The 56811-nt window shown below is 60.1% G+C and carries 52 protein-coding genes and 1 pseudogene (1 of these 53 cut by a window edge); 40 read left to right on the forward strand and 13 right to left on the reverse strand.

What is annotated here, in order from left to right; all coding sequences use genetic code 11:
- The 6 genes from B2Y33_RS20625 to B2Y33_RS20650 form a co-directional block, all read left to right on the forward strand.
- Positions 1-4198, forward strand: a 4198-nt coding sequence (locus B2Y33_RS20625) for an immunoglobulin-like domain-containing protein (RefSeq protein ID WP_349681385.1), incomplete at its 5' end; no start/stop codon positions are given.
- Positions 4199-4383: 185 nt separating this feature from the next.
- Positions 4384-4725 (forward strand): hypothetical protein, encoded by a 342-nt coding sequence (locus tag B2Y33_RS20630; protein WP_023535786.1) that lies wholly within the window; start codon positions 4384-4386, stop codon positions 4723-4725.
- 197 nt (positions 4726-4922) lie between these two features.
- Positions 4923-5822, forward strand: a complete 900-nt coding sequence (locus B2Y33_RS20635; RefSeq protein WP_033694973.1) for a TauD/TfdA dioxygenase family protein — start codon at positions 4923-4925, stop codon at positions 5820-5822.
- Positions 5823-5838: 16 nt separating this feature from the next.
- Entirely contained in the window at positions 5839-6858 is a 1020-nt protein-coding gene (locus B2Y33_RS20640; protein ID WP_027914182.1) for an ABC transporter substrate-binding protein, read from the forward strand.
- Positions 6859-6861: 3 nt separating this feature from the next.
- The gene (locus tag B2Y33_RS20645; protein WP_027914181.1) at positions 6862-7725 is read left to right on the forward strand and encodes an ABC transporter ATP-binding protein; all 864 of its coding nucleotides are present in this window, start codon (positions 6862-6864) and stop codon (positions 7723-7725) included.
- 15 nt (positions 7726-7740) lie between these two features.
- On the forward strand, positions 7741-8604 hold the full coding sequence (locus B2Y33_RS20650; RefSeq protein WP_027914180.1) for an ABC transporter permease: 864 nt from the start codon (positions 7741-7743) through the stop codon (positions 8602-8604).
- Positions 8605-8657: 53 nt separating this feature from the next.
- Here the strand turns inward: B2Y33_RS20650 and B2Y33_RS20655 are convergent, their stop codons facing one another.
- Positions 8658-9218 (reverse strand): WYL domain-containing protein, encoded by a 561-nt coding sequence (locus B2Y33_RS20655; protein WP_027914179.1) that lies wholly within the window; start codon positions 9216-9218, stop codon positions 8658-8660.
- Between the two features lie 207 nt (positions 9219-9425).
- Between B2Y33_RS20655 and B2Y33_RS20660 the strand changes: the two genes are divergently transcribed.
- From B2Y33_RS20660 to B2Y33_RS20685, 6 genes are all read left to right on the forward strand, one after another.
- Positions 9426-10217, forward strand: coding sequence for a tetratricopeptide repeat protein (locus B2Y33_RS20660; protein WP_206405249.1), 792 nt, complete (start codon positions 9426-9428; stop codon positions 10215-10217).
- A gap of 136 nt (positions 10218-10353) precedes the next feature.
- Positions 10354-10806 carry a MarR family winged helix-turn-helix transcriptional regulator gene (locus tag B2Y33_RS20665; RefSeq protein ID WP_027914177.1) on the forward strand — a complete coding sequence of 151 codons (453 nt, stop codon included), beginning with the start codon at positions 10354-10356 and terminating at the stop codon, positions 10804-10806.
- Complete coding sequence (locus tag B2Y33_RS20670; protein WP_206405248.1) at positions 10803-12890, forward strand: FUSC family protein; 2088 nt, start codon at positions 10803-10805, stop codon at positions 12888-12890. Before B2Y33_RS20665 ends, B2Y33_RS20670 begins: the two co-directional genes overlap by 4 nt.
- Positions 12887-13099 carry a DUF1656 domain-containing protein gene (locus B2Y33_RS20675; RefSeq protein WP_023535833.1) on the forward strand — a complete coding sequence of 71 codons (213 nt, stop codon included), beginning with the start codon at positions 12887-12889 and terminating at the stop codon, positions 13097-13099. The genes B2Y33_RS20670 and B2Y33_RS20675 overlap by 4 nt, the downstream gene beginning before the upstream one ends.
- Positions 13096-13971, forward strand: coding sequence for an HlyD family secretion protein (locus B2Y33_RS20680; protein ID WP_027914175.1), 876 nt, complete (start codon positions 13096-13098; stop codon positions 13969-13971). The genes B2Y33_RS20675 and B2Y33_RS20680 overlap by 4 nt, the downstream gene beginning before the upstream one ends.
- A complete protein-coding gene (locus tag B2Y33_RS20685; protein ID WP_206405247.1) occupies positions 13968-15386 on the forward strand; it encodes an efflux transporter outer membrane subunit in 1419 nt (472 codons plus the stop codon). The genes B2Y33_RS20680 and B2Y33_RS20685 overlap by 4 nt, the downstream gene beginning before the upstream one ends.
- 149 nt (positions 15387-15535) lie before the next feature.
- Here B2Y33_RS20685 and B2Y33_RS20690 read toward each other — a convergent pair whose 3' ends face one another.
- Entirely contained in the window at positions 15536-15781 is a 246-nt protein-coding gene (locus B2Y33_RS20690; RefSeq protein WP_023535777.1) for a TIGR02647 family protein, read from the reverse strand.
- A 68-nt stretch (positions 15782-15849) separates the two neighbouring features.
- Positions 15850-16149 carry a hypothetical protein gene (locus B2Y33_RS20695; RefSeq protein WP_206405246.1) on the reverse strand — a complete coding sequence of 100 codons (300 nt, stop codon included), beginning with the start codon at positions 16147-16149 and terminating at the stop codon, positions 15850-15852.
- A 147-nt stretch (positions 16150-16296) separates the two neighbouring features.
- On the opposite strand from B2Y33_RS20695, the gene B2Y33_RS20700 reads away from it, so the two are divergent.
- Positions 16297-16956, forward strand: coding sequence for a glutathione S-transferase (locus tag B2Y33_RS20700; RefSeq protein WP_206405245.1), 660 nt, complete (start codon positions 16297-16299; stop codon positions 16954-16956).
- 111 nt (positions 16957-17067) lie between these two features.
- Here the strand turns inward: B2Y33_RS20700 and argH are convergent, their stop codons facing one another.
- Positions 17068-18462, reverse strand: coding sequence for an argininosuccinate lyase (argH, locus tag B2Y33_RS20705; protein ID WP_027914172.1), 1395 nt, complete (start codon positions 18460-18462; stop codon positions 17068-17070).
- Positions 18463-18770: 308 nt separating this feature from the next.
- Here argH and B2Y33_RS20710 point away from each other — a divergent pair, with 308 nt between their 5' ends.
- The 7 genes from B2Y33_RS20710 (at position 18771) to B2Y33_RS20740 (ending at position 25189) form a co-directional block, all read left to right on the forward strand.
- On the forward strand, positions 18771-19514 hold the full coding sequence (locus B2Y33_RS20710; protein ID WP_027914171.1) for a LytR/AlgR family response regulator transcription factor: 744 nt from the start codon (positions 18771-18773) through the stop codon (positions 19512-19514).
- Positions 19515-19675: 161 nt separating this feature from the next.
- Positions 19676-20617, forward strand: coding sequence for a hydroxymethylbilane synthase (gene hemC / locus B2Y33_RS20715; protein WP_206405244.1), 942 nt, complete (start codon positions 19676-19678; stop codon positions 20615-20617).
- Entirely contained in the window at positions 20614-21396 is a 783-nt protein-coding gene (locus tag B2Y33_RS20720) for a uroporphyrinogen-III synthase (RefSeq protein ID WP_206406224.1), read from the forward strand. The genes hemC and B2Y33_RS20720 overlap by 4 nt, the downstream gene beginning before the upstream one ends.
- Before the next feature lie 30 nt (positions 21397-21426).
- Positions 21427-22527 carry a uroporphyrinogen-III C-methyltransferase gene (locus B2Y33_RS20725; RefSeq protein ID WP_059183471.1) on the forward strand — a complete coding sequence of 367 codons (1101 nt, stop codon included), beginning with the start codon at positions 21427-21429 and terminating at the stop codon, positions 22525-22527.
- Positions 22524-23762, forward strand: a complete 1239-nt coding sequence (locus B2Y33_RS20730; RefSeq protein WP_206405243.1) for a heme biosynthesis HemY N-terminal domain-containing protein — start codon at positions 22524-22526, stop codon at positions 23760-23762. Before B2Y33_RS20725 ends, B2Y33_RS20730 begins: the two co-directional genes overlap by 4 nt.
- Positions 23763-23984: 222 nt before the next feature.
- On the forward strand, positions 23985-24506 hold the full coding sequence (locus B2Y33_RS20735) for a disulfide bond formation protein B (protein WP_059183469.1): 522 nt from the start codon (positions 23985-23987) through the stop codon (positions 24504-24506).
- A 212-nt stretch (positions 24507-24718) separates the two neighbouring features.
- On the forward strand, positions 24719-25189 hold the full coding sequence (locus tag B2Y33_RS20740) for an Rsd/AlgQ family anti-sigma factor (protein WP_023535822.1): 471 nt from the start codon (positions 24719-24721) through the stop codon (positions 25187-25189).
- A gap of 7 nt (positions 25190-25196) precedes the next feature.
- On the opposite strand, the gene B2Y33_RS20745 is transcribed toward B2Y33_RS20740, so the two are convergent.
- Positions 25197-25832 (reverse strand): FKBP-type peptidyl-prolyl cis-trans isomerase, encoded by a 636-nt coding sequence (locus B2Y33_RS20745; protein ID WP_027914165.1) that lies wholly within the window; start codon positions 25830-25832, stop codon positions 25197-25199.
- A 259-nt stretch (positions 25833-26091) separates the two neighbouring features.
- On the opposite strand from B2Y33_RS20745, the gene B2Y33_RS20750 reads away from it, so the two are divergent.
- Positions 26092-27033: an AlgP family protein gene (locus B2Y33_RS20750; RefSeq protein WP_027914164.1), complete on the forward strand. Its 942-nt coding sequence runs from the start codon at positions 26092-26094 to the stop codon at positions 27031-27033.
- Here the strand turns inward: B2Y33_RS20750 and B2Y33_RS20755 are convergent.
- The gene (locus tag B2Y33_RS20755) at positions 27009-27491 is read right to left on the reverse strand and encodes a TIGR02444 family protein (protein WP_027914163.1); all 483 of its coding nucleotides are present in this window, start codon (positions 27489-27491) and stop codon (positions 27009-27011) included. The two genes, B2Y33_RS20750 and B2Y33_RS20755, sit on opposite strands and share 25 nt — an antisense overlap.
- A gap of 50 nt (positions 27492-27541) precedes the next feature.
- On the opposite strand from B2Y33_RS20755, the gene B2Y33_RS20760 reads away from it, so the two are divergent.
- The 3 genes from B2Y33_RS20760 to B2Y33_RS20770 all read left to right on the forward strand — a co-directional run bounded on the left by B2Y33_RS20760 (position 27542) and on the right by B2Y33_RS20770 (position 30673).
- A complete protein-coding gene (locus B2Y33_RS20760; protein ID WP_028688200.1) occupies positions 27542-29452 on the forward strand; it encodes an ATP-binding cassette domain-containing protein in 1911 nt (636 codons plus the stop codon).
- 130 nt (positions 29453-29582) lie between these two features.
- Complete coding sequence (locus B2Y33_RS20765) at positions 29583-30215, forward strand: LysE family transporter (RefSeq protein ID WP_027914161.1); 633 nt, start codon at positions 29583-29585, stop codon at positions 30213-30215.
- A 215-nt stretch (positions 30216-30430) separates the two neighbouring features.
- Positions 30431-30673 carry a DUF2789 domain-containing protein gene (locus tag B2Y33_RS20770; RefSeq protein WP_027914160.1) on the forward strand — a complete coding sequence of 81 codons (243 nt, stop codon included), beginning with the start codon at positions 30431-30433 and terminating at the stop codon, positions 30671-30673.
- 144 nt (positions 30674-30817) lie between these two features.
- Here the strand turns inward: B2Y33_RS20770 and B2Y33_RS20775 are convergent, their stop codons facing one another.
- Both B2Y33_RS20775 and B2Y33_RS20780 read right to left on the reverse strand, forming a co-directional pair.
- On the reverse strand, positions 30818-31255 hold the full coding sequence (locus B2Y33_RS20775) for a CBS domain-containing protein (RefSeq protein WP_023535729.1): 438 nt from the start codon (positions 31253-31255) through the stop codon (positions 30818-30820).
- A 131-nt stretch (positions 31256-31386) separates the two neighbouring features.
- Positions 31387-31842, reverse strand: coding sequence for a winged helix-turn-helix transcriptional regulator (locus B2Y33_RS20780; RefSeq protein WP_027914158.1), 456 nt, complete (start codon positions 31840-31842; stop codon positions 31387-31389).
- Positions 31843-31980: 138 nt separating this feature from the next.
- Here B2Y33_RS20780 and B2Y33_RS20785 point away from each other — a divergent pair, with 138 nt between their 5' ends.
- The 8 genes from B2Y33_RS20785 to B2Y33_RS20820 all read left to right on the forward strand — a co-directional run bounded on the left by B2Y33_RS20785 (position 31981) and on the right by B2Y33_RS20820 (position 40708).
- The gene (locus tag B2Y33_RS20785) at positions 31981-33240 is read left to right on the forward strand and encodes an MFS transporter (protein WP_028688199.1); all 1260 of its coding nucleotides are present in this window, start codon (positions 31981-31983) and stop codon (positions 33238-33240) included.
- 93 nt (positions 33241-33333) lie between these two features.
- Positions 33334-33630 (forward strand): 2Fe-2S iron-sulfur cluster-binding protein, encoded by a 297-nt coding sequence (locus B2Y33_RS20790; protein ID WP_028688198.1) that lies wholly within the window; start codon positions 33334-33336, stop codon positions 33628-33630.
- Between the two features lie 69 nt (positions 33631-33699).
- Positions 33700-34452: a hypothetical protein gene (locus tag B2Y33_RS20795; protein ID WP_023535779.1), complete on the forward strand. Its 753-nt coding sequence runs from the start codon at positions 33700-33702 to the stop codon at positions 34450-34452.
- A gap of 15 nt (positions 34453-34467) precedes the next feature.
- Positions 34468-35808 carry an ATP-grasp domain-containing protein gene (locus B2Y33_RS20800; protein WP_206405242.1) on the forward strand — a complete coding sequence of 447 codons (1341 nt, stop codon included), beginning with the start codon at positions 34468-34470 and terminating at the stop codon, positions 35806-35808.
- A gap of 28 nt (positions 35809-35836) precedes the next feature.
- Positions 35837-37168 carry an ATP-grasp domain-containing protein gene (locus B2Y33_RS20805; protein ID WP_206405241.1) on the forward strand — a complete coding sequence of 444 codons (1332 nt, stop codon included), beginning with the start codon at positions 35837-35839 and terminating at the stop codon, positions 37166-37168.
- A gap of 31 nt (positions 37169-37199) precedes the next feature.
- The gene (locus tag B2Y33_RS20810; protein WP_027914154.1) at positions 37200-38426 is read left to right on the forward strand and encodes an ATP-grasp domain-containing protein; all 1227 of its coding nucleotides are present in this window, start codon (positions 37200-37202) and stop codon (positions 38424-38426) included.
- A 24-nt stretch (positions 38427-38450) separates the two neighbouring features.
- On the forward strand, positions 38451-39347 hold the full coding sequence (locus tag B2Y33_RS20815) for an EamA family transporter (protein ID WP_027914153.1): 897 nt from the start codon (positions 38451-38453) through the stop codon (positions 39345-39347).
- Positions 39348-39364: 17 nt separating this feature from the next.
- Positions 39365-40708, forward strand: coding sequence for an aminotransferase class V-fold PLP-dependent enzyme (locus tag B2Y33_RS20820; protein ID WP_230395997.1), 1344 nt, complete (start codon positions 39365-39367; stop codon positions 40706-40708).
- 80 nt (positions 40709-40788) lie between these two features.
- Here the strand turns inward: B2Y33_RS20820 and B2Y33_RS20825 are convergent, their stop codons facing one another.
- Both B2Y33_RS20825 and B2Y33_RS20830 read right to left on the reverse strand, forming a co-directional pair.
- Complete coding sequence (locus tag B2Y33_RS20825; RefSeq protein ID WP_104925694.1) at positions 40789-42519, reverse strand: dipeptidase; 1731 nt, start codon at positions 42517-42519, stop codon at positions 40789-40791.
- A 642-nt stretch (positions 42520-43161) separates the two neighbouring features.
- Positions 43162-43407: an AbrB/MazE/SpoVT family DNA-binding domain-containing protein gene (locus B2Y33_RS20830; protein WP_054881267.1), complete on the reverse strand. Its 246-nt coding sequence runs from the start codon at positions 43405-43407 to the stop codon at positions 43162-43164.
- Positions 43408-44048: 641 nt separating this feature from the next.
- Between B2Y33_RS20830 and B2Y33_RS20835 the strand changes: the two genes are divergently transcribed.
- The 8 genes and pseudogenes from B2Y33_RS20835 to B2Y33_RS20870 form a co-directional block, all read left to right on the forward strand.
- Positions 44049-45548, forward strand: coding sequence for a DUF3375 domain-containing protein (locus B2Y33_RS20835; protein ID WP_082422837.1), 1500 nt, complete (start codon positions 44049-44051; stop codon positions 45546-45548).
- A gap of 2 nt (positions 45549-45550) precedes the next feature.
- Positions 45551-46300, forward strand: coding sequence for a DUF4194 domain-containing protein (locus tag B2Y33_RS20840; protein ID WP_177333899.1), 750 nt, complete (start codon positions 45551-45553; stop codon positions 46298-46300).
- Positions 46297-49602 (forward strand): ATP-binding protein, encoded by a 3306-nt coding sequence (locus B2Y33_RS20845; RefSeq protein ID WP_082422838.1) that lies wholly within the window; start codon positions 46297-46299, stop codon positions 49600-49602. The genes B2Y33_RS20840 and B2Y33_RS20845 overlap by 4 nt, the downstream gene beginning before the upstream one ends.
- Complete coding sequence (locus B2Y33_RS20850; protein WP_223656450.1) at positions 49553-50743, forward strand: Wadjet anti-phage system protein JetD domain-containing protein; 1191 nt, start codon at positions 49553-49555, stop codon at positions 50741-50743. Before B2Y33_RS20845 ends, B2Y33_RS20850 begins: the two co-directional genes overlap by 50 nt.
- Positions 50744-51528: 785 nt before the next feature.
- On the forward strand, positions 51529-51816 hold the full coding sequence (locus tag B2Y33_RS20855) for a hypothetical protein (RefSeq protein WP_054881264.1): 288 nt from the start codon (positions 51529-51531) through the stop codon (positions 51814-51816).
- Positions 51817-51821: 5 nt separating this feature from the next.
- Positions 51822-52085 carry a BPSL0761 family protein gene (locus B2Y33_RS20860; protein WP_060499449.1) on the forward strand — a complete coding sequence of 88 codons (264 nt, stop codon included), beginning with the start codon at positions 51822-51824 and terminating at the stop codon, positions 52083-52085.
- A gap of 29 nt (positions 52086-52114) precedes the next feature.
- Positions 52115-52693 carry a DUF6088 family protein gene (locus B2Y33_RS20865; protein WP_306303013.1) on the forward strand — a complete coding sequence of 193 codons (579 nt, stop codon included), beginning with the start codon at positions 52115-52117 and terminating at the stop codon, positions 52691-52693.
- A gap of 424 nt (positions 52694-53117) precedes the next feature.
- Positions 53118-53249: pseudogene (locus B2Y33_RS20870) on the forward strand (IS630 family transposase); the annotation flags it as partial.
- Between the two features lie 59 nt (positions 53250-53308).
- On the opposite strand, the gene ggt reads toward B2Y33_RS20870, so the two are convergent.
- The 3 genes in view from ggt to B2Y33_RS20885 are tightly spaced (at most 2 nt apart) and all read right to left on the reverse strand, a layout consistent with a single transcriptional unit that may run on beyond the window.
- Positions 53309-54895, reverse strand: coding sequence for a gamma-glutamyltransferase (gene ggt / locus B2Y33_RS20875; RefSeq protein ID WP_054881260.1), 1587 nt, complete (start codon positions 54893-54895; stop codon positions 53309-53311).
- The gene (locus tag B2Y33_RS20880; RefSeq protein ID WP_023083522.1) at positions 54888-55883 is read right to left on the reverse strand and encodes an NAD(P)-dependent oxidoreductase; all 996 of its coding nucleotides are present in this window, start codon (positions 55881-55883) and stop codon (positions 54888-54890) included. The genes ggt and B2Y33_RS20880 overlap by 8 nt, the downstream gene beginning before the upstream one ends.
- A 2-nt stretch (positions 55884-55885) precedes the next feature.
- A protein-coding gene (locus B2Y33_RS20885) for an aromatic ring-hydroxylating oxygenase subunit alpha (RefSeq protein ID WP_049878502.1) crosses the window boundary here: on the reverse strand, positions 55886-56811 show its 3' portion. Its footprint extends 205 nt past the window's final position; 926 of the gene's 1131 nt are visible here — the last part of the coding sequence; its start codon lies off the right edge, out of view — the gene reads right to left on this strand; the stop codon is at positions 55886-55888.

The following is a 56811-nucleotide window of genomic DNA, read 5'->3' on the forward strand; positions in this document are numbered from 1 at the left end:
CGTCACCCTGACCGGCGGCACCCAGGTGTTCATCGCTGCCGGTTCTGCCAGCGGCACCGTCACCATCAATGCGCCGGACGACGTGTACGTCGGTGGCCAGCCTGCGATCACCAAGGCCATTACGGACATCACCGTGGCCGGTGACAAGCAGTTCGAAAACCTGGTGGCGAGCAAGACCACCGTCACCACGGCGGTGACCGATGAGCCGGCCGGCCAGGGTGACCTGGTACTGGTCAACATCGTGGCCAACCAAACCTCGGTCAATGAAGCCACGCCGCCTCTGTTCACCCTGACCTTGAACCGCGTGTTGGACAAGGACCTCACCGTCACCCTGAGCAACAACGCCACCGTTGTGTTCAAGGCCGGGGAGACCAGCAAGTCCTATGTCGCGCCAGCTCAGGGCGATGACGTGTTCAAGGACGAGGGCAAGCTGGAGATCGGCATCGCCAAAGCCGAAGTGCCGAACGCCAAGTTCGAGAACCTGGTGCTGGGCGCGCCTGCCTCGGTCAACATCACCGACACCATCAGCAAGGTGACTGCTGTGCTGGCTGTGGATAACACCACCGTCGTCGAGGGTGGCAAGATCACCTACACCGTGACGCTGGTCAGTGAAGACACCAGCCTGCCTGTGACAGGCCACGGCGGTGTGACCGTGACCCTGACCGGTGGCACGCAAGTGTTCATCGCGGCGGGTTCTGCCAGCGGTACGGTCAGCATCAATGCGCCGGACGACGTGTACGTCGGTGGGCAGCCTGCGATCACCAAGGCGATCACCGACATCAGCGTTGCTGGTGACAAGCAGTTCGAAAGCCTGGTGGGCAGCAAGACTGCCGTAACCACTACCGTGACCGACGAGCCAAGTGGCCAGGGTGACGTGACCACCGTAGGCATCAGTGGCACCACTTCGCTGACCGAAGGCGAGACGGCGCATTACACCCTGACGTTGAGCAATCCATCCCAGTCCGAAGTGACCGTCACCCTCAGCTACTCGGGCACGGCCAAGAACGGTGAGGACTTCACGGGTGTCACTACCGTGAAGATTCCGGCCAACAGCTCCGGCGTGACCTTCGATGTGCCGACGATCGACGACAAATTGGTCGAAGGCACCGAGAACTTCACGGTCAAGATCGAAAGCGCCACCGGTGGCAACTTCGAGAACTTGCAGGTAAACGGCAGCAAAGGCAGCGTCACCACCGCCATCCTCGACAACGACAACCTGCCGGTTTCCCCAGGCGGTGCCGTGTATGGCGTGGAAGACACCGACTACGTATTCGCCTGGGGGGACTTCAAGGTCACCGACCCGGATGGCAACACCGGTCTGGCCGTGACCATCACCTCGCTGCCGGCTGCAGGCAGCCTCAAGTACTTCAACGGCAGCAGCTGGACCAACGTTACCGTCGGCCAGGTGATCAGCCAGGCCGATATCGCCGCCAGCAAGCTGAAGTTCGTGCCGCTGCTAAACCAGTCTGGCGCTGACGGCTACGGTGGCACCGGCGTGGGCAACCAACAGGCCGACTACGCGCAGTTCAAGTACAAGCCCAACGACGGGACCAACCTGGGCACCGAGACGACCATGAAGGTCGATATCAGCCCGGTGGCCGACATGCCGACCCTGGCCATCGGCAGTGCCGATGTGGTGTCCAAAGGCCTGACCAAGGAAGTGTGGACCACCCTGAAGGACCTGGGCACCAACGGCAATGGCATCACCGGTGATGCACTCAAGACGGTCTTTGCCAACTCCGGCAGCGCCACCTCCAGCGGCACTACCACCAACGTCCAGTCCGACGGCAGCGTGAATGGGGGCAGCGGTTCGAAGACCTCCGGCCTGATCTACCTGGAAGCAGGCAAGACCTACACCTTCAGTGGTACTGCCGACGACAGCTTCCTGGTCAATATCGGTGGCAAGACCGTGGTCACGGCCACGTGGGGTGGCGGCGGCCAGGTGACGGGGTCGTTCACGCCTACGGCGACCGGCTACTACCCGATCGAGGTTTACCACGCCAACCAGTCCGGCCCGGGCAGTTATGACCTGAACATTCAGGTGGGCTCTGGCGGCGTGACGGATCTGAGCAGCGCGAACATTCGCATGTACCAGAACGTGACCGAGATGGCCAACGCTGGCCTGACCGTGTCCGACGCGCACACGGTCAATGGTCAAACCTACTACGATGGCTACAAGCTCAACGAAGGCCCAGAGAACGGTACGGTGAAACTGGTCGGTATTTCGACCGCCCTGACCGATACCGATGGTTCCGAGACGCTGAACGTCACACTGGGCGGCTTACCAAAAGGAACGGTGTTAACTGACAACGCAGGACATACAGCTACAGTCGCCGATGGGCCGATCAATGTAACAGGGTGGAAACTCAGTGGCTTGACCCTTACCCCACCTGCCTACTTCAAGGGCTCGTTTGACATCACGGTCACTTCAACGGCTACTGAAAGTCTGGGTGACTCCGCTAGTACCGTTGGCCGTATTCCGGTTACGGTTTATGGCGGCGTTTACAAAGCCAGTGTTGGTACATCGGGCAGCGACGTACTGAATGGCAGCGAAGGTCATGACATCATCGTGGCGGATGTATCTGGCCTGAACGTGGTGGCCGGAAAAAACTACAACATTGCATTCATTGTCGACAGCTCCGGCAGTATGACAGACGAATCGATTGCCGCAGCGAAGACACAGCTGGAATCTGTATTCAAGACACTCAAAGCGAGTTTGGGGGCCGACACGTCGGGAACGGTTAACCTCTTCCTGGTAGATTTCGATACTCAGGTCAACCAAAATATAGCCGTCAATCTATCGGACGCGAATGCTCTGAGCCAACTTCAAAGTGTTCTGAGCTCCATGCAGGGCGGCGACTACGGCGGCGGCACCAATTATGAAGATGCGTTTAAAACTACAGCTAACTTCTTCAAGAGCAAGATGGCGCTGGGCAATACGAACGCTGAGAATCTTACGTACTTCATTACCGATGGTAAGCCGACCTATTACCAGCGTGGCGAGCAGACTGATGCCCGACTGTGGACGAACGGCAAAATGCTGGACGAGGTTGTTAATGTTAACAACTACAAGGTTGGTGCCACGTTCAGTGAGTGGGCTGACTCGACTCACAGGGTGGACATAAACAGCGCTGGACAGGTAAAAGTTACAACTTATGGCTACAATTTCTGGGGTTCGTTTGTTGCCATGTCCACGAGCACTATCGGGACAATCCATGCCCAAGGTGATGGCACCTACGAGCTGTCCAGTTTGGGCGGCACTGGCAAGAATTCATCCTCGAATTGGAGCGATTCGGCTACAAATACAACTGATAGTTTCATGTTGCTTGGTGGCAGTTCGACCGTGCCGGGACTGAGTAAGGTTCAGGCTATTGGTTTGAATTCTGACGTCAGCCTCGCTGATCTCAAACCGTACGATACGGCGGGCAAACCGCAGACCAATATAGATCCGTCCAAACTGGCAAGCGCGATTCTTGGACATACTGAGGCGACGTTGCCTGGTGCCGATACGGTCGACGGTGGAAATGGCAACGACATCATCTTTGGTGACTTGATTACCTTGAACGGTGTTGTCAGCGAGGGCTATCAGGCCTTGCAAACGTATGTCGCCCAGAAAACAGGGGTTGATGCCAGTGCTGTCACCACTAGTAATGTTCACCAATACATCGCTGAGCACTACACCGAGTTCGATATTTCAGGGCCTAACGACGGCAACGACATCCTCTCGGGCGGCAACGGCAACGACATCCTGTTCGGTCAGGGCGGCAACGACATCCTCGATGGCGGCAAAGGCAATGACATCCTGTTGGGTGGTTCGGGCAACGACACCCTCATCGGCGGCCCGGGTAACGACATCCTGATCGGCGGCAGCGGTGCCGATACCTTCGTCTGGAAGGCCGGTGATTATGGCAATGACGTCATCAAGGACTTCAACCGCTCCGAAGGTGACCGCATCGACCTCAAGGACCTGTTGCAAGGCGAGAAAGGCAGCACCATCGACAACTACCTCAAGCTGTCGACGGTGGAGGGCACCACGACGTTGCAGGTCAGCAGCGAAGGCAAGCTCAACACCGATGGCGGGCTGGCCAATGCTGACGTCACCATCAAGCTGGAAGGCGTGAACTGGTCCAACCAGACGATCAATTCGTTGATCAGCGGTGCCGACCCGACCATCATCATCCACAACAAAGACAGCTGACGGTCCATGACCGGGGCAACCGTAACAGGTTGCTCCGGTGTGCCTTGACCTGGCGCAACTGCCTGGGCAGGCCTTCCGCCACGCACTCCCACAGCGCATACTTTCGCGCCGCACCCACGCGTGCGGCGCTTTTTGCCTATGCTGCTGTCTACCCTGAAGGAATCCATGTGACGAGGGACATCGCCATGTTCTACGTGCAACGCGACGCCGCTGGCCAGTTGCAGCGAGTGGAAGCTGCTGCGTTCGACGAATTTACCGAAATGCTTCCGGCCGACCATGCCGACATTCAGGAATGGTTTGCCGATGACGTCGTGGAAAATAGCCTCAATCAGCTCAAGCAAAGCGACTTGGACATGATCCGGGTGCTTGAAGACTTGATCGATGTCCTGACCGCCAAAGGCGTGTTCAAGATCACTGACCTGCCACCGGGCGCCCAGGCCAAACTCCTGAACCGTTCGACAGCGCGCAAAGCGCTGAGCAGCCTCAATAACCTGATAGAGGAAGAAGAAGAGGGTGGCCTGATCTGACGCCGAACTCAGGCACCGACCGAACTATGGTTATGCTTTAAAGGTATTTAAAATATAGTTCTTATGACCTTATAGTTCACTCCACTGCGTACCCGTCGACCAATCGATGCGCCGCACGACTCGAACCCACACGGGAGTCCCCCGTGCGTTTCCGATCGTCGCGCGTCATGAAGTCGCGCACTGCGTGGGAGTGAAACATGCCAGCCGCCTTGAACGCCCTGTTGCTCATCGATAGCGCGCCGTCACAACATTTTGATGTCCACCCGTTCGCCGGCGCCGTCGGCGCCGAAATCGTCGGCCTCGACCTTTCCAGGCCGCTCAATGCCCAGGACTTCGCGCGGATTCACCGTGCCCACCTCGATCATCATGTGCTGGTTTTTCGCGATCAGCGCATCACGCCTGAGCACCAGATCGCCTTCAGCCGCCGTTTTGGCGAACTGCAGATTCATGTGCTCAAGCAGTTCCTGCTTGAGGGGCATCCTGAAATCCTGATTGTTTCCAACATCATCGAGAACGGCCAAAACATCGGCCTGGGCGATGCTGGCAAATTCTGGCACTCGGACCTTTCCTATAAGGCACTGCCCAGCTTGGGCTCGATGCTACACGCCCAGGAACTCCCTGACGAAGGCGGGGACACGTTGTTCGCCGACATGCACAAGGCCTGGGACGCAGTACCCGCTGCGCTGCGCACGCTGGTAGCCGGGCGCAATGCCGCTCATTCCTACACCGCCCGCTATGCCGAAACCCGATTCGAAGGCAATTGGCGCCCTGCACTGACAGCCGAGCAACTGGCCCAGGTGCAGGAAGTGGTCCACCCCGTCGTGCGCACCCACCCTGAGACCGGGCGTCAGGCCTTGTTCGTCAGTGAAGGTTTCACCACCCGCATCGTCGGCCTGCCGGAAGACGAAAGCCGGGATGTCCTGCAACAGCTGTATGCCTTGAGCGTGCAGGATGACAACGTCTATCGCCATCAATGGGAGCCCCACGACCTGGTGTTCTGGGACAACCGCTCCCTGATCCACCTGGCTGCCGGTTGCCCTGCGCACCTGCGGCGCAAGCTCTACCGCACCACCATCCAGGGCGATGCCCCGTTCTGACGAAAAGGATTCCATCATGCGCAAATCCATCAGCCGCCTGGCGGCAAGCATCGGGCTGGGCGCAAGCCTCATCATTGGCAGCCTGACGGCCCCCGCCGCCGCCCAGGCAGAAGGCAAGATCCGCATCGCCGAACAGTTCGGGATCGTCTACCTGCTGCTCAATGTGGTGCGTGATCAGCACCTGATCGAAAAGCATGGCAAAGCGCAGGGCATCGACATCGACGTCGAGTGGGCACAGCTTTCCGGTGGCTCGGCCATCAACGACGCGTTGCTATCCGGCTCCGTGGATATCGCAGGCGCTGGCGTAGGTCCGCTGCTCACCGTCTGGGATCGCACCCGAGGGCGACAGAACGTCAAGGCTGTGGCTTCGCTGGGCAACTTCCCGTATTACCTGGTCAGTAGCAATCCGGCTGTGAAGACCATTGCGGATCTGTCCGAAAAGGACCGAATCGCAGTGCCGGCAGTGGGGGTGTCGGTGCAGTCGCGCCTGCTGCAATACGCTGCGGCGCAGCAATGGGGAGATCAGCAGTACAACCGGCTGGACAAGTACACCCTGGCTGTTCCTCATCCCGATGCTACGGCCGCCTTGCTGGCAGGCGGTACCGAACTCAACGGGCATTTCTCCAACCCGCCGTTCCAGGACCAGGCACTGGCCAACAAGAACGTGCACATCGTGCTCGACAGCTACGACCTGCTCGGACCGAATTCGCCCACGCTGCTATTCGCCACCGAAAAATTCCGCAAGGACAACCCCAAGACGTACAAAGCCTTCGTCGATGCCATTGCCGAAGCGGCCACATTCGCCCAGAACGACAAGGCGGCAGCCGCCGATACCTACATCCGGGTGACCAACGCCAAGATCGACCGCGCAAGCCTCATCAAGCTGATCGACAACCCTCGGTACGAATTTACCGTCACGCCAAAGAACACCTACAAGCTCGCCGAATTCCTCTACAGGGTCGGCGCGATCAAGCATAAGCCAGCGTCATGGAAGGATTATTTCTTCCAGGATGAACGCCCGTTGCAAGGGAGCTGAGTCATGACTGCGCCATTGCCAGGCCACACGGTCAGCACCTTGATCCACCCCGCAGCACCGCCGTTGCTGAACGTGCAGGGCCTCACCCTCGAGTACCGCACCCGGCGACGGGTGGTGCGCGCGACCCATCAGGTCAGTTTCGAGGTGGATCAGGCAGATCGCTTCGTCCTACTGGGGCCTTCGGGTTGCGGCAAGTCAACCTTGCTCAAGGCCGTGGCTGGCTTCATCGAACCCTGTGAAGGGCAGATCCTGCTTCAGGGGCAGCCCGTCAGCGGCCCGGGGCCGGACCGAATCGTGGTGTTCCAGGAGTTCGACCAGTTGCCACCTTGGAAGACGGTGAAGCACAACGTCATGTTTCCGCTGTTGGTATCGGGCCAATTGAAGCGGGCCGAGGCCGAAGACCGGGCGCTTCACTACTTGGATAAAGTCGGCCTTGCAGCTTTCGCCGATGCCTACCCGCATACGCTGTCGGGCGGTATGAAGGCGCGCGTGGCGATCGCCAGGGCCTTGGCCACGCAGCCGAAGATATTGCTGATGGACGAACCCTTTGCCGCACTCGATGCACTTACCCGGCGCAAGATGCAGGAAGAATTGCTGCTGCTCTGGGAGGAAGTGCGCTTCACCCTGCTGTTCGTCACCCACTCTATCGAGGAGGCCTTGGTCGTGGGCAACCGCATCTTGCTGCTCTCACCTCACCCCGGCCGGGTACGCGCCGAGGTGCACAGCCACCAATATGACTTGGGCAGCCTGGGTGGCAGCGATTTCCAGGCCAGTGCCCGGCACATACACCGCTTGTTGTTCGATGAAGCTGCTGGCCCCGCGCAGGTCGACGATATTGGTTTCAATGACATCCGCATTGCCTACTGATCAGGAGTTTGAGCCATGACCACAACCTCTGTGCGCCAGAAATACGAGGTGCAGCTAGAGCCCTTGCTCAGTGTGCCTGTGGAACGCGACCTGTCGTTGACTCAGCGCCTCTGGCAGCACGGCTGGCTGCGCAAGGCCGTCATCCTGGTGGTCATCGCCGTGGTCTGGGAAGCCGTCGCCCGTTACCAGAACAACGACCTGCTGCTACCGACCTTCCTCCAGACCGCTGCCGCGTTTTGGGAAGGCCTGGTCAGTGGAGAGTTGCCGGCCAAGGTCGGCGTGTCGCTGGTGATCCTGCTCAAGGGCTACCTGCTGGGCATCATCCTGGCTTTTGGTCTCACTAGCTTGGCTGTCTCGACCCAGCTTGGGCGCGACTTGCTTGGCACTTTGACCTCCATGTTCAACCCCCTGCCTGCCATCGCCCTGTTGCCATTGGCATTGCTGTGGTTCGGGCTAGGCGAAAACAGCTTGATCTTCGTCCTGGTGCATTCGGTACTCTGGGCCCTGGCGCTCAATACCTATGCAGGATTCCAGGGCGTTTCCGACACCCTGCGCATGGCCGGGCGCAACTACGGCCTCAAAGGGCTACGGCTGGTGATGCACATCCTGGTGCCGGCGGCGTTGCCCTCGATTCTGTCCGGGCTCAAGATCGGCTGGGCGTTCGCCTGGCGCACGTTGATCGCCGCGGAACTGGTCTTTGGCGCCAGCAGCGGCAAAGGTGGCCTGGGTTGGTACATCTTTCAGAACCGCAACGAACTCTATACCGACAAGGTGTTCGCAGGCCTTGCGGTGGTCATCCTGATCGGGCTGCTGGTTGAGGGGATTGTCTTCAGCACGCTGGAGCGCCTGACGGTCAAGCGTTGGGGCATGCAGCGCTGAACAGGCAGGCGCGGACGCCGGCCATTGGCCAAGGCCAGTGAGCGCTCCCCTGATCATGGCGTTTGATACTGGGCTGCGGCGTTGCTGAGAATCTTGCCGATCTCTTCGCGCAACTGCGCAGGCTGCTCGACCACCAGCTCATCCCCACGGCTCAATAGCCACCAGCGCAACGAGCTCCCATCGCTCACCGTGGCCCGCAGCCGATGCCCTTGGTCATGGGCGGTCAACTGCATGTCGCTGCTCAGTGGGGCCTCCCTGAGCTGGCGCGCCAGTGGATCGCTGATGCGTGCCACCAATTCGATGCCTTCGCCCGGTGGCGCTTGCAGCGCCTCTCCTTTGAGGTGTGCCAGCAGATCGGTGGTGCCGCGTAGCTCGTTCACCACGCCGGCCGCCCAGTGCCACCCGTAGGGGATGCTCTTGTCATTGCGCTCCAGCGGAAAGATCAGCGACAGGTCATTGAGGTCGCGCTCCACGGTGCGCTTGCTGACGGTAAAGCCCAGGTCTCGTAGCCGACAAGCCAGTTCGGAACTGGTGAGCCCTGGAGAACGGCCCGGTAGCTGGCGCAGCAGCGCCCACTGACGGCTGAGGGTGGCGCGAGTGGTGGCGAACGGCAAAAGGTAACGTCCTTGTCTAGGCTTGCCGCTCTAGGATGGCGGCACGCGAGGGGCATGGCAATTGGCCACGGACCGCTCAGATCAAGTAAGTGACGGTTGGTTGCCTGCCACCGAATCGTTCGCGACAGGTTTTGACGTCCTGTTGCGCAGAATCACGCCTCATCACAGCCGAAGGTTGAGGTTGTGCATCGTTCAATGAGGATGAACATGTCTGCTGTCGGCAATATCCATTCGCTGCTCGCCCGCCTGCTTCCGGCACAGGTGATCGTTCCTCCCGCCGTTGCCCGACGCCAGCGGCTGTTTGCAGGTGTCGGCATGCCCAGTCAACGGACGATGCTGGTCAGCCGTCTGGACGAAGCCAGTGACCTGCAAGTGGTCTACCAGGATCTGCGCCTGCAAGCCCTGCAAGGGAACGTCGCGGCGCTGAACGACCTTGGTTGGATCTGGCTCAATGGCAAGTACTGGCGTGCTGATACCGTGCTGGCCGGGCACCTGCTGCGCATGGCGGCGTTGCAGGGCAATGCCGTGGCCTGGTTCAACCTGGGGCAGCAGCACTACTTCGGCAAAGGTGTCGACCGTTCCTACACCCAGGCCGCCGAATGCTACCGCCAGGCGTTCGAGCGGGGCATGTCGCATGCGGCCGCTGCGCTGGGAGACTTGTACGAAGAAGAAGTGTGTGATGCCCGGATTCAATGGCAAGTCGATCCACAGCTTGCCTACCGATGGTTCCTGCAAGGTGCCGAGCAGGGTGAGGCACGCTGTCGCTTTGAGGTTGGCTACCGGCTGATTCACGGTCTGCATGTGCAACCGGAGCTCAAGCCGGCGTTGTACTGGCTCGAACTGGCGGCCGCTGCGGGTGTGGTGCAGGCAGCGGAAGAACTGGCCGTGCACTTCAGTCGACGCGATCAGGAGCGGTATCAGCAATGGCGCGACCGCGCCGTGCAGATGGGCAGTACCTTGGCCCTGACCATGAAGCTGGAAGACCAGGTTCAGCCCTGAAGCGTTGGTGCAGTTAGCTGCGAGCTTTGCACTGTAAACAAGATTTCATGCAGGCGCTTCGTCGCCCCCTGTTGACGGAAGGGGGAGCACCCGGCGTATATTGATAGTTAGCAAACTATGAATATATGTGGTTTTCATGTCCCTTGATCTTCTGCGTCTACAGGTCAGCAGCGGCCTGGTCGTTGCCGCTCGCCACTGGCGCCGCATCTGTCACGTGGCGCTGACCGGCTACGGCATCTCCGAAGCCTGTGCCGCGCCACTGCTGATGATCGTGCGCCTGGGCGATGGCGTGCACCAGGTGGCCGTCGCCCAGGCGGCTGGGCTGGAAAGCCCGTCCCTGGTGCGCTTGCTCGACCAGCTGTGCAAGGCCGGGTTGGTGTTGCGTAGCGAGGATCCACTGGACAGGCGCGCCAAGGCCCTGAGCCTCACAGTTGAAGGGCGCGCGCTGGCCGAGGCCATCGAGGCGGAGCTGGTAAGGGTGCGGGGTGATGTGCTGAGTCGTCTCGATCCAGAGGACCTGCAGGCCACCCTGCGTGTACTGCGCGCATTCGAAGCAGCCGGGCTGGGCAGCACGGGCGGGGTCGCATGAACGGCTTCTTCAGCTCGGTACCTCCGGCTCGCGATTGGTTCTACGGCGTGCGCACCTTCGCCGCCTCGATGATCGCGCTGTATATCGCCCTGCTCATGCAGTTGCCGCGTCCGTACTGGGCCATGGCGACCGTCTACATCGTTTCCAGCCCCTTCCTGGGGCCTACCAGCTCCAAAGCGTTGTACCGCGCCCTGGGTACCTTGCTGGGTGCCGCTGGGGCAGTGCTGTTGGTGCCGCCCCTGGTGCAGTCGCCGCTGCTGCTGAGCATCGCCGTGGCCCTGTGGACGGGGACGTTGCTGTTCCTTTCTCTGAACGTGCGTACGGCCAACAACTACGTGTTCATGCTGGCCGGGTATACCTTGCCGATGATCGCCCTGGCAGTGGTCGACAACCCGTTGGCCGTGTTCGACGTGGCTTCCTCGCGGGCTCAGGAAATTTGCCTGGGGATCGTCTGCGCAGCCGTGGTCGGGGCCATTTTCTGGCCGCGGCGGCTGGCGCCCGTGGTAGTGGGGGCAACCGGTAACTGGTTCAACGAGGCCATTCGCTATAGCGACAGCTATCTGGTCCGGCAGCAGAGCACGGTCGATGTCGGTGGTATGCGCGGGGCGATGGTGGCGACCTTCAACTCACTGGAGTTGATGATCGGCCAGCTCGGCCATGAAGGGACCGGCCCTCATACCTTGAAAAACGCCCGTGAGCTGCGTGGGCGCATGATTCACCTACTGCCGGTCATTGATGCGCTGGACGACGCATTGACGGCCTTGCAAGGGCGCGCTGCGCAGCAATTCGAACAGATCCTACCTGTGCTCGATGCAGCCCGTGAATGGCTCAAGGGCACGGCAGAAAGCCCTTCTGTCCAGCAGTGGGCAGCCTTGCACCAAAGGATCGACGAGCTGCGGCCGGATGCGGCTGCACTGGACCAGCGTGCCGAGCTGTTGCTGTCCAACGCGCTCTACCGGCTCACCGAATGGGTAGATCTGTGGCAGGACTGCTGTACCTTGCAGCATGCCCTGCGCACCGATGACGCCACACCCTGGCGCGCCGTTTACCGCCACTGGCGCCTGGCGCGCTTGCGGCCATTCTTCGACCGGGGCCTGATGCTCTACTCGGTCACCTCCACCGTCCTGGCCATCATCGTTGCCTGCGGCCTGTGGATCGGCCTGGGCTGGAATGACGGCGCCAGTGCGGTGATCCTGGCGGCTGTGTCATGCAGCTTCTTCGCCGCGATGGACGACCCGGCCCCACAGATCTACCGCTTCTTCTTCTGGACCCTGCTGTCGGTCATTTTCTCGAGCCTGTACCTGTTCCTCGTGCTGCCCAACCTGCATGACTTCCCGATGCTGGTACTGGCCTTCGCCGTGCCTTTCATCTGCATCGGCACGTTGACGGTACAGCCGCGCTTCTACCTGGGGACACTGTTGACCATCGTCAACACCTCGACCTTCATCAGCATCCAGGGTGCCTACGACGCCGATTTCTTCACCTTCCTCAATTCCAACCTCGCCGGCCCGGTTGGCCTGCTCTTCGCGTTCATCTGGACCTTGGTCATGCGCCCCTTTGGTGTGGAGCTGGCTGCCAAGCGCATGACTCGTTTCGCCTGGCGCGACATCGTCGAGGTGACCGAGTACGCGACCTTGGCCGAGCATCGCAAGGTGGGTGTAAAAATGCTCGATCGCTTGATGCAGCATTTGCCGCGTCTGTCGCAAACCGGCCAGGACAGCAGCGTGGCGCTGCGGGACTTGCGTGTGGGGCTGAACCTGCTCGACTTGCTGGCGTACATGCCGCGCGCCGGTCAGGTTGCCCGTGAGCGACTGGCCCTGGTGATCGCTGAAGTGGGTGCCCATTACGCGGCCTGCCTGCGCGCCGGTGAGCGGCTGCACGCGCCACCTGCCCTCTTGCGCAACATGGAAAGGGCCCGACTGGCGCTCAGTCTCGATGAACCCTGCGAACGCCTCGACGCCCGCCCGCATTTGTTGCATGCACTGGCTGGCCTGCGCCTGGCACTGCTGCCGGGTGTCGAGGTCATGCTCGAGTCTGCTGAACAACTGCAACTGCCGTCTGGCCTGGATGGAGCGCCCCTGTGATCGGTGAACTGGATATCAGTGGGGTATTCCTGCCCACGCTGCTGGTAATGATGATTGGAACCTACCTGCTGTTTCTGGGTGTCCACGCCGTACTGGTGCGTGTGCACTTCTATCGCCTGGTCTGGCACCGGGCATTGTTCAACGTTGCCCTCTACGCCGTGCTGCTCGGTGCGGTGGACCATTTCTGTCGAAGCCTGATGCTGCCATGAAAAAACCTTTGCTGACCCTGGGCCGTGTGGTCCTTACCCTGTTGGTAGTGACATTTGCCGCCGTACTCGTCTGGCAGATGGTTGTGTACTACCTGTTCGCACCCTGGACGCGCGATGGCCACATTCGCGCCGATGTGATCCAGATCGCCCCGGACGTGTCCGGGTTGATCCAGAAGGTCGAGGTGCGCGACAACCAGACCGTCAAGCGCGGCGATGTGCTGTTCACCATCGACCAGGACCGTTTCAGCCTGGCGCTGCGTCAGGCCAAGGCCACGCTCGGCGAGCGCCAGGAAACCTTGGCCCAGGCCTCGCGGGAGGTGAACCGTAATCGCAAGTTGGGCAATCTGGTGGCGGCCGAACAGCTCGAAGAAAGCCAGTCGCGCCAAGCGCGCGCCCGCTCGGCGGTCAGCGAGGCGCAGGTGGCTGTCGACAGTGCCCAGTTGAACCTTGATCGCTCGGTGGTGCGCAGTCCCGTGGACGGTTACCTCAACGATCGCGCGCCGCGCAACCATGAGTTCGTAACCGCGGGGCGACCGGTGCTGTCGGTGGTCGACAGTGCCTCTTATCACGTCGATGGCTACTTCGAGGAAACCAAGCTGGGGGGCATTCACATCGGGGACGTGGTGGATATTCGTGTGATGGGCGACAACACCCGCCTGCGCGGGCATGTGGAAAGCTTTGCAGCCGGCATCGAGGACCGCGACCGCAGCAGCGGCACCAACCTGCTGCCCAACGTCAACCCTGCCTTCAGCTGGGTGCGGCTGGCCCAGCGGATTCCGGTGCGGATCGCCTTTGACGAAGTCCCGCAGGACTTCCGCATGATTGCCGGGCGAACCGCCACTGTCTCGATCGTCGAGGGCCAGCACCCATGAAACGGCTGATGCTCGCAGGGCTATGCCTGTCGCTTGGCGCGTGCATGACGGTCGGGCCAGACTACGAGCTGCCCAAAGAGGCGGCAATACAGCGCACTGACCTCAACGGCCCCCTGCGCCAGGATGCCGACAGCGTAGTGTCGGCACCGGTGCCGGAGGATTGGTGGCAGCTGTATCACGACCCGCGGTTGAACGCGCTGGTGCGCCAGGCCTTGAGTGCCAATACCGAACTGCGCGTTGCGGCAGCGAACATCGCCAAGGCCCGCGCGCAGGTCGACATCGCTGAGTCTCAAGGGGGCTTCGACGGTGGAGTGAAGCTAGGCGCCCAGCGCCTGCAGGAGTCTGGCGAGGCTTTCTTGCAGCCCGAAAAGGTGCCTGTGGCCAACATCGGCGAGGCGATCATCAGCGCGTCATACCAGTTCGACCTGTGGGGCACCTTCAAGCGCGGCACAGAGGCCGCCAAAGCCAGTGCCGATGCAGTCCAAGCCGCAGCGGACACGGCGCGGATCACGCTGGTGGCAGATGTGGTCAAGGCCTATACCCAGGTATGCTCGGCCAACGAGGAATACCACATTGCCCGTGAGTCGCTCGATTTACAGGCGCAAAGCGTCAAGCTCAGCCAGCGCCTGCGCGATGCGGGGCGTGGCGATGAAACCCAGGTGACGCGGTCGCAAACCCAGTTCAAGTCGTTGGGCGCCGAGCTGCCGCGATTCAAGGCCGAACGTGAGACAGGCCTGTATACCCTGGCCGCATTGCTGGCGGTCCCCGTGCAGAAGTTGCCAGCAGGCGTTGCCGATTGTGCCGAACTGCCGCAGCTGACTCAGCTAGTGCCAGTGGGCGATGGCGCCGCGTTGCTCAAGCGTCGCCCCGACGTACGTCAGGCAGAGCGACAACTGGCTGCTGCTACCGCCAATATCGGTGTGGCGACCGGCGCGCTTTATCCACAGATCAGCATCGGCGCGCAGGTCGGGACCATCGGCATCCTGGACAATTTGGGCGAGCCTTCGACCAACCGTTGGGGCTTCGGCCCGCAGGTCAGCTGGAGTATCCCCACCAATGGCACGCGGGCCCGCATTCGCATGGCCGAAGCGTCCACCCAGGCAGCCTTGGCGAATTTCGATGGCGTAGTGCTCAATGCCATACGCGAAACCCAGACGCGGCTGGCCCAATACAGCGCATTGCTGGACCGCCGCGATGCACTGGCCGAGGCAGAGAAGTCAGCTCGGGAAGCGGCCGACCAGACGCACCAGTATTATCAGGCTGGGCGGGAGTCGTTCCTGGCGGACTTGCAGGCGACACGAACTTATACCGACATGCGTGCGCAGTTGGCGGCTGCGAACAGCCAGGTTGCAATGGGGCAGGTTGGCGTGTTCCTGGCGCTTGGAGGCGGTTGGAAGCGTCCCGTCGAGTACTGATGGGAAAATAGGGTCTGTGTGAAAAGTCTTGAGAAGAGCGTCAGGTGAGGCGAGCGCAGCCGAGGTGGCGGGCTTACGGCTTGTAAAAATGAGCCTTCCGAGGCCACTGCAAGGCAGGGGCTGCAGCGCAGCCCCACGCACTCACAAGGTCAAGCCGGCTGGGGCGCCCTCAGAATATTCTGCAGCAACTGAACACTTTCGACCGCATCGTGACCCAGGCTGGTCAGGTAGCCACCGTCGGGTTGATCGGTCAGGCCTTTTTCGTGCAGCCGCTGCGCGGCGGCGATGAGGGTCGGGGATGCGGTGTTGTGAATCTTGATGCCTTCCTGGCTGCTGTCGAGGTTGAACAGTGCGAGGACTTCCAGTTCAGCGATCAGTTCGGGTGAAAAGGACATGGCGACTCCTGACTTCCAGACGAGGATAGCGGCACCGCGGGGGTGCCTGAATCTGGAGTGTAGCCGTGTTATTCGTCCTCGCCTTGATCCATCTCAGGAGGCAGTTCAGGCAGCGCGCGCAGGGCGTTTTCATACCACTGGCTATCGAAGGCTCGATCCTGCGCCAGCATGTTGTCGATCTCGAAGGCCAATACGTGGGCCATCAGGTTGAGGATATCCTCGCGCTCATACCCGACCAGTGTCAGCTTGTTGAACGTAGCCTTCGCCGCAGCCGGCTCGCCGCTTTCGATCTGGTTTTCGATGGCCTGCGTCAGCGTGGCTTCGGCAAACGCTTCATCGTCATTGTCGATATCGCTGGGCTCGCTCATGGGGTTACTCCTGTGGTGGGCGCTACAGTTTGCCACGTCCGTGGTGGCAATGCCTGGTCATCGACCGGGTGCATGACGCTGGTCAGCCGACGGCGAACGGGCTATAACAGCCCTGCCATCCCCATACGGCCCGGAGGCTGTCGAACCATGCTCAAGCTCCACGGATTCCCTGTCAGCAACTACTACAACATGGTCAAGTTGGCCTTGTTGGAAAAGGGCGTGCCTTTCGAAGAAGTCCTGTTCTTCAGCGGTCAGACGCCTCAGGTGCTGGAAGTCAGCCCACGGGGCAAGGTGCCGGTACTGCAGACCGAGCACGGCTTTCTCAGCGAAACCACGGTGATCCTCGACTACATCGAGCAGACCCAAGGCGGCAAGGCGCTGCTTCCCGCTGACCCGTACGCGCAGGCGAAAGTGCGTGAACTGGTCAAGGAGATCGAGCTGTACATCGAGCTTCCTGCTCGCACCTGCTATGCCGAAGCATTCTTCGGTATGCCCGTGGAACCATTGGTCAAGGAAAAGGCACGCACCGAGCTTCTGGCAGGTTTCGCCACGCTCAAGCGCAACGGGCGTTTCGCGCCTTACGTGGTAGGCGAGCAATTGACCCTGGCCGACCTGATGTTCTGCTTCTCGGTCGACCTGGCATGCGCCGTAGGCAAGAAAGTGCTCAACATCGACTTCCTTGAAGATTTCCCTCAGGCCAAGGCACTGCTCGAGCAGATGGGGCAGAACCCCCACATGGCAAAAATCGTGGCAGACAAGGAAGCGGCAATGCCGTCATTCCTTGAAATGATGCGCAACAAGCGCTGAAACAGCGGGCGAGTCCGGCCAGATGGGGGCTTGTTTCAAAGCCCCCTTCAACCTCAGTATTTTGCCCATGCGACGAGGGAGGGTTAGCTCTCAACCCGTCACTCAGCGCCGTTAGCGCGCAGCCAGCAACGCCTTGCCGCGAGCCACCGCTGCGCGTACCTGTGCCGGTGCCGTACCACCGATGTGATCACGGGCATTTACCGAGCCTTCCAGCGTAAGAACGGCGAATACGTCCTGTTCGATCTGGTCACTGAACTGACGCAGCTCTTCCAGGCTCATCTCTGCCAGGTCCTTGCCGCTATCGACCCCGTACTTCACCGCGTGGCCCACGATTTCGTGGCAGTCACGGAACGGCAGGCCACGGCGCACCAGGTAGTCGGCCAGGTCCGTTGCGGTCGAGAACCCGCGCAAGGCGGCCTCGCGCATGATGGCATGCTTGGGTTTGATGGCCGGGATCATGTCGGCGAAGGCACGCAGCGAATCGCGCAGCGTATCTGCGGCATCGAACAGCGGTTCCTTGTCTTCCTGGTTGTCCTTGTTGTAGGCCAGCGGCTGGCCTTTCATCAGGGTCAGCAGTCCGGTCAGCGCACCGAAGACGCGCCCGCTCTTGCCACGCACCAGCTCGGGCACGTCCGGGTTCTTTTTCTGCGGCATGATCGAGCTGCCGGTGCAGAATCGATCGGGCAGGTCGATGAACTGGAACTGGGCACTGGTCCACAGCACCAGTTCTTCGGAGAAGCGCGAAAGGTGCATCATCGCTACACTGGCGGCGGCGCAGAATTCAATGGCGAAGTCACGGTCTGACACGCCGTCCAGGGAGTTGCCTGCCACGGCTTCGAAGCCCAGCAGCTTGCAGGTCAGCTCACGGTCGATCGGGTAGGTGGTGCCGGCCAGCGCAGCGCTGCCCAATGGCATGCGGTTGGTGCGCTTGCGGCAGTCGACCAGGCGTTCATGATCGCGGCTGAGCATTTCGAACCAGGCCAGCAGGTGGTGGCCGAAGGTGACGGGCTGGGCCGTCTGCAGGTGTGTGAAGCCAGGCATGATGGTTTCGGCTTCGCGTTCGGCCTGTTCCAGCAGCCCTTTTTGCAGGCGGGTGATTTCGGCCAGAATCAGGTCGATTTCGTCGCGCAGCCACAGGCGAATGTCGGTTGCGACCTGGTCGTTGCGGCTACGGCCGGTGTGCAATTTCTTGCCGGTGATACCAATGCGGTCGGTCAGACGCGCTTCGATGTTCATGTGCACGTCTTCCAGGTCGACGCGCCAGTCGAAGGCACCAGCCTCGATTTCGCCCTGGATGGTCTTGAGCCCATCGATGATGGTGTCACGCTCGGCATCGCTGAGCACACCGACTTGCGCCAGCATGGTGGCATGAGCGATGGAGCCCATGATGTCGTGGCGGTACAGGCGCTTGTCGAAATCGACCGAGGCCGTGAAACGGGCGACGAAGGCGTCTACGGGTTCACTGAAGCGGCCGCCCCAGGACTGATTGGTCTTGTCAGTGCTCATGGTTTCACTCATTGCAGGCGTGAACGAAAAATTGCCGCGATGATAACAGGGTTGGGCCCAGTGCCGCAGGGCGCCTGCAGAGTGTGAGGGTGGAAAAGGCGTAGCGCGATGTAGGCCACGGAGATTTCACCGATTGAACGGCAGTGTTCCATGGACCGTCTACAGTTTGACAGAGGCGGGCAGCTAATCTGCCAGCCACAGTGAATCTTTGGCTATCGCACCGGTCTAGAGCGTGACACGCAGCGTCGCTTCACACAGCTGTCTACGCTTTTAACCGTGCGAGACTCACTCAGGAATCCAGCGCAATTATGAATGTCCTGATCGTTGATGACGAACCCCAAGGCCGCGAGCGCCTAAGCCGAATGTTCGGTGAACTCGAGGGTTATACCGTGCTGGAGCCAAGTGCCACCAATGGTGAAGAGGCCCTTGCGCTGATCGAAAGCTTGAAACCCGACATTGTCCTGTTGGATATCGGCATGCCTGGCCTCGATGGTCTGCAGGTCGCCGCCCGACTGTGCGAGCGTGAGGCGCCACCTGCGCTCGTGTTCTGTACCGGTGATGACGAGTACGGGGAAGATGCCTTCAAGGAAACCCCCCTCAGCTACGTGACCAAGCCTGTGCACGGGCAGGCGCTTCGTGAGGCACTGCGCAAGGCCGACCGGCCAAACCGCAGTCAGCTGGCCGCGCTCACTCGTCCAGGCCACGAGGGCGGTGGTCCCCGCAGCCACATCAGTGCCAGAACCCGCAAGGGCATCGAGCTGATCCCTATCGCTCAGATCATCTACTTCATCGCCGATCACAAGTACGTGACCCTGCGCCATGAAACGGGCGAAGTGCTGCTCGACGAGCCGCTCAAGGCACTCGAGGATGAATTTGGCGACCGTTTTGTGCGTATCCACCGCAATGCGCTGGTTGCGCGGGAGCGGATCGAACGCCTGCAACGTACACCTCTGGGGCATTTCCAACTGTACCTTCGAGGGCTCGACGGCGATGCCCTGACCGTGAGCCGGCGTCATGTAGCTGGCGTGCGCAAGATGATGCAGACCCTTTGAGCGCTTGACGCCGTGGACGTGCCAGCGCTCATGGCAGTCGCACAGGGGCGCACCGCCGGGCCTGTCATCGGCAGCTTTGGCCCAGGCTGTTGATCCGTATCTGCTAGTGCCGCCGATGATGCTGCTATCATCGGCGGCATTTCTCTGGTTCGGGGCGTTACATGTCCACTCGCGAAATCCGTATTGCCACTCGTAAAAGTGCCCTGGCCTTGTGGCAGGCCGAATACGTCAAGGCGCGCCTGGAACAGGCCCACCCTGGCCTGAAAGTTTCCCTGGTGCCCATGGTCAGCCGGGGCGACAAGCTGCTCGATGCGCCTTTGGCCAAGATCGGCGGCAAAGGGCTGTTCGTCAAGGAACTGGAAACCGCTCTGCTCGAGCACGAAGCCGACATCGCCGTGCACTCGATGAAAGACGTCCCCATGGACTTTCCCGAGGGCCTTGGCCTGTATTGCATCTGCGAGCGTGAAGACCCGCGCGATGCGTTCGTTTCCAACCGGTTCGACAGCCTTCAGTCGTTGCCTGCCGGCAGCACCGTCGGAACTTCCAGCCTGCGTCGACAGACCCAACTGCTGGCCCGCCGTCCCGACCTGCAAATCCGCTTTCTGCGCGGCAACGTCAATACACGCCTGGCCAAGCTCGACGCGGGTGACTACGACGCCATCATCCTGGCGGCAGCCGGGCTCATCCGGTTGGGCTTCGAAGCGCGAATCACCGATAGCATCAGCGTCGACGACAGCCTTCCTGCCGGGGGGCAAGGCGCCGTTGGCATCGAATGTCGCAGCGCCGACGTAGAGATCCACGCGCTCCTCGCGCCTTTGCATCATCTCGATACGGCCGATCGTGTGGTAGCCGAACGCGCCTTGAACAAACGCCTGAACGGCGGTTGTCAGGTGCCGATCGCCTGTTATGCAGTGCTTGAACAAGACCAGCTGTGGCTTCGGGGCCTGGTAGGGCATCCAGATGGCGGTACGCTGTTGGTCGCCCAGGCTCGGGCGCCTCGCCTGCAAGCTGAAGCACTCGGTGTGCAGGTGGCCGAAGATCTGCTCAATCAGGGTGCTGAGGCCATTCTCAAGGAAGTCTACGGCGAGGCAGGGCATTCGTGAGCCCTTGGCGCCTGCTGTTGACCCGACCCGCCGAGGAGTGTGCAGCGCTTGCCCACATACTGGGCCAAGCTGGCATAGCCAGCAGCTGCATGCCTTTGCTTGCGATCGAACCTGTCATGCTGCAGCCGCCGCAATTGGCGTTGCTCAAGGGACTGTCTACTTACCAAGGGTTCATCGTGGTCAGTAAACCGGCTGCCAGGTTATTGCTCGCGGCAGCGGCGCAGCGGCAACTGCCCGTACCGATGCAGGGTTGGTTCACGGTAGGCGCGGCTACGGCTGCGGTGCTGCAGGATGCACAGCTTGATGTCAGCTTCCCCGCATGCGGGGACGACAGTGAAGCCTTGCTCGAATTGCCTGCGCTCCAACAGGTTCTGGCGAACGCAGGGCCGCGCATCTTGATCGTGCGGGGTGTCGGAGGTCGCGAACTGCTGGCAGAGCGTCTTGCTCAGCGAGGTGCTACCGTCGATTATCTGGAACTGTATCGCCGCGACCTGCCGTCGTACCCTGCGGGCTACCTGTTGCATCGCATTGAAGCGGAACGCCTTAATGGCCTGGTGGTCAGCAGTGGACAGGGTTTTGAACACTTGCAGCAACAGGCTGGTAGCCAATGGCCGCAGCTGGCACGCTTGCCGGTGTTCGTACCAAGCCCGCGGGTCGCTGAACAGGCCCGGGCCGCAGGTGCCCAACACGTTGTGGATTGCCGTGGCGCCAGCGCTGCGGCCTTGCTGGCAGCCGTGCAGCGCAGCGCTGCACCTGCCGACCCAGGCGCCAAGCTCTAGGCGGCGCGCCCCCATGCAAAGGATGGATACGTGAGCGAGACTGTCTTGTCCAACAAGGATCAAACGTCGGCCCAGGCGCCGACGGAGCCTGTCACCCCAGTGCCCGCCAAGCGCTCCGGCAATGGCTTAGCCGCGCTGGCCCTGTTGTTGGGCGCTGCCGGCATCGCTGTAGGCGGCTGGGGCGCCTGGCAAGTGCACCAACTGCAAGGCAGCGAGTTCGACCAGGGCCAGCACCTGGAGGCGCTGAACCAGCGAGCCGAGGCGCTTCAGCAGCGTGAGCAGAAAATCAGCGCACAGTTGGCCGGTCTGCCGGCAGCCAGTGAGCTTGAAGACCGTCGTCGTCTGGTCGCGCAGCTCCAAGGCGATCAGCAACGTCTGAGTCAGCGGCTTGAGACCGTACTGGGTGAAAGCCGCAAGGAATGGCGCCTGGCCGAAGCCGAGCACTTGTTGCGCCTGGCGACCTTGAGGCTGTCGGCTTTGCAGGACATCACCAGTGCCAAGGCGCTGGTCGAAGGGGCCGACGAGATTTTGCGCGAGCAAAGCGACCCTGGCGCCTTCGCCGCGCGCGAGCAACTGGCCCGCAGCCTCGCCACGCTCAACAATACCCAGCAGCCTGACCGCACCGGTCTGTTCCTGAAGTTGGCGGCCCAGCGTGAGCTCGTCCAGCAACTGAGCGCCCAGTCCCCCGAATTCGACAATGACGCCAATGCCATGGGTGCGCTGACCAGTGACGGCGATGGCGCCAGTCGCCTGTCCAAATGGTGGTCGGAAATATCCAAGTATTTCCAGATTGAATTCAATGCAGACGAGAATGTGAAGCCACTGCTCGCGGGGCAGCAGCTCAATCAGCTGCGCCTGGCGTTGAGTCTTACGCTGGAACAGGCGCAATGGGCAGCGCTCAACGGCGATGCGAAGGTCTATGCCCAGGCATTGGATGATGCACGCAGCGTGCTGCTGGCCAACTTCAACGCCGACAATCCGCAGAGCAAAGCCATGCTCGACAGCCTGAACGCACTGGCCGAGCAACCCGTTTCGGTGGTTACCCCTGACCTCAGTGAAAGCCTTGCCTCCGTTCAGGCCTATATCCAGCGCCGGCATCTGCCTGGCGAGGACAAGGGAGACAAGCCATGAAGCGTGTCTACCTGTTGGCGGTACTGGCCATTGTGGTGGCGGCGGCCCTCGGCGTGGCCGTGGCCAAGCACAGCGGCTACGTGATGATTTCCTATGGCAGCTTCCGTTATCAGTCGGGGCTTTGGGCCGCGCTGTTGGGGCTGCTGGCCGTCATCCTGGTGCTGTTGGTGCTGCGTTTTCTGGTCGGCCTGCTCCTGGCGTCCGGCGGGGCGATCAACCCTTGGTCCCGGCGCAACCGTAGCCGGCGCAACCGCGTTGCCATCGAACAGGGCCAACTGGATCTGGCAGAAGGGCGTTGGGCCAGTGCCCAGCGTCATCTGCACAGGGCTGCAGAGGCCGAACGCCAACCGCTGATGTATTACCTTGGCGCCGCCAAGGCCGCCAACGAGCAGGGCCGTGTCGAGGAAAGCGACGGTCTGCTGGAGCGTGCGCTGGAGCGGCAACCTCAGGCAGAGCTTGCGGTGGCCTTGACCCATGCCCAACTGCAAATGGACCGTGGCGACAACGACGGGGCGCTGGAGACGTTGCTGGCCATGCAGGAGCGCCATCCACAGAACACTCAGGTACTGCGTTTGTTGCAACGCTTGCAGCTTGAGCGCGGCGACTGGTCTGCGCTCATTCGCCTGATGCCGGACCTGCGCAAGAACAAGGTATTGCCCGCCACCGAGCTCGCCACGCTCGAACGTCGTGCCTGGGGGCAAAACCTGAGCCTGGCACAGACCCGGGGTGAAGATGCGCAAACGGCCCGCCAAGCCCTGGAGCGTGCCTGGCAGCAATTGACCTCCGCCCAGCGTCAGGAGCCGCAACTGGTCCTGGCCTATGCCGAGCAACTGCGCCAGCTCGGCGCTCAGGGCGAGGCCGAGCAGGTATTGCGCACGGCGCTCAAGCGCAACTACGAAAGCCACCTTGCTCGGCTGTACGGTCTGGTGCGCGGTGAAGACCCTGCCCAGCAGCTGCAGACCGCCGAAGCTTGGCTCAAGGACCATCCTCAGGATGCCAGCCTGCTGCTGACGCTGGGTCGGCTCAGCTTGCAGAATCGGCTGTGGGGCAAGGCCCGTGACTATCTGGAAAGCAGCTTGCGCATGGAGCGCAACCCCGAGGCCTGCGCTGAGCTGGCACGTCTGCTCGCAGGCCTTGGCGAAACGGAGCGCAGCAACCAACTCTTCCAGGAAGGGCTTGGTTTGCTCGATGAGCGACTGCTGGCGCTGCCGTTGCCGGAGACGGTTCGCGCTTGACCTGACCTTGGCCCGCGCAAAGCCGCGGGCTTCAAGGGGAGGTAATCTTTCGGCTCGGGCCAGAGAAATCCTGACGTATTTTCTTAAGGCGCGTCTTACACAGCAGTTGGATATTTCTCAGGTAACGCTGGGAATTGTCTCGACTGTTGTGCCTTGAAACAAAGGATGTGATTCCTCTACCGTTTCAAGCCACGACTACCGATACCGGGACCCTCACTGCCCATGCTGCCGGCCCGCCTGCGTACTTTCTTCTTCCCAACCTGCCTGGTGGCATTCACTGCCCTGGTCACTGCATTCAAGCTGCAAGATGCGCTCGGGCTTTTGCCGTGCCTACTGTGTGTGACACAACGGGCGCTGCTGGCAGGGTATGTACTGGTGTGTCTAAGCGCAGTGCTGCATGGGCCGGCACTCGAAGGCCAACGCCGCTATGCCCAGCTAGCGCTTGGCTTTGCACTGGGTGGCGCTGCAGTAGCCGCAAGGCATGTCTGGCTGCAGGGGGTTGCGGCCGATGACCTGGTCTGCCCCGTCGCCATCCACCACAACGCTGGGCAGTACTGGAACGAGCTTGCCCGGCAACTATTTTCCGGTGCCCCTGATTGCAATGCGCTGACCTGGAGCTTCATGGACTTGACGTTACCCGAATGGAGCCTGATGGCCTTTGTGCTCCTGGCTGCGTTTGCGCTCGGTCATCTACTTGCAGGTCGCCTGCATGCCCTGCTCACCCATGACCTCAAACAACGCTGAGCCGCAGCACGACCAATGGCGGTAAGACGGCGTATTAAACACTTGTACGAAGTTATTACCCTGCGTACCTTGAAGGGCAGCTTGCGTGGGAATAATCTCCGAGCACGCCTACCGAAAATCCAAGGTTTGATGCTGTTCTGCTAATTCAATCTCGTGCCTTAGCAGCGCTACGCGAGGAGCAGCGGCATCTACCCACAGGGGAAGAGATCGCCATGCTCGATAGTTGTCAGAATGCACAGGAACGCTGGGGCGGGGTCAACGCGCTGATCGACCGTTGGCTGAGCGAGCGCGAGCAACTGGTTCATGCCTATCGTTCGTTGCGTGATGCCAAACCGGCCTTTGCAGACAAAGACACCAACGGCGACTTCTGTGCGCTGCTGGTGGACTATGTCTCGGCGTGGCATTTCGAAATCTGTGAACAACTGGTCAGCGAGGCCAAGGCATTTGGAGACACCCGAGCCCTTGATCTTGCAGGCGAGATCAGCCCACGCATTGATGACATTACCCAGATTGCACTGGCGTTCAACGATCACTGCGTCAAGGCTGAATGCAGGGACACCGAACGCTTCGCCGAGAAGCTTGGCAAGCTTGGCAGCTTGTTGCATGAGCGCTTCGAGCTTGAAGACTGCCTGATCGAAGTGCTGCACAACGCGCACAAGGAAGAAGGCCTGGCGCCCGTCTGAGGGTCATTCAGTCCTTGGTTTGCAACAATTGGATTTCAAAAACCAGCGGCGTGTAGGGTGCAATCAGATCACCCGCGCCGTCGGCGCCGTAGGCCAGTGCAGACGGAATCACCAGTCGCCATTTTGCACCCGCATGCATTTGCGGCAGCGCCATCTGCCAGCCCTCGATAACCGAGTCGAGGCTGAACCACTGCGGCTCACGGCTTTGGTCGAACACTTCTCCACTGGGCAACCGTCCCACGTAATTGACCAGCACCTTGGCGCCCGCCTTGGGCTGCGGTCCATTGCCTGCTTGTAGCTCGCTGTACAGCACACCTTGCATCAACTCATGAACGCCAGCACGGGCCCGCTCATTGGCCATGAAACGTATCTCTGCGGCTTCAGGCGCCTGGGGCGCAGCGTCTTGCTGCGGTTGGTGCTGTTCGAGCAGCGCCTGCATGCGGGCCTGGCTCAACTTCAAGGGCTGTTCCTGGTAAGACTGGCGCAAGCCTTCGACGAGCGCATCGAGCTGTAGCCCTGGCATTTCCTGTCGCAGCCGTTCACCCAGACTGGCACCCAGGCTGTAGGCAAGGTCCTGATCATCGGTGTCGGCCACGGCCAACATCGGCAGTAGGCAAAAACCTAGAACAATGGATCGAAGCATGACCAATTCCTACGGCGGTGGGGGGCGAAGTATGCCAGTGTTCACGACGGTACGGGCTCGCGGCGTGCCGGACCACACGGTGCATTGAGCAGCAGCAGGTCAGCGCTGGCGAAGCGTAGTTAATTGCCGTGCTTGCGGTGCGAGATGTGCTCAGACGTTGATATGCAACAGTGTATGGATATTGCGGTCAAGATGCCCTAGCGGCCTGCGCAGCGGAAGCATAGTATGAGTCGCACTCTCATCAGTCAGGAGGTAAGTCATGTCGGCCAAGAAAAAGCCAGTCAGCACGCCGTTACACCTGCTTCAGCAACTTTCGGGTAGCTTGCTTGAACATTTGGAAGAGGCCTGCTCGCAAGCGCTGGCTGATGCAGAGAAGCTGTTGGCCAAGTTGGAAAAGCAGCGCGGCAAGGCCCAGGAAAAACTGCATGACGGTCGCTTGAAGTTGCAAGACGCAGCAACGGCGGGCAAAGCCAAGTCGCAGAACAAGGCCAAAAAGGCCGTTGCCGAGCTCGAAGAGCTGCTCGACTCGCTCAAGGACCGCCAGACCCAGACCCGCGGCTACATCCAGCAGCTAAAGCGCGATGCTCAGGACAGTCTGAAACTGGCCCAGGGCGTCGGCAAGGTGCGTGAAGCCGCTACCAAGGCCCTCGACCAACGTGCAGCCCAGGCTGCCGCCCCAGCTGCTACCAAGCCTGCTACCAAGACCACAGCCGCCAAATCGCCTACCCCAGCCACTGGCAAGGCCAAACCGGCTGCGCGCACCGCAGCTACCAAGCCTGCAGCCAAGGCCGCTGACGCAAAATCCGTGGCAGCCAAACCTGCTGCCAGATCGGCCTCGAAGCCTACCGCAACCAAGGCTGCCACAAAGCCGGGCGCAGCCAAGTCCCCTGCGAAAGCGACAGCGGCCAAGGCTTCAGCGGCTGAATCTTCTGCATCCAGCACCCAGGCTGCCAAGGCGACGTCAGCCAAGCCTGCAGCCAAGGCAGCGAGTGCAAAAGCCGCAAGCAAGCCCGCACCTGCGAAACCCTCTACCCGTGGCACCGCCACCCGAACGGCCACTCGCACTGCCAGCAGTCGATCCACAAGTGCCAAGCCGGCGACGGCTGCCGACGACAAAGCCCCAGCGTCCGGCAACTCGGTGAACCCTGCCACACCTGTATCCGACGTAGGAGCTGCTCAGTCGTCGTCCACCGACGCCTGATGCGCCAGCGCCGCCGCGCGCAACTGCTCAAGTGCGCGGTGATCTCGCAGCTGGCTCGGTGCAAGCCAAGCCAGCCAGTCGCCAGTATGTCCCGGTCTGCCGGCGGGCCACTGTGCTGCACAGGCTTGCAAGCGTTCCAACAGCGCTTTTTCAGCTGAAAGCTCCAGTCTTTTGAGTTGCTCTCGCAGCTCAGCCAACGGTGGGTCGCCTTTCGCTGATTCTCGCCATTGTTCGCGCAGGCTTCGCAAGGGTGAGACCACATCCCGTTGCCAGGGCCCTGCACAGCCCTGCAAGGCCTCGACGCGCTGTTGCTGCACCTCGATTGACCTGGCCTGCAGCCAGGTGGCGCACAATAGCAGGCACACGTCGCCCCCTTGCCGTTGCAGGTCGAGGCAAGCCGCTTCCACACCGGGCCTGGCGTACAGGCTCAAGGCGTGATCCCACAAGTCGCATTGCATGGTTCCACTCGCGCTATGGGCCGAGGAAGCTGGTAGACTCCGCGACCATCATGATCAGACTATCCAACCTCACTTTACAGCGTGGTCCGCAGCGCTTGCTAGATGGCGCCGAGATGACCCTGCACACCGGTCACAAGGCCGGCCTCATCGGTGCCAACGGTGCCGGCAAATCCAGCTTGTTCGCTTTGCTGCGCGGTGAGTTGTCGCCCGATGGCGGTGATTGCCACCTGCCGGCAGACTGGCGGATCGCGCACATGCGCCAGGAGGTCGATACCCTCGACCGGGTGGCCGTGGACTATGTGCTCGACGGCGATGTGCGATTGCGCAGGGTGCAGGCTGCGTTGGCAGAGGCCGAGCAGGCCCATGACGGTACGGCACTGGCCCGGCTGCACAGTGAGTTGGACAGTGCGGACGGTTATACCGCCGATGCGCGAGCGCGCAAGCTGCTGGCGGGGCTAGGCTTTACCAACGAGCAGATGGACCGCCGCGTCGGCGACTTCTCCGGTGGATGGCGGATGCGCCTGAACCTGGCCCAGGCATTGATGTGCCCCTCCGATCTGTTATTGCTCGACGAACCGACCAACCACTTGGACCTGGACGCCATCCTCTGGCTGGAAGACTGGCTCAAGGGCTACCCGGGCACGCTGTTGCTGATCTCCCACGACAGGGATTTTCTCGATGCCGTGGTCGATCACGTGCTGCATGTCGAACAGCGCAAGCTGAACCTGTACAAGGGCGGCTACAGTGCATTCGAACGCACCCGTGCCGAACGCCTGGCCCAACAGCAGCAAGCATACGAGAAGCAGCAGGCGCAGCGTGCGCACATGGAAAAATACATTGCGCGCTTCAAGGCCCAGGCCACCAAGGCGCGTCAGGCACAGAGCCGCATAAAGGCCCTGGAGCGCATGGAGGAGCTGTCGGCCGCTCACGTGGATTCGCCGTTCGATTTCGTGTTCCGCGAGTCGCAGAAAATCTCCAGCCCCCTGTTGAGCCTGTCCGAAGGGCGGTTGGGTTACGGCGACAAGGCCATTCTCGAGAAGGTCAAGCTGCAGCTGGTGCCGGGTGCACGCATCGGCCTGCTAGGCCCCAACGGCGCCGGCAAGTCCACCTTGATCAAGAACCTTGCCGGTGAGCTTGAGCCATTGTCCGGGCGCCTGGTGCGGGGTGAAAACCTCGCCGTCGGCTATTTTGCCCAGCATCAGCTCGACTCGTTGGACGACAAGGCCAGCCCCTTGCTGCACCTGCAGCGCATTGCCCCAACCGAGCGCGAGCAGACGCTGCGCGACTTCCTCGGTGGTTTCGATTTTCATGGCGATCGCGTAGACGAGCCGGTCGTGAACTTCTCGGGTGGCGAAAAGGCACGGCTTGCGCTGTCGCTTATCGCCTGGGAGCGGCCAAACCTGCTGCTGCTCGACGAACCCACCAACCACCTGGACCTGGAAATGCGCCTGGCCCTGACCATGGCATTGCAGGAGTTTGCAGGTGCAGTGGTGGTGGTGTCCCACGACCGGCATCTGCTCAAAAGCACAACCGATGACTTCTTGCTGGTCGCCGACGGTAAGGTCGAGCCCTTCGACGGGGACCTCGATGACTATAGCCGCTGGCTCGTGGAATATCGCCAGCGCAACGCGCCGGTCAGTAGCGCGGTAACCAACCCCGACAAGACCGACAAGAAGGCCATGCGCCAGGCTGCGGCAGCATTGCGCCAACAACTGGCGCCGCACAAGAAGACCGCTGACAAGCTTGAAGCTGAACTCAACCAGGTGCATGCGCAGTTGGCCGAGATCGAGACTGCGTTGGGTGATGGTGGTCTTTACGAAGCCGCCCGCAAGGACGAGCTGCGTGAATTGCTGGCCCGGCAAACCGCGCTCAAGCAGCGTGAAGGCGACCTCGAAGACGCTTGGATGCAGGCACTGGAAACGCTCGAAACCATGCAGGCCGAACTCGAAGCGCTCAGCTGACGCGCTTTTTGCGAGCGCTGCTACCGACCCTTCGCAAGCAGCGCTGCAAAATCGCTGAAATTGCGCTGGTCATTTTTTCATCGGCACCTTAGCTTAATGCTTTGAAACATGTGCATGAGCGAGGTGTGGGATGTCGATGGAAGTGTGGTTGGGCTTTTTTGCCGCCTGCTGGGTTATCAGCCTGTCTCCGGGTGCGGGCGCTATCGCCTCGATGTCTAGTGGGCTGCAATATGGGTTCTGGCGCGGCTACTGGAATGCGCTGGGCTTGCAGATCGGCCTGGTGATGCAGATCGCCATCATTGCGGCAGGCGTCGGGGCCATCCTGGCTGCTTCGGCCACCGCATTCCATGTGATCAAATGGTTCGGCGTCGCCTACCTGGTGTACCTGGCCTATAAGCAATGGCGCGCCCTGCCCATGGACATGAGCGATGAATCCGGTATACGACCCATCGGCAAACCGCTGAGCCTGGTGTTCCGGGGTTTTCTTGTGAACGTCAGCAACCCCAAGGCCCTGGTGTTCATGCTGGCGGTGCTGCCGCAGTTCATCAATCCTCATGCGCCTTTGTTACCACAGTACATCGCCATCGCCGCTACCATGGTTGCCGTCGATCTGCTGGTGATGGCGGGTTATACGGGGCTTGCAGCACGCGTGCTTAGGGTGCTGCGCACACCCAAGCAGCAAAAGCGCCTCAACCGTACCTTTGCCGGGCTGTTCATCGGTGCGGCCACGTTCCTGGCCACCTTGCGCCGCGCGCCGCTGTAAATCCAGGGCAGAGGTGGCTGCGCCTTCTGGCTCAGAGCTTTCTGCTCAAGGCATTACGGTGATTTATCGAGTCTTCTGCTGTGGCGCGCTGTCTATTCCCAGGCAGGATGATTGCGGTCGTCCTGCCTAGGGCGCTGATGCCCACCCTTGAGCGCGAGCTCTCAAACAGGACTGGCGCTTACACCAAAAGCGCATGCCGGCACTGCGGAGGAATCATGGACAAACCGACTCACCACTTTTCCGAATTGTTCAAGCAGCTTGGACTGGACGACGACCCGGTCGAGATCGAGCGCTTCATCACCACCCATTCGCCACTCGATGATGATGTGAAATTGGTCGATGCACCGTTCTGGAGTGAGGGCCAGCGTGCCTTTCTCAAGGAAAGCTACGCCGCCGATGCCGACTGGGTTCCCATGGCCGACCAGTTGAACGAAGCGCTGCATCCGGCCAAGAAATAAGTTACCTGCAGCGTGAAGCGTGAGGGGCCGTGAGCCGTTCCGGTCAACGCGTCGATACTGCCATTCAAGGTATAGACAGTTCCGGAGCCGGCTGACGGCCAGTCTTACCTGTAGCGCATGCAGGTGGCCGAGCCCTGAAATGCCTCACTCGCCGCGGATGTACTGCTCGAGCTGCAAGATCAACCCTGCCTGCTCCGCAATGGTCTCCTTGACCAGGTCGCCAATCGACAACAGCCCCAACAGCTCACCGTTGCTCACCACCGGTAGATGGCGCAAATGTCGATTGGTCATCAGGTTCATGCAGTATTCAAGGTTGTGCTTCGGCTCCACGGTGACCACCGGTGCGCTCATGATGTCGCGCACCGGCGTGGCGGCCGACGAGCGTCCCTTGAGCACCAGCTTGCGCGCATAATCGCGCTCACTGACGATACCTACCACCTCGTTGCCTTCAACGACAGGCAACGCGCCGATGTTCATCTCGGCCAACAGTCTGAGGGCGTCGAGCACTGAGTCGTCCGGACCGATGGTGTACACGGTCTGGTGTTCGGACTTGCTCTTGAGGATTTGTTCGACGTTTTTCATGGTGGCCTCTGCGGGTGGAGGAAAACACTGGCGACGGTCTTGCAAGCATCGACCACCCGGCGCCGTCCGGCAATGCAGGAAACGGCATCGAGGTGATTGAAAAACGTCATGAGCATGCAGGGGCGTTTGCCTCAACCCCCTCGGGTGATCAGTCGTCGGTGACAATCCTCTGGGCTCAACTGCTGGCCTGTACGGGATCGAACGGTGATCGTCTCAAGGGGCTGGTCTGTCATGTTGTCCAGCATGATCGAGTGGCATTCACCTGAACCGTACAAAAAACGCTCTCCCCACTGGCGCATGCTGATGACGATGGGGAAGGCGGCCCGGCCCATTTCGGTCAGCACATACTCCTTGTAAGCACTCCCATCGGAAGCAGGCCGGACCTCGAACACGCCCAATTCGACCATTGCCTTGAGCTTTACGGTGAGGATGTTCTTGGCGACACCAAGGCGCTTCTGAAAATCACTGAACCGCCGTACGTCGTCGAACGCTTCGCGGATGATCATCAATACCCATCGGTCCCCAATCGCTTCTAGGGTGCGCGCCACTGGGCATTCACTGCGCGCTAACTGTTCCTGTTTGGCCATGTTTGTCCATGAGCAGATGATGAAAAGCGCTAACCATATGAGAAAACGTTCATGGTCAGTAGTTGCATTTAAAAACCTGATTTGTTAAAAATCGCTACAAGTGGTTTCCTTTGAAACCTATTCCAAGGATGGAAGTGCATGCCGTACAGGCCAGATAGCCCGGTCAAGCGGGCGGCGACAGCCGAAGCGTCTGCCAACCGTGACGACACGGCGCGCTGCGACACACCGCGTAGTACCACACTCAGCCCTTCCCAAACCTTCCTCTTTGCCATTACCTGCGCTATGGCCGTGGCGAATGTGTACTTCGCCCAGCCGCTGCTCGAGTCCATGGCCAGCAGTTTGGCGGTGCCTGCCAGCACCATCGGGATCGTCGTCACGGCCACCCAGGCAGGTTATGCGGTCGGTTTGCTGTTCATTGTGCCGCTGGGCGACTTGGTCAACCGGAAGAAGCTCATTCTCTGCCAAATGCTCCTCAGCGCCTTGGCCCTCTGCGCCGTAGGGCTGGCGCAGGCCTGGGTCGTGCTGCTCGGTGCCATGGTCCTGGTGGGGTTGATGGCCGTACTGGTGCAGGTGGTGGTGGCCTACGCTGCGGCACTGGCAAGCCCCGAGCAACGTGGCCAGACCGTGGGGACTGTGACCAGCGGCGTGGTCCTGGGGATTCTGCTTGCACGTTTCGTGTCTGGCGCGATGGCCGATCTGGCCGGGTGGCGCAGCGTGTATTTCGTGTCGGCCGCGCTGATGGCGGGGATGGCCTTCGTGTTGTGGCGCACGCTGCCCGCCTCTCCCCGCGCTGCGGTCAGCGGCGGCTACTTTGCCCTGCTGCGTTCGGTGCTGCAGCTGTTTCTGCGCGAACGTACCCTGCGCGTGCGCGGAGTCTTTGCGTTGCTCATCTTCGCAGCCTTCAGCGTGCTCTGGACATCCATGGTCCTGCCGCTCAGTGAACCAGATCTTGCGCTTTCGCATACCCAAATCGGGCTCTTTGGCCTTGCCGGGGTAGCAGGGGCTCTCGCAGCGGCGAGGGCCGGGCGACTGGCAGACCGTGGCCTGGCCAATCGCACCACAGGCATTGCGCTGGTCTTGCTGACCCTTTCCTGGCTTCCGACGGCGTTCGTCCATAGCTCGCTGCTGGCAATGGTCCTGGGCGTGGTGATGCTCGACTTCGCCGTGCAGGCCGTGCACGTCACCAACCAAAGCCTGATCTTCGCTGCACGACCGGATGCGCAAAGCAGGCTCGTTGGCGCCTACATGTGCTTCTACTCGCTGGGCAGCGGGCTCGGCGCCATCGCGGCGACCTACACCTATGCCCAGGCGGGTTGGGTAGCCGTGTGCATGCTGGGCGCATCAATCAGTGCCGTCGCCTTGATCTACTGGCTGTGGTTGAACTTCAACGACCGATAAGTACTTGCGATTCAACAGCTGCGCTCATTGTTTCGACACAGCAACGTGATGCCGTGCGCGCGACACAGCAACTTCAACTTAGGCGAGGCACGTATGGCGCTGCACAAACTGACCGTTTCTTCCCACGGCGTCGACTTTGAACTGCCCTCCAACTCACCCCTTACAGACATCGAATGGGAGGCCGGTGGCAAGAATGTCATCCCGCTCGGCTGCCGCGTCGGGGCGTGCGGGGCGTGCCTGATCAAAGTCAAGCAAGGGCTGGACGCGTTGAATCCACGCAACGATGAGGAAACAGCATTCATAGAACTGTTGGGCTATAGCGGGGCGGACTACCGTCTGGCCTGCCAGTGCCTGATCAGAGGTGAATTGGCCATTGAAGTCATTGGCTAGGCAGTGCGTTGTTCACGTCGACTCATGATGAGTGGCGTCTTGTATCAGAACCCAAGAAGAGGCTCGAATATGCTGAACCGTGTAAAGAATGTGGGCTATGGCGATCGCACTCCGTTCCTCAATGCTGCTGCATCGGTCAACCTGCGTGGGGAAATCGACAGCATCATCGATGAACAGGTCGATCAGTGGTACAAGACGGTGCCGCAAGCCGCGCACCTGGAAGGCAAGGATGTCAACAGCGCCTACTACAAGCGTCACCTGATCGAGACGGCGTGGCGTATCCGCCTGCTGCGCGTTGCCGAGGCCAAGGCCTTGGTCGAGGTGGCGAAAGTCAGCCCGGAAGCTGCGCAGATCTGGGCCCACTACGAACAGGAAGAAATGCTGCATGACGACTTGTTCATCCAGGATCTCCAGCGTGTAGGCGTCAGCCGCGAAGAGTTCCTTGCCACCGAACCCTACCTGTCCACCAAGCTGCTGGCAGGCTTCTTCTCCTACCTGCTCGACCATGAAGGCCCCCTGGGCGTCATCGCCTACTCGTACCTGGTCGAATACGTCAACGTCAAGCTCGAGCCGCGCAAGCTCGAAGCGCTCAAGGGTTCGGTCGGCGAATCCAAGATCGTGGGTCAGATCTCCCACTCCCACACCGACATCAACGATGACCATCCAGGCGAGGTATGGGCGGCATTGCGCTTCTTGATCAAAGGTGAGCAGGACATCGCTGCGCTCAAGCGCTACCTGGCCGAGCATCAGAAAGTGTTGGCCATGTACTTCAACGAGTTGTACCTGGACACGCTGGCCAGCCCGCAAGCCAAGGTAGCCTAAGCCATGGTGCAGGCAATGAAGACGACGCGACCTGGTGTGCTGATCCTGAGCCATTGCGGCTTTTCATTTCTGGAAGACTTGAAGTTAGAGCTGCATCGTCGACAGCTTCGCTGCTTCGTGCTTTCTTCATTGCCGCTTCCTGAACATGTACCGGCTCGTTTGCAGCAAATCGAGTCTTGGGCAGACCGGCTCTATGTCGGCGACGCTCACCAATTACGCAGCGATGAGGTTACCCATACCCTCCAGCGTCTGCATGAAGCAGGCGAACAGGTCACCTGCTGCATCAGCGTGTGGGAGGGGTACCGGCACCTGATGGCGCAGGCCAACCTGTCGCTTGGCACCTACGACATTGGCCCTGAGCAAGCGCTTGCCCTGCGCAACAAGCTCGGGGTGCGTAACCAACTGGCGGCAGCCGGGCTTTCACAGGTCCAGGCGCATGCTCTGTCGGCATCGGTCCTGCAGGCATTGCAGATGGATGGCCGGCCTTACTTCATCAAGCCGATCCATGGCATCGCTTCCTATGCCGCCTTCCCAATGCGTCCGGACACCCGTTGGGCCACGTTGGAAGCCTTGAGAGAGGCTTCGGCGAGCGACACCGTGTATGCCTCGGCCTTCAATGAGGGGCTTGAGTTCATGGCCGAGGATTACATCCCCGGTAAAGAATTCAGCTTCGAGACCTTACTGCTCGATGGCCAGGTCCACGTGGTGGCCATTCATGAAAAATACGAAGTCACCGAGACAGCCGAAACGGTGCTGGAAGACAGCTGCACCACACCGCCAGCCAGCCTCGATAAAGCGCAGATCGCAGCCGGCCTGGCATGGCTGAGTGAAGTGCTTGGCTGCCTGGCGCTGAAATGGGGTTGCTACCACATCGAAGCCAGGTTCACCGGCGAGCACTGGGACCTGATCGAAGTCAATCCACGGGTGGGCGGCAGCCTGATTTCCCATAGCGTTGAGGCGGTCGCTGACGGGCACAGCATGCTCTCGCTGTGGCTGGACCTGCTGTTCGCAAGCCAGGACGATGCGCCTCTGCGCGAGGCCTTCGCACAGCGTCTGGACAGGCTTGGCTGGCACGCCGAGGGCACCACCGAGCAGACGACGGCCACGTTCTTTCGCGTCTATTTCGCCAAAGCCGGCACCCTGCGTAGCGTCGAGCTGGCTGAGACCCCACTGGCGCCCAGCGTGACGCACATCCTGCTCAAGGCAGGCGATGTGATTCCTGCCCATGCCCGTGAAGTGTTCCTCGGCCAGTTGCTGTGGACATTCCCGCACACCGAACACCCCGCTGAACTCAAGCGCCTGTCTCGTAGCAGCGCAGACGCGCTCGATATCCAGTACGAGACCGAAGGCTTCTGACGTCCGCTAGGCACCGGAGACAATTGACATGTCCTTGCAAAGACCCGTTTTGCTGGTTGTGGATTACAACTTGAGCCGTATCGGCGACGTTCAACACATGCGCAACCATGCCCGTGAGCGCTGGAATGCCGAAACCTGGTTGGTGCGCAGCGCTCCCCAGGCGCACGATCTGCGCATCAGCGATCGGCTTATCGACGCAGACCCGTTGGCGCCGGACTTCATCCAGCGCGTGCTTGAGCAATTAGGCGACGAGGCCGCGCGTGTCAGTGCTGGCATCGTGTTTTCCGACAATGCAGTGGCCAGTGGCGCTGCGCTGCTTGAGCGCCTTGGTTTGCCCGTTGACGACGCCCGCCTGGCACTGGGGGCGTTCGACAAGCTGGCCTATCGGATAAGCGAGCAGCGCATCGGGCCGCTGCTTACACAGCTCGGCGTGATGGTGCCGGATTTCGAACGCATCAGGTGCCTTGAAGACGTACAGAACTTCGCCCGGCGTCAGGCTCACGGCTTCGTCATCAAACCCACGACCGAGGGCAATAACCGGGGCGTCGTCCTGGTCGCCCCGGGTACAGACTGCGACCAGGCGTTTGCCGAAGTAGAGCCGTACCTGGCGAGCGGCGTGCTGGCCGAAGCCTTGATACCCTTTGACCGTGAATACTCCTACGACGGGCTGGGCGAGTTGTGGTTCATCACCGAGAAAGTGAGTGCCACCGGGCGCTACCCGGTAGAAGTGGCGCAGATCCTGCCGGCCCGGCTCGATCATCAGGAACGCATGGCCATCCGTGTGGTGGGCGAGCAGGTCAACCGATTGGTCGGCCAGCGCATCGGGCCGTTCCACAACGAGATCAAGCTCAGCGAGAAAGACTGCAACACGGCCGTGGTCGAACCCAATCGGCGCCCTGCAGGCATGAAAATCTGGACGCTGGCTCAAGCTGTCCACGGGCTTGACTTGTATGCAGCCTGGATCGACTCGGTATTTTCGGCAGCCATACCCAAGGAGCTGCCAGAGCCTAGCTGTAGCGCGGCCACCCTCATGTTCGGCGTGCCTCAGGACATGACCGTCGATGTGGCCCGACTAGGCGACGTTCATGCCCTGGTGGTGGAAACCATTGCCTGCGCAGCACAGCGGCTGGGCATTGCACAGGACGCTGTCGTCTTGCTCGAATGCGCTTGGGTGACCAGTGCGCGCCGTCTCGTCCATGCCACGCCCCGGGATAATGGCGATTTCGTGGCGCAGGCCTGCGTGACGCTGCACGATGCCCAGGCCGATATCCGTGATCTGGTCAGCGCGCTGCGCGAACAGTGGCTGGAGGTCGTGGCGCGCAGCCTGGCTGCCGAACCCCTGCTCAAAGCCGCTTGCTGAGCGACGCCATCCACGCTTCGAGAACAATAATATGAAGATTCTGATCCTCCACCGTGTGCCTTACCCCCGAATCGAATACCACCGTGGCATCGATCATGCGCTGCACGAAGTCACCTATTTCGGCAAGCAAGCTGCAATCGACACGCTGCCTGCCGATTTGCAGTGCAAGCGGGTGGTACGAGCGGGTACCGCCAGCGCTAGTGAGGAAGCATTGGCATGGCTGTCTGGTAGCCCCCAGCGCTTTGATCGCATTATTTCAATGTCCGAATACGAACTGCTCGATGCTGCACGCTTGAGAGAAGCATTGGGCGTTGAAGGGGCTTCATTACAGACCGTGACCCTGGCGCGCAACAAGCTGCTGATGAAGCAAGCGGTGCAGGCCAACGGCTTGCGCATACCGCAGTTCATGTCGCTGGCCTGTTACCTGGACGCGCAAGGCCAGGTGCCTTGGGCAGGCAAAACGGTCTTGAAACCCCACAGCGGCGCTTCGAGCGCGGACGTCAGCGTACATTTACCGTCTCAGGCCCACGCCGAAATCCGGCGCAAAATCCATGAACAGTCGTTGCACATCGATGATTTTCAGGTCGAGGAGTACGTTGCAGGCCCCATCCGCCATTTCGACGGTTTGGTGCTCGACGGTCGAATCGTCACGATGCAGGCCAGTGAATACGTAGGCACCTGCCTGGACTACATGGAGCGGGGTGCGCCGCTGGGTTCCTGGCATGTGGACAGCTGCGCATCCATGCGGGAGTGGGTGGGGCAGGCGCTGAACGCGGTGCGGATCACCCACGGCGCCTTCCACCTGGAAGCCATCATGGACGCCGACGGGCCGGTCTTCCTCGAAGTGGGTAACCGGGTCGGCGGGGCTGACGTGGTGGCGACGTATGAGATGGCCACGGGGATTCATTTGCCTTCGCTGGAACTGCGCATCTATGTCGACGGCGAACTGGACCTTTCGACGCTGAGCGGCCGGCAGGCGGACCTGGGCTACGGATGGTTCGTGTTCCCTGGGCACACTCACCCGCAGCGCACGTTCCTTGGGCTCGAGGGCGCAGGTGAACTGCGCGGCAGCCCTTGTATCGTGCAGTGGAACGAGCTCGAACCGGGTGCACCATTGCCTGGGCACGTGACCTACTCGGCATTCGAAGCGCCGCTGGCGGGCATCGTCAAGACCGCCGAGCCCGAGCGTACCCGCGACTGGATGGTTGATCTGTTCTCGCGGGTATCACTGGCCCGGCACCTGACATCCGTTGCTTAACTTCTTCTTCAAGGCAGCCTGCCAATGAAACCACAGCATGTAGTGCTGGCCGTTCTGATCACGGCCATCTGGGGCATCAATTTCTCTGTCATCAAACTGGGGCTGGCCACTGTCGACCCACTGATCCTCGCCGGGATTCGTTTCAGCCTGTGTGCGCTGCCGGCGATTTTCTTCATCCGCAAACCCGATGTGGCCTGGCGCTACATCATTGGCTACGGCCTGGTGTTCGGCATCGGCTTATGGGGTGTGGTCAACCTCGGGATCAAGGCTGGGCTGTCTGCCGGCATTGCCTCGCTGGTGCTGCAGTTCAGTGCATTCTTCACCATCCTGCTGGGCGGGTTGGTCTTCAAAGAAGCACTGACGCGCTTTCAGGTGCTGGGCATGCTGGTGGCCTTAGCGGGGCTGCTGTGCATCATCACGATCAGCGACGGCTCGGTGACATTGCCTGGTGTGTTGCTGGTACTCCTGGGCGCTGGCGCATGGAGCGTGGCCAACGTCATCAACAAGAAGGCAAAGACCAAGGACGTGTTCGCGTTCCTGGTGTGGTCCAGCGCTTTTGCACCGATCCCGTTGTTCGTGCTCGACTACGCGGTCAATGGCAGTGCCGGCTACACCGCGCTGGTCCATCAGGTGGACAGCACGGCGATTCTGTCGATTCTGTTCCAGGTTTATCCGAACACCTTGTTTGCCTATTGGATCTGGAATTCGCTGCTCAAGACGTACCCGGTATCGACCGTCGCACCGCTTTCGCTGCTGGTGCCGATTTTCGGCATGCTCGGCTCGGTACTGGTGTTCAACGAGAGCGTGCCCACCAGCAAGGTACTGGCCGTTGTCCTGATCGTGCTGGGTCTGGCTGTCGGCCTGTATGGGCAGCGCATCTTCAATGCTTTGTCCGCGCGCACTGCGCGGACCTCACTGTGAATCGATAGGAAGTCGAAATGAGTTTGGGAAGACGTGGATTCATGGGGGGCGCTGTGGGCGCCACCCTGGTTGGCGGCGGCATGATCGCCAGCCTGTCCAGCGCAGGCGCCGTTGCGGCGCCCGAGCCAGAAACCCCGGCATTCGATCCTGCCGACTGGGCATCGGTACGGGCGCAGTTTCAGCTGTCGCCACGGTATGTGCATATCTCCAACTTCTTTCTGGCATCCAACCCCAAGCCGGTGCGCGATGCCATGGCGCGGCACCGGGAGGCCTTCGACCAGAACCCCTATACCTACCTCGAAGACCACATGTTCGCCAAACCCGAAGACATGGTCTGGCGCAAGGTCTGCGAAACCGCGGCCGCCTATACGGGCGGGCGCGCAGAGGACATTGCCCTGACCACCAGCACGACCCAGGGCCTGGCAATGATCTACAACGGCATCAAGCTCAATCCCGATCAGGAAATTCTCACCACCCACCATGAGTGGTACACCCATGACGAAGCGATGCGCCTGGCTGTGGTCAAGTGGGGTGGCAGCATCAGGCGCATCGATCTCTACCAAGGTCCGCAGGACGTCAGCGTCGATGCCATCGTGACGCGTATCGAAGCCGCCATTCGCCCTTCGACCCGCATTCTGGCAATGACTTGGGTCCATTCAGGCACCGGCGTACGGTTGCCGGTCAAGGAGATCGGCGACCTGGTGGCCCGGCTCAACAAAGGCCGTGACGAGGCGCAGAGAATCCTGTACGTGATTGACGGGGTGCATGGTTTCGGCTGCTCCGAGGCGCAGGTCGCCAGCCTGGGATGCGATTTCTTCAGTGCCGGTACACACAAGTGGATCCTCGGCCCGCACGGAACCGGTCTGGTGTGGGGGCGCCAAGGGCAATGGCGCCACGTCATGCCGACCATTCCCACCATCATGGCGGCCGAGCCTGCCAATGCCTGGCGCCAGGAACGTGCGCCGCAGGGCGATACGCAAGCGGCATGGGTAAGCCCCGGAGGGTTCCTGGCGTTCGAGAATCAGTGGGCGATGATCGAGGCGTTCCGATTCATCGAGCAAATTGGCCGCAAGCGCATTGCCGAGCGCGTTGCCGAACTCAATGGCCAACTCAAGGAAGGGCTGGCCAAACTGCCCAATGTTTCATTGCTCACGCCCCAAGACGCGCAGTTTTCGGCGGGTATCGTGTGCTGCGACGTTAAGGGTCAGGCGCCCAAGGACGTGGTGGCGAAGTTGAAAGCGCAGAACATCATTGCCAGCGCAACACCTTACCGCCATACCTCGGTTCGCTTCTCTGCCGGGATCACCAACACGCCCCAGGACATTGAAAAGACCCTGCAGGTGATGCACAGCCTGACATGATTCAGGGCTGTGCAGGGATCACCGGGCGCGCTAGCCCGGCCTGCCAGGCCGGGTAGCGATGCCAAAGGCAGAGGCGGATCTCAGAGCTTCGGCATCTGCCCGATCCGCGCCACCATTTCGCTGACCACCTGCAGGTCCAGCATGAACTGGTCCACGGTCTTGAACTCGTTGTCGTTATGCCCGGTGTACTTCACACCGGGCATGGCCAGACCAAACTGCACGCCGTTGGGCAGGTCGTGCACTGAGGTGGCTCCGGCGGACGTACCGAACGCGTGCTTCATGCCCAGGTTTTCGCTGGCCACAGCCAGCAGGGCCTTGACCCACTCGCCTTCTGGGTTGCGGTACATCGGCTCGTCCAGGCTGTAGTCGTAGGCGGGCGTGATATGGCTTTGCTGCGACCACTTACCGAGCTTGTCGGCGATTTCATCCTTGATCGTCGCGACCGCCTTGCCCTTGGGGATGCGCAGGTTGATCGCCAGCTTCAAGCCTTTGTCATCCACACCGATGAAGGTTGGCGAGGCGGTAAGCGGCCCCATGAATGCATCGTCATAGGCGATGCCCAGCTTCTTGCCCAGGTAGTCCAGGCCCCAGTTGTCCGCCGCATAGTGGGCAGCATCGGTGAACTGGTTCCGCTTCAACGGCACCGTCTTGCCCACGCCATTGATGAAGTCCAGCATGCGCGCGACAGGGTTCACGCCCGATTCGGGCTCCGAGGAGTGAGCTGACACACCGGTCACGGTGAGCACCACTTGCTTGCCGTCGGGTTTGGCGGCAATGCTGAAGTCGCCACCGTTTTGCTTCACGTACTCGGCACCGGCCGTGTTCAACCGCTGCGCCAGTGCGCTGGCGTCGTCGGTGAGCAAGGTCGCTACCGAGGTGGACGGGATCTGATTGGTAGCAAGCCCACCGGTAAGGTTGACGATTTCGGCACCCTGGCCGCTGGCCGCACGCTTGGCAAAATTCGCCATCACGGTGCCGTAGCCTTTTTCCGCGATGACCACCGGATAGCCGCCATCCAGGGCGAGGTTGTAGTCAGGCGTAGGGTTGCGCTCGAAGTAGTACGGGATGGCATCGCCGCTGGTTTCTTCGGTGGTGTCGATCAGCAGTTTGAATTGCCGCGCCAGGGGCAGGTTTTCATCCTTGGCGACCTTCAGGGCATACAGCGCTACGACGATGCCATTCTTGTCGTCCTCGGTACCACGGCCGTACATGCGATCACCGACCAGGGTGACCTTGAACGGGTCCAGGCGCGTGCCGTCGGCCAGCTTCCAGTTTTCCGGTGTGACAGGGACCACGTCGGCATGGGCATGGATACCGACCACTTCCTTGCCGCTTCCCAGGGAGATTTCGTAGACACGGTTGTCGACGTTGCGAAAAGCCAGGCCAAACCCGTCGGCCAGTGCCTTGATCTTGTCGGCGATCTTCAGGAACTCGGGGTTTTCATGCTGAGGCGTGCCCTCGACGGTGACCGTGGGAATGGCCACCAGTTCGCGCAGGGTCTGGGTGGCAGCCTTGCCGTACTTGATGCGGGTGTAGAGCCCGAGCAGGCGATTGATCTCGTTCTGCTGCTCGGCGCCCAGCGGCTTACCGGCCAGGTAGGTGTCCAAGGTGGTGCCCAGGTCATCGGCCTGGGCCAGTTCGCTGCCTTTGAGCTTGCCGAGAAACTGCTTGAAGTCATGCGGATCGCTGCCGTCGAACGCCTTGACGATCGCCGCAGACTGCTGCTGGGTGAGGTTGGCCTGGGCAGGCAACGCGAACAAGCCGATGCTGGCTGCCAGCAGGGAAACAGAGGTGAGCTTTTTCAGATGCATGAGTGTACGCATTCCTTCGCCAATCATTGATGAGGCCCCGTCGTGCGGGAAGGCCCTCACGCTAACACCAATGACCTGTGGTACGGCAGTACCAAGCGTGTGACATGGCGCACAAACGAAAAAGCCCCAGGCGTTGGCCTGGGGCTTTTCATGTATGGCGCACTCGGCGGGATTCGAACCCACGACCCCTGCCTTCGGAGGGCAATGCGGTACAGGAATCTTGGTTGGTGGCAAGTCCTGTTAAGTGCCTCTAAGTGCCGTGTGGCAAGGCTTCCGACCTATAACCTAATCGACAGTCTATGACTCTTGGGAGCACTTAAGGGCTGTCACCTTGGGCACAAAAACGAAATTCTAAACTTCGATCTTTGACCACTAACCAGATCTATCGCATGGTCAGCCGTTCAGCTTGGAATACGATGGTTTGGAAATAAGATACGACCTCATGATCGCCCGGCTCAGGCTTCAAACCACGAGATCTTTCTCAAGCAGAGCGCGGCTCAGCTGAAATCTGATCATGCCAAATATTTCGGTCTCGCGTTCGAAGGCAAGCTCACAAGCGAGGAGCTTTTCCTCGCCTGATGACTCTGCCCTCGCATGGGCCAAGGCCGTGCAACATGTGCCGAGATTAGTACCGTAGCTAGCTCACTCGTCCTTGGCGTTTACATCGGCAGAGACTTTGCCAAACGACTCCCAATGGCCAACCAGCTCATCCACGCGATCAGGAATGCGCGGTGACTTACTGAGCACCAGACAGCGGGTTGTACCCACGTACTCCTCAAGGAGGTAGAGCGTGTCCCCAACGTCGACGCCCATCTCCTGCAGAACTTCGTCGGGTAGGCGAATAGCACCGTCGCCGTCCCAGTCCTCAATCACTACATGATTCCGCATCTCGACCTCAGGCAGCGGCTGAATGAAGTGTCCGCAGGGGGAGGCAACGGCGAGCCGATGCCAACGAAGTCCCGCGGCGCAGGTCGACAGAATAGCAAAAAGCTCTCGGGCTCAGAGCGTTGTAACGACGCCCCCCTCACCTCAGCCGCAGCTTCTGACATTTGAACTCGCTCCGGGCCTGCCAGGCACCATCGCCCTTAATGGGCAGAAAGTCCCGCAATACCACCGGAGAAATTCACTATCCCCATGCCGCACCCAGCTAATCCACCAGCAGCTCACTGATAGGTCATCGAGACTTCGCTCTATAGCCACCGTGGCTGCGCTGGCTTGCCGCAGGATGCCAGTGGCAGTCCCGCAAAAACCACTGAGCTGCCACATACTCTCACAGGGATCTCTTCGCCGAACTAGCCAAATACACCCTCGTGACGACAGATCCCTCCGCCAAATCGCCAATATCCAGCGTGCGCCCCCGGAATAAATCGTTAAACCTCGACTGGCCTGGCCTTTCACTCACTATTTCGTATGACGCAGCTCCTGCGAACCATTAAACGAAGCCCACCCGCCAGGACAAATACGTATCATGAGGCAGCGGGTTAGCTTGGTAAGCTCGCTCTCAGACAACCTTTGTCAATGTGGCCGTCATGGAAGAAAGCGCGCAACAGCGTTCAGAACGCTATGTATCCGCCCGCAGCCAGCACCCAGCATGGCTTTTGCTCGCCTCGCGGCGTGCTCCGCTCGTATTGGGCTGCCTGCGCACGCTATTCGAGCGGGCGCATGATGGGATCCCCATGGAGGATGCGCTGCAAGCGCTGTCCGAAATGCTGGCTGCTTATGCCAGCCAGGAGCTTTACGAAATCGACCCAGATGCAACGCATCTCCAAGCAGGTCGTGAACTTCGTGAATGGATCAAGCGGCGCCTCGTCGTAGAGCGAGAGGGCCGTATCTATGCAACCGACGCGCTGGAGTCAGCCATCCAGTTCGTAGATTCGCTGGATAGTCGGATCATGACTTCCACAGCATCTCGCCTTTCGGTGGTTCAGCGCGAGATCGAAAACCTGGAAACGGGTCTGAACCCCAGCCCAACTGGCCGTATTGCCAGCCTGCGCCGCCGAATCCAGGATTTGGAGCACGAGCTAGCGCAGGTAGAAGCTGGCAACGTCATCGTGCTTGATGAAGCGCAGGCGATAGAGGGCATACGCGAGGTATATAACCTGGCCACCAGCCTACGCGCGGACTTTCGACGAGTTGAAGACTCTTGGCGCGAGGCGGATCGCGCCCTTCGACACTCGATCATCAGCGAGCAGTCTCACCGTGGAGAAATCGTCGATCGGTTGTTGGACGGGCAAGATGCTCTACTCAACACCCCCGAGGGGCGTGTCTTCGAAAGCTTCCAGCAGCAACTGAGGCAGTCCGCTGAGCTGGAAACCATGCGTGAGCGTTTGCGCACCATCCTTCGTCATCCAGCGGTTCCAAAGGCACTGAATCGTCCCCAGCAACGTGAGCTACGTTGGCTGGCGTTACGCCTGGTTCGGGAGTCGCAGGCTGTGCTCCAAGCGCGCGCCCGAAGCGAGCGCGATGTTCGTGGCTTCATGAAGACGGGGCTGGCCGCCGAGCATCATCGCGTCGGACAGTTACTCAACGATCTCTTCAATCTAGCGCTCAGAGTCGACTGGCAACGCCAGTCAGAACGCCGTAAGCCTGCATGTTTACCACCAGTTGGCGTAGCCATTACCGGTATCCCGGCAATCGAGCGTCTCCGCTTCAAGACCCTGGATGACGATGATACGGGCGAGCTGGATCTGAGTTTGAAGCCTGCGGGGTTGGAGCAGATTGATGATGACTTCTGGGATGCCTTCGACGGGCTGGATCGTGAAGCGCTGATTCAGGACACCCTAGCTGTGCTGGCGGAGCAGGGGCGCCCTGTCAGTCTCGGGGAGCTTGCGTCTTTGCTTCCACCTGCTCACGACCTAGAAACCTTTGCGCTCTGGTTGGCGATGGCACGCGAGGCAGGTATTGAGGTGCTGAAAGAGGAGCGTCAGCTCGTGGAGCTAGTTGACGAGGATGAGCAACGCTGGCGCTTCAATCTGCCTTATGTCGGACTCGACCACGAGGCACTCAAGGACATCGATTGGGAGTTGTGAGCATGGCAGGGATTTTCGATCGAATAGCAGGCGCCTCTGGCACCGACGAAACGGAGCTGACGGTGGAGCCCATAACGTTGGATGACGGCATGGATGATGAACAGCCTCTTATGAGCGCCGCTGTTCAGGTCGATGAGCGCCGGACGCCGCAACGGGTACGTGAGGCCGTACAGGAAATGCTCAAGTACGGGCTGCTGGAAGAAAGTCACAAGCCCAATCTGTATCGCTCGGCGCTTGCCAATATCGAGGCGGTCGACACAATCCTGGAACCCCTCGACCTGGCCATGGGGGTCGACGAGGTTCGCGGGCTGGTGTTCGTCACCGTTCGTCAGGGCGAGGTGGCCGAGCAGGATGACTGGTCGCACCCCCTTGTGCGCAGGCAAAGGCTGAACCTGGAGCAGTCCCTGCTGATCGCCATTCTGCGCCAGCATTTCATCGCCTACGAACAGGAAAGCGGTACGGGCGCCACTCAGGCACTGGTAGCTGTTGATGAGCTGATTCCGCAATTGCAGGTTTACCTGGGCGAGCTGGGCAGTGAGGCGAAGGAGCGCAATCGCGTCATCACGCTGCTGGATCAGCTCAAGGGGCATGGTTTGGTGTCGGCTCTGGACGCCCATGACCGCGTCATCATCCGCCCCATCATTACCCACTTGGCCAACCCGGAGAACCTGCAGGCACTGGTGGTTTGGCTGCGCGAGCAGGTGGAGGGCGCGACTACCCCGGCTGCCGCTGCTGAGGAGGACGAGGCGTGAAGCAAGCACTGCTCTGGCGTGACAGCGAGACCCTCATTCTCAGCAGCATCGAACTCTATAACTGGGGCGGCTTTCAGGGATATCACCGTGCCGAGATCGATCCCTCAGGCACCGCCGTGATCGGCCCAACGGGTAGCGGTAAAACGACGCTGGTGGATGCTCTGATGACCTTGCTGTGCGCCAACCCGCGCTACAACCTGGCTTCCACAGGTGGGCATGAAAGCGACCGTGATCTGGTGTCCTATGTGCGCGGGGTTACCGGCCCTGGAGACGGAGGTGTAGAGCAATCTCATATCGCGCGCCAGGGTAAGACGGTCACCGCCATTGCCGCCACGCTCGAGCGTGACGGTGCGCAGGTGCGACTGGGCGCTGTACTCTGGTTCGAGGGCACCAGCTCCTCGGCGTCCGATCTGAAAAAACTGTGGCTGTTAAGCGAGTCCCCCGAGCAGACGCTGGAGCATTGGCTCAGCCAACATCACGCAGGCGGCATGCGGGCGCTGCGTCAGATGGAGAAGGATGGCACGGGTATCTGGCCGTATCCCAGTAAAAAAGCCTTCCTGGCCAGGCTCAGGGATTACTTCGAGGTGGGTGAAAACGCCTTCACCTTGCTCAACCGCGCTGCCGGCCTGAAGCAGCTCAACAGCATCGATGAGATCTTTCGCGAGTTGGTACTGGATGACCGCTCCGCCTTCGTGCGGGCTGCCGAAGTCGCCAGCAGCTTCGATGATCTGACCGATATTCACCGAGAACTGGAAACTGCTAGAAAACAGCAGCGCTCATTGCTGCCGGTCGCCGATGGCTGGGAGCGTTACCGAGTCTTGCAAGCCCAGTTGCAGGACAAACAGGCGCTCGAAGGCATTCTTCCGGTCTGGTTCGCCGAGCAGGGTTATCGCCTGTGGTTGGCCGAAACCAACAGGCTGGAGACGGCGTACAAACAGGCCGAACTGGATCAGGCGCAATGCAGGGGGCAGCTTGAAACCCAGAAGGGCGTGGTCGATCAACATCGTCAGCGCTACCTACGTGTAGGGGGCGCAGGGATAGATCAACTACGCGGGCGCATTGCGGATTGTGCCAGGGAGCGTGATAAGCGACGCCTGAAAGCCGAGCAGTACCAACGCTTGGTCAAGGGGCTTGGACTCGCGGATGAGTTATCGGCTGCTGCACTCGAGGAAAATCAGCAGCAGATCGCGGCACGCCTGGAAATACTGGGCGAGCATATTACCGAGGCACGGCAAAAGGCGTTCGATGCCGGCATCGTCCAGAAAGAACTCGATGGCCGCCTGCAGAGCTTGCAGCAGGAGCGTGCCGAGGTCGAACGACGGCCAGGCTCGAACCTGCCTGGGCATTTTCATGCTTTTCGAGGGGAGCTGGCGCAGACGCTTGGCGTCGATGAATCGGCCCTGCCTTTCGTTGCCGAGCTGGTGCAGGTCAAGCCCGAGGAGCTGGCCTGGAGGGGGGCCATCGAGCGGGCAATCGGCAGCCACCGCCTGCGTATCCTGGTGCCGCAGGGTGCGTCCGAGGCTGCACTGCGTTGGGTGAACCAACGACACAACCGCTTGCATGTGCGCTTGTTGGAGGTCAAGGAACCGTCGTCGCGCCCTGTGTTCTTCGACGATGGTTATACCCGCAAGCTGACCTTCAAGGAGCATCCGTACCGCGAAGCGATAAAGGCGCTACTGGCGGACAATGACCGACATTGCGTGGAGAGCACGGAGCAATTGCGTCATACCCCGCACGCCATGACGGCTCAGGGGCTGATGTCGGGTAAAGAACGCTTCTTCGACAAACAGGATCAGAAGCGCCTCGATGAGGACTGGCTGACCGGCTTCGATAACCGCGACCGTCTTGCCTTCCTGGCCGAGCAGATTGGCGAGGTCAATGAACTGCTCGCGCCTGCCAGGCTGGCCTTGGACGCTGCCCGGGGCGATGCCCGCAAGTTGGAGGATCAAGCTTCGCTGCTGCAGCGCGTCGAAGAACTGCAGTTCGAGGAGATTGATTTGCCGGGCGCCGAGCGTCAGCTTGCGTCGCTGCATGCTCAGCTCGAAACCCTGACGCGTCCCGACACCGACCTTGCCATGATCAAGGCTGAGTTGGATGAAGCTGAGGCGCTGTTCGACGCCCTGGATCGACAGAGGCAACAACTCATCGAGCAGTGCGGTCAGTTGAAACTTCAGTTCGAGCAGGCTGCATCCGCTACCCGTAAGGCCTATCGTGGTGCCGAAAAAGGGCTGAACGATACGCAGCGTGAACTAGCGCAAACGCATTTCCCGACCCTGACGGCAGATGACCTTGGCGATATTGTCGAGCTGGAGCGCCAGCATACGCGTGAGCTGCAAGGGCAGCTCAAAGCGCTCGGCGATAAACTCGGCGATCAGAAAACAGAGCTTGCCAAACGTATGTCTGACGCTCTGAAGGTGGACACCGGAGCGCTTGCGGAGGTCGGGCGAGAACTGGTGGACGTACCCAGGTATCTGGAGCGTCTTCGCGTGCTGACCGAGGAAGCCCTGCCCGAGAAACTCAAGCGCTTCCTGGAATACCTCAATCGTTCCTCGGATGACGGCGTCACCCAGTTGCTCAGCTATATCGACCATGAAGTCTCGGTGATCGAGGAGCGCCTGGATGACCTGAATAGCACGATGCAGCGTGTCGACTTTCAGCCCGGACGCTATCTGCGCCTGGTGGCGAAGAAGGTTATCCATGAAAGCCTGCGCACCTTGCAACAGGCTCAGCGCCAACTGAACTCGGCGCGCTTCATCGATGATGAAGGCGAGAGTCACTACAAGGCATTGCAGGCGCTCGTTGGGCTGCTCAAAGATGCCTGCGAGCACAGCAGGAATCAGGGCGCCAAAGCGCTTCTGGATCCGCGCTTCCGCCTGGAGTTCGCGGTCTCAGTGATCGATCGAGAAAGCAAGAGTGTCATCGAAACCCGAACAGGCTCTCAGGGCGGTAGTGGTGGTGAGAAGGAGATCATCGCCTCCTATGTGCTGACCGCATCACTCAGCTATGCGCTTTGTCCCGACGGCAGCAGCCGGCCGTTGTTCGGCACCATCGTTCTCGACGAGGCGTTCTCGCGCAGCTCCCATGCGGTTGCCGGTCGGATCATTGCAGCGTTGAGAGAGTTCGGCCTGCACGCTGTCTTCATCACGCCCAACAAGGAAATGCGCCTGCTGCGCCACCATACGCGTTCGGCAGTCGTCGTTCATCGGCGCGGCGTGGAATCCAGTCTGGTTTCCCTGAGCTGGGAAGCTTTGGATGAGCATCATCAACAGCGCATCAAGGCCATGCATGAAGTCGCCCACTGACATCAGTCGCAGCCTGGCCAGACAATGGCAGCGCTCCAGCGTACGCTTGGAACGCTTGCTCAATCCCGCTAGCTGGCCGCAAAGCCTCAACATCGGCAAGCCTTCGGCACGTCTATTCACTGACAACATCCAGGCGGTACTCCGGCATGTGGAGAACTGGCGGAGCGTGAACGTGGGTACAGTCGACTGGGAGCCCGTCAGCTACCGAGCAGGGCTGTCCCCCATTTCCTTACCGATGCGCTGGCACTTGCGTAGCCCTTCCGAATGGATTGCCGCGACCAATGATCCAGCGGTCAGCCAGGAATACGCTCAACTCGAGTATCTGGTTGAGCAGGTAGACAGTGCCTTTCATGCGCTGCTGGTAGCACAACGGAGCTTGTGGTTGACGAAGCCGTCCGAAGAAGTCGTCGCCACGGCGCGACTCGCCACCCGGTTGTCGCCAGGCTGTGCCCGAGGCCGTCCGCTGCGCCTGCTTGCCGAGCACGGCGTCGACACCAAGTTTTTCGAGCGCAACGCCAGTTTGCTGACCTGGCTCCTCGACGAGCGCTTCGGAGGCGCGGCATCCGAGCAAGGCCTGACGACTTTTCTGGATGCCTTTGAAGAAAGCAGCCACTGGGTTCTGGTCGTTCCCCTTCAGCCTGAACTGTTGCCCTTCAAGCGGCTCAGACTCACCACTGCGGAACTGGCCGAAACCCCACTTCCCGGTTCGCGATTGCTCGTGGTGGAAAATGAGCAATGCATTCACTTGCTGCCTGAGAACTTACCGGACACCCTGGCTGTGCTGGGCTCAGGACTCGATTTGCAGTGGCTAGCGTCCGCGCACCTGGCCGGTAAACATATCGCTTACTGGGGCGATATGGATACTTGGGGCTTGCTTATGTTGGCGCGAGCGAGACTTCATCAACCTACGGTCGAAGCACTATTGATGGAACGGGAGCTGTTCGAGCAACACTCACCGGTGAGCGCAGTCCTCGAGCCGACCAAAGCTCTGGATTCGGCCCCACCTGGTTTGCTGGCTGACGAAGCGGACTTCTATCGGTATCTGCTGGTGCAAGAACGAGGACGTCTTGAGCAGGAGTACCTGCCAAAGGAACAAGTTGAGCGCGCTATCGAGCAGTGGGCTCGAAAGATCCCTGTATAGAGCGGCTGGCGGTGGGCTCAATAGCCCTGTAATCCTTAGACCGCCTACCCTTAAACCACAATCTTCAGATATTCCTTCTCTGAAATTGCCAACGTTGATCGCTTTAGGCGGCCGGTTTTCAGCGTTGGTCTGCAGCGAGCCTTTCCACCTCCTCGACGAGACTAAGGGCGATTCACGATTCCGGTCGACTTAAAGCGCCGGAGGCCGGGATGCTCACGGATTTCCGGTCAGTTGAGTTGCACCATGGCCGAGCCGATCTCGCGCTCGCCAGATTCCGGTCTGATGACGCGACCAAGAGCGCTCGGCTGTTTCCGGTTGCGCTGGAGCGTATGGTCGGGGCTGGTTGACTGCCTGCGCACAGCATTCCGGTCAGACAGCGACACAGGGAAATTCACCACTTACTGCGCGGTTTACAGGGCGACGGGAGTCCAGCGCTCGCCCCAGTTTTGCATCCACCGGAATTTGCCGAGCGCCTTGGATCACAGGAACACCTTCGCCGAAATAGTCAAATGAACCCTCATTTCCTAATCTGGGAGCTGACGAAATTTGCGGCATCTACGTTAGCGCAGCGGACCATCGAGTTACCGTGTGTCTCGTAAGTAATCGGGAGCGCACGCTGATGAGATGGTTTTTCGTGGTGATGCTTTGCGGTGGGGCAGGTCTCTGGCTAAGCGCCCAATATCAAGTTCCTCAATGGTTGCTTTGGCTCCTGCTGGCGCTGGGAACCACGATGTGGGGCCTGGCCAAGTGGATGGAGCGGCAGGAGGCCAAGACGGAGTGCAGTCATGATTGAGCACACAGATCCGGGTTGGTCTGCATGCCCAATACTGCAGGCTTTGCAGCTTTCTGCACGGCAAACACTAGTTGGCATTGCACCTTATCTGGAGCGGTTTCACAGTGGGCGGGAAGGCCTGCAGGAATTCCAGGTTGATGGACTGCTGTTCTACCCTCTGGAGCTAATCAAGGGCGTGCTGGTACGTTCGCCTCAATGGCCGCGGCGCTTAACTGCGCGCTGGGTGGCGGGCGCTGGCGAGCCAGCTACCCGGGGCTTTGAGTTCATGACCAGGAGATAACGAGATTGACCCTCCCTTACGAAAGAACACGCGCCATCCTCAAAACAGAGGAGTTCCTGCGTGAACTCTCCCGTCATTCGGGGTTACCGCAGGATATCCGCAGCTATGCGAAAAGCCTGCTCAGGCACTATCCATCTGCCGATCAAATTTTCTCGCTGGGGCGCCTTGAGGAATGTCTGGTAAACGAAGCGCTTGAAGATGAATACCGACGGCGGGTAATCGCCTTCCACCAGCCGTTGCTCTGCTCGTCGCTGGAGTCGACACGATAGCAATGTCCTGCCCTCATTCTGAGCCGCCGGTGTCTCACCTCGTCAGGCAGCGGGTTAAGTTTCTGCGCAAGGGGAGGCCTTTCAGCATCAGGTGTCTTGCAGGGCTTGGTTCGAGCTCGGCCATCTCCAAGGCAGTCGCCCAGCTTGTTCGCCGTGGCGAGCTTGAGCGTGTGTATCGTGGCATCTACATGCGGCCGAAATACAGTCAGTACACTGGTCGGGTTCATCGTCCTGGGCCTTGGGACTTGGTGAATCTGATTGCCAGGCAGAACCGTTGGAAGCTGCAGATCCACGGCGCTGATGCCGTGAGACATTTCGGGCTGAGTACACAGATGCCGGTCATCCCGATCTATTACACGAGCGGCTCCAGTCGATCTCTATTCGTGGGGAAGGCCGAGATCAGGCTCGTGCATGCCGCTCCGATGGTGATGCAGTGCGCAGGAACCAAAGTGGGGATGACCATCAGCGCTCTGTTTTATCTCGGCAAAGGTGGTACTACGCCGGAGTGTGTTGCTGTAATGAAAAAAGCTCTCAGCCCTGAAGACCTGAGCAAAATAGTGGCCTGCAGAATGCCGAAATGGATGCGCGCAGCGCTGGAGACAACATGAGCCGGTAAGAAGCAGCCAGACACTCCGTTTGGCTGCCTATCCCTCTATCAGAGTCGGACCTGCATCTATTGCTGGCTGCCCTTCTGCATATTTATCCGCGCTCTGCGGATATAGCTCACCGACACGCTGAGCCGGCGGGCGATCTCGGCGTCGGAAAGGCCCCCGAACTCCGAGATAATTTCGGGTGTCATTTCGGGCAACGGTCGCTTGTACGCTTGTATTCCAAGCTCCCTACGCATTTTTTTGACCGGAAAATTACTGACGCCTAAACGGTCAGCGACTTCTGTATCCGGCATCATCCCCAGTAGAGCTATGGCTTCGCTGGTCCAAATGTCCTCCAGTGGTTTGAAACGCTCACGACTGATCTTTGACTCTGGGATCTTCAGCTCCGCTCTCGCACGCTTGATTCGGTTGATGGAAACACCGTACGGGCTTGCCAGCGCGTAATCAGGACGAACTGGAAAGGCGTGTTCGCTCGGTCATGAGACGATTGCAATTACACCCCCAAAGAATCCGTTCTTATTTCCGGCATCCACGTATCGCCTACGCAGCATGATTTGGTGTATTTGATTGCCGGGTTAATAGTGCGGGGTAGCCCACCGTGAGTCACTACTGCTAGTAGCCGATGGCAGAACCATCTTTACGCGGATCAGAACCGGCAGTCAGGGTGCCGGTTTGAGGATCGATGAGAATAATTTGACCGCCGCCCAGCGGCTTATAGCTGGGTGAATCGACCAGCTTATGCCCAAGCGCCTCAAGGCCCTGACGGGTATCAGCACTGACTCCCGCCTCCACCTGTACCACACCGTTCTCGAAGAACACTCGTGGCGCATCGATTGCCTCTTGCGCATCCATGCCGTAGTCGATGATGTTGGTCAGAACATGTACCTGCCCCACCGGCTGGTAGTCTCCACCCATCACGCCAAGTGGTGCAATCACCTGACCGTCCTTACAGAGCATACCCGGCATAATGGTATGCATGGGCCGTTTAGTCGGGGCGATAACGTTCGGATGTTCAGGACTCAGGCGAAAACTTTTGCCACGGTTTTGCAACAGCACACCGGATTTTGGAGCAACCACACCACTTCCAAACTCGTTGTAGATTGAATTGATAAAACTCACCACGTTGCGGTTTTCATCCACCACACACAGATACACCGTATCCGAGTGATCCAGCACCGAGTCAGGCAGCTCGCCTGTCGCTTTAAGGTTAATACCCCGGGCCATTTTTTCGCCCACTTCAGGCGCCAGCAGTTGCTCCACCGATGTGTTCATAGACGCCTGATCGGCAAGGCGCAGATCACGCTCACGGTAGGCCAGACGCGAGGCTTCAACTTCCAAATGAAGGCGTGCGGCACTCTCAGGATGCAACTCTTTCAAATCGAAGTGGCTCAGGGTATTCAGCATCAGTAGGGCTGTTAAGCCTTGGTTATTGGGTGGCACCTGATACAAATCAAAGCCACGGTAACTACCTTTAATAGGGTCGACATAATTGCCCCGGCACTCGGCAAAATCTGCCAGCGTGTGCAGCCCGCCACCAGCTTGCAGCGCCTCCACCATATCCTCGGCGATAGCGCCGGTGTAGAAGGCATCGCGACCAAATTTGGCAATCGCCTCCAAGGTATTGGCTAGTTCGGGCTGACGATGAATTTCGCCAGCCTTGGGGGCGCGGCCTTCAGGTAAAAACACCCGACGCGCATTGTCGATTTCTTTCAGCCACGGCTCGTTTTGCGCCCAGTCTCCCGCCACTCTGTCGGCCACCACATAACCTTCGCGGGCGAAGAAGATCGCGTCTTTAAGGACTTCTTCACGTGCCAGAACGCCGTGCTCATCCAAAAGCTGACACCAGGCATCAATCGCACCCGGCACCGTCACGCTATGCGCACCGCGACCGGGAATGGCATCAAGGCCCTGCTGCAGATACCAATCAAGGGTGGCGGCCTTTGGCGAGCGGCCCGAGCCGTTAAAGGCGCGCACCTTTTGATCTTTACCTGCCAACAGCACAAAGCAGTCACCGCCAATACCGGTGGCTTGCGGCTCAACCACCGCCAATACCGCAGCAGCGGCTACGGCAGCATCCATCGCACTGCCCCCACGGCGCAAAATATCCAGGCCGGCTTGGCTGGCCAGCGGGTGAGAAGTGGAAATCATGCCGCGCTGGGCACGTACCGGGGAACGGCCAGGTAGATGTAAGTTACGCATGGTGAAAACTCCGCAAACGGCTGGCATGTTCTGGATTTAAGGCCAAGGCAGGGACACGCCCGGCTAACAAGTCCTGGACTTGTGCCACACATTCCATGGCTTGGTAATCACTGGCCTCGGGTGTCAGCCCGGCAACATGAGGGGTAGCAATAACATTGGCGAGCACGGCAATTTTTGGATTCGGCTGCTCATCAAGGCCGCGCCCCACATCAAGGCCTGCGCCTTGAATCTGACCGCGGGTGAGTGCGTGATAAAGCGCTTCCTCATCAACCAGAATGCCTCGGGCGATATTGATAAAAAAGCTGTCTTTGCGCATTTGGCCAAACGCCCTAGCGTTAAACATCTCTATGGTTTCGGGCGTGGCGTAGGCTGCGGCAACCACATAATCAGAGGAGGCCAGCAGCTCCTCAAAACGCACCTTTTCAATGCCCTGTTCGGTGATCTCTGCGTAAGGGTCATAGACTGACACCTGCATGCCCGCACACAGACAAAGGGCCGCGATGCGCTTACCAATCGCGCCATAGCCGACAATGCCTACACTGGCTCCATAAAGCTGGCGACCAAAGACCATCGGCTGCTGATGCACGCCCTGATGATAAAGTGTGGCAGCCTGGGTAATACCGCGGCCCAGATCAATCATCAAACCCAAGGCCAGCTCACTACAGGCCTCGGCGTAACCTGCGCTGCAACGCACCGCCAAGATGCCTGCAGCACTGGCTGCTGACACATCGACATTGCGCGCATCCACCGCGCAGCGCAAAAAAGCCAGCAGGTTCGGCAGACCCGCAAACACCAAGGCCTCGCCCGGCGCCAGGCGATCAGAAATAATCACCTGACAATCTTTGGCTGCTGCTACTAGCGCATCGCCCCGCAAGGGCTCGTCACTATCGTTTAGCCGTACATTGCCAAGCCCCTGCAGGGTAGTTACCGCGCGGGCACTGAAGAAGTTTTTCAATAAGTCGCGGTTATGGGTAATCAGGATATTCATCTTTATCCCTTGGCAATTGGCAGATGACGCAACAGCCAGTTGTTCATGTCATGCACCACATCATCACGCCACGACAAGTGCCCCGGGGTATAACGAACCGAACTCAGGCCTTTTTGCTGTTTTTCCAGGATGCCAACATCTTCCAGAGCTACTGTGCCCCAGCGGTGGTAGTAAGGCTGAGCGCGCTCTTCAAAGTCGGGCAGCTCCAGCAAGTGTTTGGGGAAGCAGCCGCCCACCGACAAGTGCGTACGATCCACCGCAATCGGCCTTACTACCAGCCACCACATGCAATCTTGAGCGCAGCAGAATTGGGTAGTGGGCTCGACCAGAGTGAAGAAAGTGCCTTGTTTAGCCTGTTCGCTCAGGCCTTCAATTTGCGGAAAAGGCGCGTCCTGGGTTTTGTCGAGGACTGCGCTCGTCATCAACGACTGCACTTGAATGGCGTGCCATTCGCCTTTGGCTGCAAAGGTCAGGCTATTTTGCGCGCCTACGGTTTTGGCATGGACGATCCCGGTGTGATAGGTCTCCATTGCGTTTTCCAAAAGCAGCTTCCAGTTGCATTCGGCGATGATGTCTTTGCGCCAAACGCAGACCATATCCTCTAATTTGTTGGTCCCGACCAGCTCATCAAAGTCACCTAGATGGGTCATTAAATCCGGCGCGTTGTCGTCGAAATTTAAAAAGATATTGCCGCGCCACACGCTCATGCGAATCGGCACCAGCGCGTTATGTTCCGGATCAAAGCCCGGAACATCAGCCATCCCGGGCGCCCGCATCATGCTGCCATCCAACTTGTAGCTCCAGGCGTGATAGGGGCAGAGGATGTTGCGACGGTTACCGCAGCCTTCCAGCAGAATCGAGCCACGGTGACGGCAAAAGTTGGCAAAGGCGTGCAGCTCGCCTTGCTCATCACGGGTCAGCAGCACCG

It is taken from the genome of Pseudomonas sp. UBA5666, assembly GCF_002420785.1.
Classification (GTDB): Bacteria; Pseudomonadota; Gammaproteobacteria; order Pseudomonadales; family Pseudomonadaceae; genus Aquipseudomonas; species Aquipseudomonas fulva.

Excerpts from the sequence above, each read along its gene's own strand:
- B2Y33_RS20630 (WP_023535786.1), top strand. The coding sequence starts at position 4,384 with ATGTTCTACGTGCAACGCGACGCCGCTGGCCAGTTGCAGCGAGTGGAA.
- B2Y33_RS20635 (WP_033694973.1), top strand. The coding sequence starts at position 4,923 with ATGCCAGCCGCCTTGAACGCCCTGTTGCTCATCGATAGCGCGCCGTCA.
- B2Y33_RS20640 (WP_027914182.1), top strand. The coding sequence starts at position 5,839 with ATGCGCAAATCCATCAGCCGCCTGGCGGCAAGCATCGGGCTGGGCGCA.
- B2Y33_RS20645 (WP_027914181.1), top strand. The coding sequence starts at position 6,862 with ATGACTGCGCCATTGCCAGGCCACACGGTCAGCACCTTGATCCACCCC.
- B2Y33_RS20650 (WP_027914180.1), top strand. The coding sequence starts at position 7,741 with ATGACCACAACCTCTGTGCGCCAGAAATACGAGGTGCAGCTAGAGCCC.
- B2Y33_RS20660 (WP_206405249.1), top strand. The coding sequence starts at position 9,426 with ATGTCTGCTGTCGGCAATATCCATTCGCTGCTCGCCCGCCTGCTTCCG.
- B2Y33_RS20665 (WP_027914177.1), top strand. The coding sequence starts at position 10,354 with ATGTCCCTTGATCTTCTGCGTCTACAGGTCAGCAGCGGCCTGGTCGTT.
- B2Y33_RS20670 (WP_206405248.1), top strand. The coding sequence starts at position 10,803 with ATGAACGGCTTCTTCAGCTCGGTACCTCCGGCTCGCGATTGGTTCTAC.
- B2Y33_RS20680 (WP_027914175.1), top strand. The coding sequence starts at position 13,096 with ATGAAAAAACCTTTGCTGACCCTGGGCCGTGTGGTCCTTACCCTGTTG.
- B2Y33_RS20685 (WP_206405247.1), top strand. The coding sequence starts at position 13,968 with ATGAAACGGCTGATGCTCGCAGGGCTATGCCTGTCGCTTGGCGCGTGC.
- B2Y33_RS20690 (WP_023535777.1), bottom strand. The coding sequence starts at position 15,781 with ATGTCCTTTTCACCCGAACTGATCGCTGAACTGGAAGTCCTCGCACTG.
- B2Y33_RS20695 (WP_206405246.1), bottom strand. The coding sequence starts at position 16,149 with ATGAGCGAGCCCAGCGATATCGACAATGACGATGAAGCGTTTGCCGAA.
- B2Y33_RS20700 (WP_206405245.1), top strand. The coding sequence starts at position 16,297 with ATGCTCAAGCTCCACGGATTCCCTGTCAGCAACTACTACAACATGGTC.
- argH (WP_027914172.1), bottom strand. The coding sequence starts at position 18,462 with ATGAGCACTGACAAGACCAATCAGTCCTGGGGCGGCCGCTTCAGTGAA.
- B2Y33_RS20710 (WP_027914171.1), top strand. The coding sequence starts at position 18,771 with ATGAATGTCCTGATCGTTGATGACGAACCCCAAGGCCGCGAGCGCCTA.
- hemC (WP_206405244.1), top strand. The coding sequence starts at position 19,676 with ATGTCCACTCGCGAAATCCGTATTGCCACTCGTAAAAGTGCCCTGGCC.
- B2Y33_RS20730 (WP_206405243.1), top strand. The coding sequence starts at position 22,524 with ATGAAGCGTGTCTACCTGTTGGCGGTACTGGCCATTGTGGTGGCGGCG.
- B2Y33_RS20735 (WP_059183469.1), top strand. The coding sequence starts at position 23,985 with ATGCTGCCGGCCCGCCTGCGTACTTTCTTCTTCCCAACCTGCCTGGTG.
- B2Y33_RS20740 (WP_023535822.1), top strand. The coding sequence starts at position 24,719 with ATGCTCGATAGTTGTCAGAATGCACAGGAACGCTGGGGCGGGGTCAAC.
- B2Y33_RS20745 (WP_027914165.1), bottom strand. The coding sequence starts at position 25,832 with ATGCTTCGATCCATTGTTCTAGGTTTTTGCCTACTGCCGATGTTGGCC.
- B2Y33_RS20750 (WP_027914164.1), top strand. The coding sequence starts at position 26,092 with ATGTCGGCCAAGAAAAAGCCAGTCAGCACGCCGTTACACCTGCTTCAG.
- B2Y33_RS20755 (WP_027914163.1), bottom strand. The coding sequence starts at position 27,491 with ATGCAATGCGACTTGTGGGATCACGCCTTGAGCCTGTACGCCAGGCCC.
- B2Y33_RS20760 (WP_028688200.1), top strand. The coding sequence starts at position 27,542 with ATGATCAGACTATCCAACCTCACTTTACAGCGTGGTCCGCAGCGCTTG.
- B2Y33_RS20765 (WP_027914161.1), top strand. The coding sequence starts at position 29,583 with ATGTCGATGGAAGTGTGGTTGGGCTTTTTTGCCGCCTGCTGGGTTATC.
- B2Y33_RS20770 (WP_027914160.1), top strand. The coding sequence starts at position 30,431 with ATGGACAAACCGACTCACCACTTTTCCGAATTGTTCAAGCAGCTTGGA.
- B2Y33_RS20775 (WP_023535729.1), bottom strand. The coding sequence starts at position 31,255 with ATGAAAAACGTCGAACAAATCCTCAAGAGCAAGTCCGAACACCAGACC.
- B2Y33_RS20780 (WP_027914158.1), bottom strand. The coding sequence starts at position 31,842 with ATGGCCAAACAGGAACAGTTAGCGCGCAGTGAATGCCCAGTGGCGCGC.
- B2Y33_RS20785 (WP_028688199.1), top strand. The coding sequence starts at position 31,981 with ATGCCGTACAGGCCAGATAGCCCGGTCAAGCGGGCGGCGACAGCCGAA.
- B2Y33_RS20790 (WP_028688198.1), top strand. The coding sequence starts at position 33,334 with ATGGCGCTGCACAAACTGACCGTTTCTTCCCACGGCGTCGACTTTGAA.
- B2Y33_RS20795 (WP_023535779.1), top strand. The coding sequence starts at position 33,700 with ATGCTGAACCGTGTAAAGAATGTGGGCTATGGCGATCGCACTCCGTTC.
- B2Y33_RS20800 (WP_206405242.1), top strand. The coding sequence starts at position 34,468 with ATGAAGACGACGCGACCTGGTGTGCTGATCCTGAGCCATTGCGGCTTT.
- B2Y33_RS20805 (WP_206405241.1), top strand. The coding sequence starts at position 35,837 with ATGTCCTTGCAAAGACCCGTTTTGCTGGTTGTGGATTACAACTTGAGC.
- B2Y33_RS20810 (WP_027914154.1), top strand. The coding sequence starts at position 37,200 with ATGAAGATTCTGATCCTCCACCGTGTGCCTTACCCCCGAATCGAATAC.
- B2Y33_RS20815 (WP_027914153.1), top strand. The coding sequence starts at position 38,451 with ATGAAACCACAGCATGTAGTGCTGGCCGTTCTGATCACGGCCATCTGG.
- B2Y33_RS20820 (WP_230395997.1), top strand. The coding sequence starts at position 39,365 with ATGAGTTTGGGAAGACGTGGATTCATGGGGGGCGCTGTGGGCGCCACC.
- B2Y33_RS20825 (WP_104925694.1), bottom strand. The coding sequence starts at position 42,519 with ATGCATCTGAAAAAGCTCACCTCTGTTTCCCTGCTGGCAGCCAGCATC.
- B2Y33_RS20830 (WP_054881267.1), bottom strand. The coding sequence starts at position 43,407 with ATGCGGAATCATGTAGTGATTGAGGACTGGGACGGCGACGGTGCTATT.
- B2Y33_RS20835 (WP_082422837.1), top strand. The coding sequence starts at position 44,049 with ATGGAAGAAAGCGCGCAACAGCGTTCAGAACGCTATGTATCCGCCCGC.
- B2Y33_RS20840 (WP_177333899.1), top strand. The coding sequence starts at position 45,551 with ATGGCAGGGATTTTCGATCGAATAGCAGGCGCCTCTGGCACCGACGAA.
- B2Y33_RS20850 (WP_223656450.1), top strand. The coding sequence starts at position 49,553 with ATGAGCATCATCAACAGCGCATCAAGGCCATGCATGAAGTCGCCCACT.
- B2Y33_RS20855 (WP_054881264.1), top strand. The coding sequence starts at position 51,529 with ATGATTGAGCACACAGATCCGGGTTGGTCTGCATGCCCAATACTGCAG.
- ggt (WP_054881260.1), bottom strand. The coding sequence starts at position 54,895 with ATGCGTAACTTACATCTACCTGGCCGTTCCCCGGTACGTGCCCAGCGC.
- B2Y33_RS20880 (WP_023083522.1), bottom strand. The coding sequence starts at position 55,883 with ATGAATATCCTGATTACCCATAACCGCGACTTATTGAAAAACTTCTTC.